The 55,704-nt window shown below is 30.5% G+C and carries 68 protein-coding genes and 5 tRNA genes (2 of these 73 cut by a window edge); 19 read left to right on the top strand and 54 right to left on the bottom strand.

Going from position 1 to position 55,704, the window contains the following annotated elements; all coding sequences use genetic code 11:
• The 3 genes in view from gatB to gatC are tightly spaced (each overlapping or abutting the next) and all read right to left on the bottom strand, a layout consistent with a single transcriptional unit that may run on beyond the window.
• Positions 1–1,340 carry the 5' portion of an Asp-tRNA(Asn)/Glu-tRNA(Gln) amidotransferase subunit GatB gene (gene gatB / locus ACTTBN_RS01960; RefSeq protein ID WP_440680724.1) on the bottom strand. Its footprint begins 124 nt before the window's first position, so the window shows 1,340 of its 1,464 coding nt (coding positions 1–1,340); it begins with the start codon at positions 1,338–1,340; its stop codon lies beyond the left edge, outside the window.
• On the bottom strand, positions 1,337–2,794 hold the full coding sequence (gene gatA, locus ACTTBN_RS01955; protein ID WP_440680722.1) for an Asp-tRNA(Asn)/Glu-tRNA(Gln) amidotransferase subunit GatA: 1,458 nt from the start codon (positions 2,792–2,794) through the stop codon (positions 1,337–1,339). The genes gatB and gatA overlap by 4 nt, the downstream gene beginning before the upstream one ends.
• Positions 2,794–3,081 carry an Asp-tRNA(Asn)/Glu-tRNA(Gln) amidotransferase subunit GatC gene (gatC, locus tag ACTTBN_RS01950; protein ID WP_440680721.1) on the bottom strand — a complete coding sequence of 96 codons (288 nt, stop codon included), beginning with the start codon at positions 3,079–3,081 and terminating at the stop codon, positions 2,794–2,796. Before gatC ends, gatA begins: the two co-directional genes overlap by 1 nt.
• A gap of 50 nt (positions 3,082–3,131) precedes the next feature.
• On the opposite strand from gatC, the gene ruvX reads away from it, so the two are divergent.
• The 7 genes from ruvX to ACTTBN_RS01915 are packed head-to-tail and all read left to right on the top strand — an operon-like array spanning position 3,132 to position 9,808.
• Positions 3,132–3,587: a Holliday junction resolvase RuvX gene (gene ruvX, locus ACTTBN_RS01945; protein ID WP_440680720.1), complete on the top strand. Its 456-nt coding sequence runs from the start codon at positions 3,132–3,134 to the stop codon at positions 3,585–3,587.
• A gap of 42 nt (positions 3,588–3,629) precedes the next feature.
• Positions 3,630–4,568: an aspartate carbamoyltransferase catalytic subunit gene (locus tag ACTTBN_RS01940; protein ID WP_440680719.1), complete on the top strand. Its 939-nt coding sequence runs from the start codon at positions 3,630–3,632 to the stop codon at positions 4,566–4,568.
• Positions 4,569–5,855 carry a dihydroorotase gene (gene pyrC / locus ACTTBN_RS01935; protein ID WP_440680718.1) on the top strand — a complete coding sequence of 429 codons (1,287 nt, stop codon included), beginning with the start codon at positions 4,569–4,571 and terminating at the stop codon, positions 5,853–5,855.
• A 2-nt stretch (positions 5,856–5,857) separates the two neighbouring features.
• On the top strand, positions 5,858–6,436 hold the full coding sequence (gene plsY, locus ACTTBN_RS01930; RefSeq protein WP_440680716.1) for a glycerol-3-phosphate 1-O-acyltransferase PlsY: 579 nt from the start codon (positions 5,858–5,860) through the stop codon (positions 6,434–6,436).
• A 37-nt stretch (positions 6,437–6,473) separates the two neighbouring features.
• Positions 6,474–9,059, top strand: coding sequence for a type I DNA topoisomerase (gene topA, locus ACTTBN_RS01925; protein ID WP_440680714.1), 2,586 nt, complete (start codon positions 6,474–6,476; stop codon positions 9,057–9,059).
• Positions 9,056–9,343 (top strand): hypothetical protein, encoded by a 288-nt coding sequence (locus tag ACTTBN_RS01920; protein ID WP_440680713.1) that lies wholly within the window; start codon positions 9,056–9,058, stop codon positions 9,341–9,343. The genes topA and ACTTBN_RS01920 overlap by 4 nt, the downstream gene beginning before the upstream one ends.
• Positions 9,344–9,346: 3 nt before the next feature.
• Complete coding sequence (locus tag ACTTBN_RS01915) at positions 9,347–9,808, top strand: RidA family protein (protein WP_440680712.1); 462 nt, start codon at positions 9,347–9,349, stop codon at positions 9,806–9,808.
• A gap of 1 nt (position 9,809) precedes the next feature.
• Here ACTTBN_RS01915 and ACTTBN_RS01910 read toward each other — a convergent pair whose 3' ends face one another.
• Positions 9,810–11,105, bottom strand: a complete 1,296-nt coding sequence (locus ACTTBN_RS01910) for a UDP-glucose dehydrogenase family protein (protein ID WP_440680711.1) — start codon at positions 11,103–11,105, stop codon at positions 9,810–9,812.
• Entirely contained in the window at positions 11,102–11,917 is an 816-nt protein-coding gene (locus tag ACTTBN_RS01905) for a sugar phosphate nucleotidyltransferase (protein WP_440680710.1), read from the bottom strand. Before ACTTBN_RS01905 ends, ACTTBN_RS01910 begins: the two co-directional genes overlap by 4 nt.
• 4 nt (positions 11,918–11,921) lie before the next feature.
• Between ACTTBN_RS01905 and panC the strand changes: the two genes are divergently transcribed.
• Positions 11,922–12,767, top strand: coding sequence for a pantoate--beta-alanine ligase (gene panC, locus ACTTBN_RS01900; protein ID WP_440680709.1), 846 nt, complete (start codon positions 11,922–11,924; stop codon positions 12,765–12,767).
• Here the strand turns inward: panC and mgtE are convergent.
• Positions 12,764–14,137, bottom strand: a complete 1,374-nt coding sequence (gene mgtE, locus ACTTBN_RS01895) for a magnesium transporter (protein WP_440680708.1) — start codon at positions 14,135–14,137, stop codon at positions 12,764–12,766. The genes panC and mgtE overlap by 4 nt on opposite strands.
• Before the next feature lie 61 nt (positions 14,138–14,198).
• Here mgtE and lipB point away from each other — a divergent pair, with 61 nt between their 5' ends.
• Positions 14,199–14,816 (top strand): lipoyl(octanoyl) transferase LipB, encoded by a 618-nt coding sequence (gene lipB, locus ACTTBN_RS01890; protein ID WP_440680707.1) that lies wholly within the window; start codon positions 14,199–14,201, stop codon positions 14,814–14,816.
• Here the strand turns inward: lipB and ACTTBN_RS01885 are convergent.
• The 42 genes from ACTTBN_RS01885 to ACTTBN_RS01680 form a co-directional block, all read right to left on the bottom strand.
• Positions 14,794–15,711 (bottom strand): RluA family pseudouridine synthase, encoded by a 918-nt coding sequence (locus ACTTBN_RS01885; RefSeq protein WP_440680706.1) that lies wholly within the window; start codon positions 15,709–15,711, stop codon positions 14,794–14,796. The two genes, lipB and ACTTBN_RS01885, sit on opposite strands and share 23 nt — an antisense overlap.
• A gap of 10 nt (positions 15,712–15,721) precedes the next feature.
• Positions 15,722–16,165: a 50S ribosomal protein L17 gene (gene rplQ / locus ACTTBN_RS01880; protein ID WP_262589113.1), complete on the bottom strand. Its 444-nt coding sequence runs from the start codon at positions 16,163–16,165 to the stop codon at positions 15,722–15,724.
• On the bottom strand, positions 16,165–17,193 hold the full coding sequence (locus tag ACTTBN_RS01875; protein ID WP_075506787.1) for a DNA-directed RNA polymerase subunit alpha: 1,029 nt from the start codon (positions 17,191–17,193) through the stop codon (positions 16,165–16,167). The genes rplQ and ACTTBN_RS01875 overlap by 1 nt, the downstream gene beginning before the upstream one ends.
• The gene (gene rpsK, locus ACTTBN_RS01870; RefSeq protein WP_440680705.1) at positions 17,193–17,642 is read right to left on the bottom strand and encodes a 30S ribosomal protein S11; all 450 of its coding nucleotides are present in this window, start codon (positions 17,640–17,642) and stop codon (positions 17,193–17,195) included. Before rpsK ends, ACTTBN_RS01875 begins: the two co-directional genes overlap by 1 nt.
• A 2-nt stretch (positions 17,643–17,644) precedes the next feature.
• Complete coding sequence (gene rpsM, locus ACTTBN_RS01865; protein ID WP_075506789.1) at positions 17,645–18,028, bottom strand: 30S ribosomal protein S13; 384 nt, start codon at positions 18,026–18,028, stop codon at positions 17,645–17,647.
• A 55-nt stretch (positions 18,029–18,083) separates the two neighbouring features.
• Positions 18,084–18,647: an adenylate kinase gene (locus tag ACTTBN_RS01860; protein WP_440656745.1), complete on the bottom strand. Its 564-nt coding sequence runs from the start codon at positions 18,645–18,647 to the stop codon at positions 18,084–18,086.
• Positions 18,648–19,928 (bottom strand): preprotein translocase subunit SecY, encoded by a 1,281-nt coding sequence (secY, locus tag ACTTBN_RS01855; protein ID WP_075506791.1) that lies wholly within the window; start codon positions 19,926–19,928, stop codon positions 18,648–18,650.
• Between the two features lie 9 nt (positions 19,929–19,937).
• A complete protein-coding gene (gene rplO, locus ACTTBN_RS01850; RefSeq protein WP_075506792.1) occupies positions 19,938–20,390 on the bottom strand; it encodes a 50S ribosomal protein L15 in 453 nt (150 codons plus the stop codon).
• A complete protein-coding gene (gene rpsE, locus ACTTBN_RS01845; RefSeq protein WP_075506793.1) occupies positions 20,390–20,905 on the bottom strand; it encodes a 30S ribosomal protein S5 in 516 nt (171 codons plus the stop codon). Before rpsE ends, rplO begins: the two co-directional genes overlap by 1 nt.
• A gap of 2 nt (positions 20,906–20,907) precedes the next feature.
• A complete protein-coding gene (gene rplR, locus ACTTBN_RS01840) occupies positions 20,908–21,264 on the bottom strand; it encodes a 50S ribosomal protein L18 (protein WP_262589109.1) in 357 nt (118 codons plus the stop codon).
• Complete coding sequence (rplF, locus tag ACTTBN_RS01835) at positions 21,264–21,803, bottom strand: 50S ribosomal protein L6 (RefSeq protein WP_262589108.1); 540 nt, start codon at positions 21,801–21,803, stop codon at positions 21,264–21,266. The genes rplR and rplF overlap by 1 nt, the downstream gene beginning before the upstream one ends.
• Entirely contained in the window at positions 21,803–22,198 is a 396-nt protein-coding gene (rpsH, locus tag ACTTBN_RS01830) for a 30S ribosomal protein S8 (protein ID WP_428080012.1), read from the bottom strand. The genes rplF and rpsH overlap by 1 nt, the downstream gene beginning before the upstream one ends.
• Before the next feature lie 11 nt (positions 22,199–22,209).
• Positions 22,210–22,515, bottom strand: coding sequence for a 30S ribosomal protein S14 (rpsN, locus tag ACTTBN_RS01825; protein WP_075506797.1), 306 nt, complete (start codon positions 22,513–22,515; stop codon positions 22,210–22,212).
• 2 nt (positions 22,516–22,517) lie between these two features.
• The gene (gene rplE / locus ACTTBN_RS01820) at positions 22,518–23,072 is read right to left on the bottom strand and encodes a 50S ribosomal protein L5 (RefSeq protein WP_262589106.1); all 555 of its coding nucleotides are present in this window, start codon (positions 23,070–23,072) and stop codon (positions 22,518–22,520) included.
• A complete protein-coding gene (gene rplX, locus ACTTBN_RS01815) occupies positions 23,072–23,317 on the bottom strand; it encodes a 50S ribosomal protein L24 (RefSeq protein WP_262589105.1) in 246 nt (81 codons plus the stop codon). The genes rplE and rplX overlap by 1 nt, the downstream gene beginning before the upstream one ends.
• Before the next feature lies 1 nt (position 23,318).
• Complete coding sequence (gene rplN / locus ACTTBN_RS01810; RefSeq protein ID WP_008544079.1) at positions 23,319–23,687, bottom strand: 50S ribosomal protein L14; 369 nt, start codon at positions 23,685–23,687, stop codon at positions 23,319–23,321.
• A complete protein-coding gene (gene rpsQ / locus ACTTBN_RS01805; protein WP_428080011.1) occupies positions 23,687–23,923 on the bottom strand; it encodes a 30S ribosomal protein S17 in 237 nt (78 codons plus the stop codon). The genes rplN and rpsQ overlap by 1 nt, the downstream gene beginning before the upstream one ends.
• Positions 23,916–24,107, bottom strand: coding sequence for a 50S ribosomal protein L29 (rpmC, locus tag ACTTBN_RS01800; protein WP_075506802.1), 192 nt, complete (start codon positions 24,105–24,107; stop codon positions 23,916–23,918). The genes rpsQ and rpmC overlap by 8 nt, the downstream gene beginning before the upstream one ends.
• Positions 24,108–24,518 carry a 50S ribosomal protein L16 gene (gene rplP, locus ACTTBN_RS01795; protein WP_023853707.1) on the bottom strand — a complete coding sequence of 137 codons (411 nt, stop codon included), beginning with the start codon at positions 24,516–24,518 and terminating at the stop codon, positions 24,108–24,110.
• Entirely contained in the window at positions 24,518–25,198 is a 681-nt protein-coding gene (gene rpsC / locus ACTTBN_RS01790) for a 30S ribosomal protein S3 (RefSeq protein ID WP_075506804.1), read from the bottom strand. The genes rplP and rpsC overlap by 1 nt, the downstream gene beginning before the upstream one ends.
• Complete coding sequence (gene rplV, locus ACTTBN_RS01785) at positions 25,182–25,580, bottom strand: 50S ribosomal protein L22 (protein WP_075506805.1); 399 nt, start codon at positions 25,578–25,580, stop codon at positions 25,182–25,184. Before rplV ends, rpsC begins: the two co-directional genes overlap by 17 nt.
• Before the next feature lie 2 nt (positions 25,581–25,582).
• Entirely contained in the window at positions 25,583–25,873 is a 291-nt protein-coding gene (rpsS, locus tag ACTTBN_RS01780; protein ID WP_075506806.1) for a 30S ribosomal protein S19, read from the bottom strand.
• Positions 25,873–26,712: a 50S ribosomal protein L2 gene (gene rplB, locus ACTTBN_RS01775; RefSeq protein ID WP_075506807.1), complete on the bottom strand. Its 840-nt coding sequence runs from the start codon at positions 26,710–26,712 to the stop codon at positions 25,873–25,875. Before rplB ends, rpsS begins: the two co-directional genes overlap by 1 nt.
• Positions 26,713–26,715: 3 nt before the next feature.
• Entirely contained in the window at positions 26,716–27,009 is a 294-nt protein-coding gene (gene rplW, locus ACTTBN_RS01770; protein ID WP_262589101.1) for a 50S ribosomal protein L23, read from the bottom strand.
• A 1-nt stretch (position 27,010) separates the two neighbouring features.
• Complete coding sequence (gene rplD, locus ACTTBN_RS01765) at positions 27,011–27,634, bottom strand: 50S ribosomal protein L4 (RefSeq protein WP_262589100.1); 624 nt, start codon at positions 27,632–27,634, stop codon at positions 27,011–27,013.
• Complete coding sequence (gene rplC, locus ACTTBN_RS01760) at positions 27,634–28,344, bottom strand: 50S ribosomal protein L3 (protein ID WP_428080010.1); 711 nt, start codon at positions 28,342–28,344, stop codon at positions 27,634–27,636. The genes rplD and rplC overlap by 1 nt, the downstream gene beginning before the upstream one ends.
• A gap of 2 nt (positions 28,345–28,346) precedes the next feature.
• Positions 28,347–28,655 carry a 30S ribosomal protein S10 gene (rpsJ, locus tag ACTTBN_RS01755; RefSeq protein ID WP_023853699.1) on the bottom strand — a complete coding sequence of 103 codons (309 nt, stop codon included), beginning with the start codon at positions 28,653–28,655 and terminating at the stop codon, positions 28,347–28,349.
• On the bottom strand, positions 28,655–30,733 hold the full coding sequence (fusA, locus tag ACTTBN_RS01750; protein ID WP_440676382.1) for an elongation factor G: 2,079 nt from the start codon (positions 30,731–30,733) through the stop codon (positions 28,655–28,657). The genes rpsJ and fusA overlap by 1 nt, the downstream gene beginning before the upstream one ends.
• A gap of 6 nt (positions 30,734–30,739) precedes the next feature.
• The gene (gene rpsG / locus ACTTBN_RS01745) at positions 30,740–31,210 is read right to left on the bottom strand and encodes a 30S ribosomal protein S7 (protein WP_075506812.1); all 471 of its coding nucleotides are present in this window, start codon (positions 31,208–31,210) and stop codon (positions 30,740–30,742) included.
• A complete protein-coding gene (gene rpsL, locus ACTTBN_RS01740) occupies positions 31,210–31,581 on the bottom strand; it encodes a 30S ribosomal protein S12 (protein WP_075506813.1) in 372 nt (123 codons plus the stop codon). Before rpsL ends, rpsG begins: the two co-directional genes overlap by 1 nt.
• A gap of 169 nt (positions 31,582–31,750) precedes the next feature.
• Positions 31,751–35,923 carry a DNA-directed RNA polymerase subunit beta' gene (gene rpoC / locus ACTTBN_RS01735; protein WP_440680704.1) on the bottom strand — a complete coding sequence of 1,391 codons (4,173 nt, stop codon included), beginning with the start codon at positions 35,921–35,923 and terminating at the stop codon, positions 31,751–31,753.
• Complete coding sequence (gene rpoB / locus ACTTBN_RS01730; protein WP_440680703.1) at positions 35,923–40,008, bottom strand: DNA-directed RNA polymerase subunit beta; 4,086 nt, start codon at positions 40,006–40,008, stop codon at positions 35,923–35,925. The genes rpoC and rpoB overlap by 1 nt, the downstream gene beginning before the upstream one ends.
• A gap of 57 nt (positions 40,009–40,065) precedes the next feature.
• The gene (rplL, locus tag ACTTBN_RS01725; RefSeq protein ID WP_262589092.1) at positions 40,066–40,431 is read right to left on the bottom strand and encodes a 50S ribosomal protein L7/L12; all 366 of its coding nucleotides are present in this window, start codon (positions 40,429–40,431) and stop codon (positions 40,066–40,068) included.
• A gap of 5 nt (positions 40,432–40,436) precedes the next feature.
• Positions 40,437–40,955 carry a 50S ribosomal protein L10 gene (gene rplJ / locus ACTTBN_RS01720; RefSeq protein WP_440680768.1) on the bottom strand — a complete coding sequence of 173 codons (519 nt, stop codon included), beginning with the start codon at positions 40,953–40,955 and terminating at the stop codon, positions 40,437–40,439.
• 5 nt (positions 40,956–40,960) lie between these two features.
• The gene (rplA, locus tag ACTTBN_RS01715) at positions 40,961–41,650 is read right to left on the bottom strand and encodes a 50S ribosomal protein L1 (RefSeq protein WP_440680701.1); all 690 of its coding nucleotides are present in this window, start codon (positions 41,648–41,650) and stop codon (positions 40,961–40,963) included.
• Complete coding sequence (rplK, locus tag ACTTBN_RS01710; RefSeq protein WP_440680700.1) at positions 41,650–42,075, bottom strand: 50S ribosomal protein L11; 426 nt, start codon at positions 42,073–42,075, stop codon at positions 41,650–41,652. Before rplK ends, rplA begins: the two co-directional genes overlap by 1 nt.
• The gene (nusG, locus tag ACTTBN_RS01705) at positions 42,075–42,605 is read right to left on the bottom strand and encodes a transcription termination/antitermination protein NusG (RefSeq protein ID WP_440680699.1); all 531 of its coding nucleotides are present in this window, start codon (positions 42,603–42,605) and stop codon (positions 42,075–42,077) included. Before nusG ends, rplK begins: the two co-directional genes overlap by 1 nt.
• Positions 42,605–42,796: a preprotein translocase subunit SecE gene (gene secE, locus ACTTBN_RS01700; protein ID WP_440680698.1), complete on the bottom strand. Its 192-nt coding sequence runs from the start codon at positions 42,794–42,796 to the stop codon at positions 42,605–42,607. The genes nusG and secE overlap by 1 nt, the downstream gene beginning before the upstream one ends.
• Before the next feature lie 16 nt (positions 42,797–42,812).
• Positions 42,813–42,888: transfer RNA gene (locus ACTTBN_RS01695), tRNA-Trp, on the bottom strand.
• A 10-nt stretch (positions 42,889–42,898) separates the two neighbouring features.
• Positions 42,899–44,089 carry an elongation factor Tu gene (gene tuf, locus ACTTBN_RS01690; RefSeq protein WP_262589086.1) on the bottom strand — a complete coding sequence of 397 codons (1,191 nt, stop codon included), beginning with the start codon at positions 44,087–44,089 and terminating at the stop codon, positions 42,899–42,901.
• A gap of 44 nt (positions 44,090–44,133) precedes the next feature.
• A tRNA-Gly gene (locus ACTTBN_RS01685) sits at positions 44,134–44,207 on the bottom strand.
• Positions 44,208–44,253: 46 nt separating this feature from the next.
• Positions 44,254–44,339: transfer RNA gene (locus ACTTBN_RS01680), tRNA-Tyr, on the bottom strand.
• Positions 44,340–44,469: 130 nt separating this feature from the next.
• Here ACTTBN_RS01680 and rlmB point away from each other — a divergent pair.
• Together rlmB and ACTTBN_RS01670 are read left to right on the top strand one after the other, a co-directional pair.
• Positions 44,470–45,213, top strand: coding sequence for a 23S rRNA (guanosine(2251)-2'-O)-methyltransferase RlmB (gene rlmB / locus ACTTBN_RS01675; RefSeq protein WP_440680697.1), 744 nt, complete (start codon positions 44,470–44,472; stop codon positions 45,211–45,213).
• A 33-nt stretch (positions 45,214–45,246) separates the two neighbouring features.
• A tRNA-Thr gene (locus tag ACTTBN_RS01670) sits at positions 45,247–45,322 on the top strand.
• Positions 45,323–45,331: 9 nt separating this feature from the next.
• Here ACTTBN_RS01670 and ACTTBN_RS01665 read toward each other — a convergent pair.
• The 6 genes from ACTTBN_RS01665 to ACTTBN_RS01640 all read right to left on the bottom strand — a co-directional run bounded on the left by ACTTBN_RS01665 (position 45,332) and on the right by ACTTBN_RS01640 (position 48,833).
• Positions 45,332–45,469 carry a hypothetical protein gene (locus tag ACTTBN_RS01665; RefSeq protein ID WP_440680696.1) on the bottom strand — a complete coding sequence of 46 codons (138 nt, stop codon included), beginning with the start codon at positions 45,467–45,469 and terminating at the stop codon, positions 45,332–45,334.
• 5 nt (positions 45,470–45,474) lie between these two features.
• Positions 45,475–46,245: an NAD kinase gene (locus ACTTBN_RS01660; RefSeq protein WP_440680695.1), complete on the bottom strand. Its 771-nt coding sequence runs from the start codon at positions 46,243–46,245 to the stop codon at positions 45,475–45,477.
• 9 nt (positions 46,246–46,254) lie between these two features.
• Positions 46,255–46,340: transfer RNA gene (locus ACTTBN_RS01655), tRNA-Leu, on the bottom strand.
• Positions 46,341–46,384: 44 nt separating this feature from the next.
• Positions 46,385–47,677, bottom strand: coding sequence for an NAD(P)H-dependent oxidoreductase (locus ACTTBN_RS01650; RefSeq protein ID WP_440680694.1), 1,293 nt, complete (start codon positions 47,675–47,677; stop codon positions 46,385–46,387).
• A 5-nt stretch (positions 47,678–47,682) separates the two neighbouring features.
• Positions 47,683–48,084 (bottom strand): gamma-glutamylcyclotransferase family protein, encoded by a 402-nt coding sequence (locus ACTTBN_RS01645; protein ID WP_440680693.1) that lies wholly within the window; start codon positions 48,082–48,084, stop codon positions 47,683–47,685.
• On the bottom strand, positions 48,084–48,833 hold the full coding sequence (locus ACTTBN_RS01640) for a competence/damage-inducible protein A (RefSeq protein WP_440680692.1): 750 nt from the start codon (positions 48,831–48,833) through the stop codon (positions 48,084–48,086). Before ACTTBN_RS01640 ends, ACTTBN_RS01645 begins: the two co-directional genes overlap by 1 nt.
• 20 nt (positions 48,834–48,853) lie before the next feature.
• On the opposite strand from ACTTBN_RS01640, the gene sfsA reads away from it, so the two are divergent.
• The 8 genes in view from sfsA to ACTTBN_RS01600 are tightly spaced (at most 3 nt apart) and all read left to right on the top strand, a layout consistent with a single transcriptional unit that may run on beyond the window.
• Complete coding sequence (gene sfsA / locus ACTTBN_RS01635) at positions 48,854–49,552, top strand: DNA/RNA nuclease SfsA (RefSeq protein ID WP_440680691.1); 699 nt, start codon at positions 48,854–48,856, stop codon at positions 49,550–49,552.
• Positions 49,545–50,315, top strand: a complete 771-nt coding sequence (gene map, locus ACTTBN_RS01630; protein ID WP_440680690.1) for a type I methionyl aminopeptidase — start codon at positions 49,545–49,547, stop codon at positions 50,313–50,315. Before sfsA ends, map begins: the two co-directional genes overlap by 8 nt.
• A gap of 3 nt (positions 50,316–50,318) precedes the next feature.
• The gene (gene purB / locus ACTTBN_RS01625) at positions 50,319–51,611 is read left to right on the top strand and encodes an adenylosuccinate lyase (protein ID WP_440680689.1); all 1,293 of its coding nucleotides are present in this window, start codon (positions 50,319–50,321) and stop codon (positions 51,609–51,611) included.
• Positions 51,611–52,396 carry a phosphoribosylaminoimidazolesuccinocarboxamide synthase gene (gene purC / locus ACTTBN_RS01620; RefSeq protein WP_440680688.1) on the top strand — a complete coding sequence of 262 codons (786 nt, stop codon included), beginning with the start codon at positions 51,611–51,613 and terminating at the stop codon, positions 52,394–52,396. The genes purB and purC overlap by 1 nt, the downstream gene beginning before the upstream one ends.
• The gene (purS, locus tag ACTTBN_RS01615) at positions 52,393–52,635 is read left to right on the top strand and encodes a phosphoribosylformylglycinamidine synthase subunit PurS (RefSeq protein ID WP_435117575.1); all 243 of its coding nucleotides are present in this window, start codon (positions 52,393–52,395) and stop codon (positions 52,633–52,635) included. The genes purC and purS overlap by 4 nt, the downstream gene beginning before the upstream one ends.
• A gap of 3 nt (positions 52,636–52,638) precedes the next feature.
• A complete protein-coding gene (purQ, locus tag ACTTBN_RS01610; protein ID WP_440680687.1) occupies positions 52,639–53,322 on the top strand; it encodes a phosphoribosylformylglycinamidine synthase I in 684 nt (227 codons plus the stop codon).
• Entirely contained in the window at positions 53,319–55,511 is a 2,193-nt protein-coding gene (gene purL, locus ACTTBN_RS01605; RefSeq protein WP_440680686.1) for a phosphoribosylformylglycinamidine synthase subunit PurL, read from the top strand. The genes purQ and purL overlap by 4 nt, the downstream gene beginning before the upstream one ends.
• On the top strand, positions 55,511–55,704 hold the 5' portion of the coding sequence (locus ACTTBN_RS01600; RefSeq protein ID WP_440680685.1) for a BolA/IbaG family iron-sulfur metabolism protein. It continues 37 nt past the right edge of the window; the window shows 194 of its 231 coding nt (coding positions 1–194); the start codon lies at positions 55,511–55,513; its stop codon lies off the right edge, out of view. Before purL ends, ACTTBN_RS01600 begins: the two co-directional genes overlap by 1 nt.

Below are 55,704 nucleotides of genomic sequence, written 5' to 3'. Positions count from 1 at the left end.
TTATCTCTATTGCTATCAATTACTTTATCAATTAAAGCTTCTAAAGCTTTTGGATCGCTTTCTTGTTTTAAACCTTTTTCTTCAACAATTTTTTTAGGATCCTTGTCCCCTTCCATCATTTGTTCAAAAACAGTTTTTGCAATTTTCCCAGAAATTGTCCCATCCTTAATTAAATTAATTAATTTTGATAAATTACCAGCACTAATTGGACTATCGGTTATTTCTAAATTTTTTTCATTAAGTGCAGCAAATAATTCACCTATGATCCAGTTTGTTGCTAATTTAACGTCAGATTTTTTAACAACATCTTCAAAATAATTTGAGGTTTCAATGTCTGAAACCATAATATTTGCTTCATATGGGGTTAATTTAAATTGATCTATAAATCTTTTTTTCTTTTCATCGGGTAACTCTGGTATTTCTGATTTTAATTGATCGATAAATTGATCAGAAACTTCTAATGGCAATAAATCTGGATCTGGGAAATATCTATAATCATGAGCATCTTCTTTTGATCTCATAGATCTTGTTTCATTTTTTTTAGTATCAAAAAGTCTTGTTTCTTGATCTACAGATTTTCCTTCTTCAATTAAATCAACTTGTCTATTCGCTTCATATTCAATAGCCATTTGCATGAATTTAATAGAATTAACGTTTTTAATTTCACATCTAGTACCAAAATCTTTTGTTCCTTTTTTTCTCACAGAAACATTAACATCTGCTCTCAAAGATCCTTCCTGCATATTACCATCACAAGTTCCTAAATATCTCATTATTGATCTTAATTTCTTTATATAAGCATTAACTTCCTCTGGTGATCTTAAATCAGGTTTGCTAACAATTTCCATTAAAGCTACACCTGACCTATTTAAATCAACAAAGGTGTTTTTTGGATCTAAATCATGGATACTTTTACCTGCATCTTGTTCTAAATGTAATCTTTCAATACCAACCTCTTTTTGACCATCCGGCATATCTAAAATAACTTTACCTTCACCAACTATTGGGTCCTTAAATTGAGAGATTTGGTATCCTTGTGGTAAATCAGCATAAAAATAATTTTTTCTATCGAATACTGATCTTTTGTTAATTTTAGCTTTTAATCCTATTCCAGTTTTAATTGCTTGCTTAACACAAAATTCATTTATCACTGGTAGCATACCAGGAAAAGCAGCGTCTACTAAACTTACCTGTGTGTTTGGTTCAGCGCCAAATTTAGTAGCTGACGTAGAAAATAACTTTGATTGGGAAAGTACTTGAGCATGAACCTCTAAACCAATGACAACTTCGTATTGATTATCATTTCTATTGATTAAATATTCTGACTTTTCTTTACTCACTTAATCCACCAATCAGTAATTTTATTTTTAAAATTAATTTTTTCTTCCATTGCATAAGCAATGTTTAAGATATTTTGTTCATCAAATGCTTTTCCAATAATTTGTAAACCTAAAGGGTAACCTTTGCTATCATGACCAGCTGGAATAGAAATTCCTGGTAAACCTGCTAAATTTACAGGAACAGTAAAAATATCATTTAAGTACATTGAAACTGGGTCATTTGTTTTTTCACCAATTTTAAAAGCAGAACTTGGCGTTGATGGAGTTAATATTGCATCTACTTTTTTGTACGCTTCATCAAAATCATTTTTAATTAGTTTTCTAACTTTTTGTGCTTTCAAATAATATGCATCGTAATAACCTGAAGATAAAACATATGTGCCTATCATTATTCTTCTTTGAACCTCGGCTCCAAATCCCTCTGATCTAGTTTTTTCATACATATCAATAAGGTTTTCTCCATCAGCTCTAAAGCCATATTTAACACCATCATATCTTGCAAGATTAGAAGATGCTTCGGCTGGTGCCACTATATAGTAAGTTGGTAAAGCATAATTTGTGTATGGAAGAGAAATATCAATTATTTCTGCACCACAATCTTTAGCATACTCGATACCTTTCTGCCAAAGATCATCAATTTCTTTTGGCATTCCATCAACTCTATATTCTTTTGGTATACCTATTTTTTTTCCTTTAATGTCTTTTGTTAATTCTTTGCTGTACTGGTTTCTTTTAAAATCAATAGAAGTTGAGTCTTTTTGATCGTATGAGCTAATTACCTCTTGCAACAAAGCACAATCTTGAACATTTTGAGCCATTGGACCAGCTTGATCAAGAGAAGATGCAAAAGCAACTATTCCGTATCTTGAACAACTACCATAAGTTGGTTTTAAACCCACTGTACCTGTAAATGACGCTGGTTGTCTAATAGATCCACCTGTATCAGTTCCAATTGTAATTGGAGTTAATTGTGCTGCTACTGCAGAAGATGAACCACCAGATGAACCACCTGGAACTAAATTTTTATCAATCGGATTTTGAACATTGCCAAAAAAACTTGTTTCATTTGAAGATCCCATTGCAAATTCATCGCAATTTAATTTACCAATAAGAATTGCACCCTCATTCCAGATATTCTGAGTAACAGTAGACTCATAAGTAGGTACAAAATTGTTTAACATTTTGCTACCCGCTGTTGTTCTTATGTTAGCTGTGCAAAATAAATCTTTTACAGCCATTGGAATTCCTGGTAATTTTAAATCCAATTTTGGGTTGTCATCAAATTTTTTCGCTTTTTCTAAAGCATTACTATAATCTTCAGTAATATAAGTGTTTAATTCTTTTGATTTTTCTGATCTATCAACAAAAGCTTGGGTAACTTCTGAAGAAGAAAGTTTTTTTTCTTTAATATTATTAACTAATTCAGAAAGTGTTTGCTTGGTTATATCAGACATTATTCTATAACTTTTGGTACAACAAAATAATCTTCATTATCTTTTGGAGAATTTTTTATTATTTGTTCCCTTAAATTTTTACTTTTAACTTCATCAGGTCTTAATTTTAAAGTCATTTCAGCCACTGATGTAAGTGGTTCAACATTTTCAGTTTTAAGTTCATTGAGTTTTTCAATGAATTCAAAAATTGAATTCAAATCACTAGCAAGTTTTTCAGCTTTTTTCTCATCTACTGAAATTCTTGATAATTTAGATATATGCTTTATGGTTTTAAGATCAATGCTCATATGATATTTAAATATGAGGCAAACTATCACTATAGTTTAAAATATACAACATGATCACAATAGAAGAATTTAAAAAAAAACAGTCAGAAAAATGTCGTTTGATAGGTTTAGATTTGGGCTCAAAAAGAATTGGTGTATCAATTTGTGACGAAAAGCAATTAATTGCTACCCCTTATAAAACTATACATAAATCAAAAAATAATGAATTAATTGAAGAGTTAAAAAACATTATTCAAGAGAATAACATCAAGGCAATTATCATTGGTTATCCTTTAAATATGGATGGATCTTCAGGCTCTTCAGCACAGTCGGTCAATGATGTATCTAAAAATATAGATAAAGAGATAGATGTTGATGTGTGTCTCTGGGATGAGAGATTGTCAACTGTTGGGGCTTTTAATTTATCAAGCCAATTAGATGTTAATGTATCTAAAAGAGAAAAGAATATAGATCAGAACGCAGCAGCTTTTATTCTTCAGGGAGCAATAGATTATCTAAATAATTAATCCTTGCCATTCATTCGCTTTATAGTTATAGAGTTAATTTTAATGGCAAAAAACATCAAGGCTATTAAAATTTCTCAAAAACATTTGTTAGGTATCCAAGATCTATCAGTTATTGATATTAACTACATTTTAGATGAATCTGAAACTTTCATTAAATTAAATCAGAGTAAGAACAAGAAAATTGATGTTCTTAGAGGCAAAACTCAAATTAATCTATTTTTTGAACCATCAACAAGAACACAAAGTTCATTTGAGTTAGCTGGAAAAAGACTTGGTGCTGATGTGATGTCAATGAATATGAATAATTCAGCAATTAAAAAAGGTGAAACTTTAATTGATACAGCAATGACTCTAAATGCGATGCATCCTGACATTATTGTAATAAGGCATCAAGACTCTGGAGCATGCAATTTATTATCTCAGAAAGTAAATTGTGTAGTATTAAATGCTGGTGATGGCAGACGTGAGCACCCTACTCAAGCATTACTAGATGCTTTAACAATAAGAAATAGAAAGAAAAAAATTGAAGGATTAAAAATTGCTATATGTGGAGATATTCTTCACTCAAGAGTCGCAAGATCGAATATTTATTTACTAACAATGCTTGGTGCTGAAGTAAATATTGTTGCCCCAACAAATTTGATGCCAAAAGAAATTGAAAAGTTTGGTGTTAATACTTTTACCGATATGAAAAAAGGATTGAAAGATTGTGATATTGTAATGATGCTAAGATTACAAAATGAGAGAATGACAAGTTCTTATTTATCATCAAATAGAGAGTATTATGAATATTACGGTTTAACGCCTGATAAATTAGATCATGCTAAACCTGATGCACTAATAATGCATCCTGGCCCAATGAATAGAGGTATCGAAATAGATACTAGATTGGCAGACGATATAAATAAAAGTGTAATCAAAGAGCAAGTTGAACTTGGAGTTGCTGTAAGGATGGCCTGTTTAAAAATATTTTGTGAATAAATGAAAAAACAATACTTTATTAACGCAAATATAATTGATCCTCGAAATTCAATTAATGAAAATGGAGGACTTATTGTTGGAGAAGAAGGTAAAATTGAAGCAATAGGGAAAAAAGTAAATACAAATAATTTACCGTCCAGAGAAAAACCAATTGATTTAAAAGGAAAATATATATTCCCTGGTTTAGTCGATATGAGAGTTTTTGTTGGAGAACCTGGGTATGAGTATAAAGAAAATTTTAGAACTTTAAGTAATGCAGCTCTATCTGGAGGAGTAACATCTGTAGTAACAATGCCTAATACAGATCCTGTAATTGATAATGTTTCAATAGTAGATTTTTTAAAACGAAGAGGACGAGATAAATCTAAGATTAATATATTTCCATGCGCATCTCTTACACAAAATGTAGAGGGAACAAACATGACAGAATTTGGATTGTTAGCTAGTAAAGGGATTGTAGCTTTTACAGATGGTATAAAGACAATTCAAAATACTAGATTAATGTCAAGAATAATGAATTCAGCAAAGGATTTAGGATGCCTAATAATGCAACATGCTGAAGATTATGAGTTAGCAAAAAACGGTATGATAAATTCGGGTATAATCGCTACAAAACTTGGATTATCAAGTATACCAGACGTGGCTGAGAGAATAATTATTGAAAGAGATTTAACATTGTTAGAAAAAGTAAAGTGTCGATATCACATATCTCAACTATCATCAGGCAAATCAGTAGAAATCATCAAAGAAAGGAAAAATGATATTAAATTTTCTTGTGGAGTTTCAATAAATAACCTTTCCTTAAATGAAAATGATATTGGAGATTTTAAAACATTTTTAAAATTATCTCCGCCATTGAGAAAAGAAGAGGATAGATTGGCTTTAGTCCAAGGATTAAAAGATAAAACAATTGATGTCATTGTTTCAGATCATAAGCCTGAAGATGAAGAATCAAAACGATTGACATTTTCGCAAGCAGCAACAGGTGCTTCTGGTATTGAAACTTTATTGTCTTTAAGTTTAGAACTATTTCATAATGGATCTGTAAAACTTGAAACAATAATCCAGGCACTAACATCTAATCCAGCTAAAATTTTAAATATCAATAAAGGAAATCTTTCAATTGGTAATGATGCTGACTTTTGTATAGTTGATATAAATAAACCTTGGATTGTAAAAAAAGAAAATTTAATTTCTAAATCCAAAAATACGTCTATTGAAGACAAAAAACTTCAAGGAAAAGTAACCAATACATTTGTAAAAGGTAAAGAATTATTTAAGATATAAAAATGGAATTATTAACAATAGGTATTATCTCATACCTAATGGGTTCTATCCCTTTTGGGTTAATATTAACTAAAATTTTTTTAAAAAAAGATATTAGAGAAATTGGATCAGGTAACATTGGTGCAACAAATGCTCTAAGAACAGGAAATAAATTTATTGGTTATTCAACTTTAATACTTGATATAGTTAAAGCAGTTATTCCAGTTTTATATATAAAGGTAAATTTTCCTGATCTGATTTATGTATCAGCTTTATGTGCTTTTCTGGGACATGTTTTTCCAGTTTGGTTAAAGTTTAAAGGTGGTAAGGGAGTAGCAACTTATGTTGGTATATTATGCAGTATAAATATAATGTTTGGAATAGTTTTTGGTATTTGTTGGCTTGTAACTTTTTTTATATCTAAATTTTCATCATTAGCATCATTAATTGGATCCTTTTCAGTTCCTGTTTATTTATTTCTGTTTGAATCAACAGAAAATGAATTATTTTTTGGAATAATGTTTATTTTAATATTTTATACTCATAGAGAAAATATTAAACGACTGATAAATAAAGAAGAAAACAAGACTAAAATTTATTAATTTGACTATCAAACACTTTTAAGTAGTTTGTTAAATTATGAATCTAGTCATAGTTGAAAGTCCTGCAAAAGCTAAAACCATCAACAAATACCTTGGTGATAATTATACTGTTTTAGCAAGTTATGGGCATATAAGAGATTTACCATCCAAAAATGGATCAGTTGATCCTGATCATAATTTTAAAATGGAATGGGAAGTTGATAGTTTTTCAAAAAAATATTTAAAAGAAATAACTGATGTTGCTAAAGAATCCTCTAAAATAATACTTGCGACTGACCCTGACCGTGAAGGTGAAGCTATAGCATGGCATGTTAAAGAATATCTTGATGAAAAAAAACTATTAAAAGATAAAGAAATTGAAAGAGTTGTTTTTAATGAGATAACAAAAAAAGCCGTAATTCATGGCATTGAAAATCCACGACAAATCGAACCTTTATTAGTGGATGCCTACATGGCAAGAAGAGCTCTTGATTACTTGGTTGGTTTTAACATTTCTCCAATACTTTGGACTAAACTACCTGGGTCAAAATCAGCTGGAAGAGTTCAGTCTGTAGCTTTAAAATTAATCACTGAAAGAGAGCATGAAATAGAATTATTTAATCCTGAGGAATTTTGGACACTTACTCTTAAATTTGGAGATGATAATAAAAACACTATTACTGCAAGCATCTCACAATTAAATGGTAACAAAATAGAAAAATTTACTTTTAGAGACAAGAATAGCATTGAAAAAGCAATCAAAGAAATAAAAGAGAAAAAATTTCAAATAACAGATATTTCATCAAAAGTTGTAAAAAGAAACCCCTCTGGTCCATTTACAACTTCAACATTACAACAAGTTGCATCTAGTAGATTAGGTTTTGGAGCTTCAAGAACAATGCAAATTGCACAAAAATTATATCAAGGTGTTGAGATTGATGGAGATACTGTTGGATTGATTACTTATATGAGAACTGATGGAACTAACTTATCAGCTGATGCAGTAAATGATTTTAGAAATTTTATTAAAAGTGAGTATGGTAGTGAATATTTGCCTGTATCTGCAAATAATTATTCTGGTAAAAAAGCTAAGAACGCACAAGAAGCTCATGAAGCTATTAGGCCTACAGATATAAATAGAGCACCAGACACTTTAAAAAAATATTTAAGCAATGATCAACAAAAACTATACAATTTAATTTGGTCCAGAGCTTTGTCCTCACAAATGGAAGTTGCCCAATTTGATAGAAATACCATAACAATAGAATCTGAAGATAAACAAACAATATGTAAGGCAAGTGGCTCTGTACTTAAATTTGATGGTTTTTTAAAAGTTTACTCAAATACAAGTAAAGATGATGATGAAGAAATTTTACCAGAAATGTCTAAAGGGCCAGTTAATATTGAAGCATTAATGGATGAACAACATTTTACACAGCCACCTCCAAGGTATTCTGAAGCAAGTTTAGTAAAAAAATTAGAAGAATTGGGAATCGGTAGACCTTCTACTTATGCAAGTATAATTTCAACTATAGCTAATCGTGGTTATGCAGAAATAGTAAATAAAAGGTTTTTTCCAACTGATCGTGGAAAACTTATCTCTGCCTTTTTAGAAAAATTATTTTCTAAATATGTAGATTATAACTTTACTGCAGGTTTGGAAGATCAATTAGATGAAATTACAACTGGTAAAGAAAGCTGGATAAAAGTTTTAGAAATTTTTTGGAAAGATTTTAATAATAACGTTTCTGAGGTTAAAGAGAAAAGAACTAGAGAAGTTTTAGATCTTTTAAATGAAAGTTTAGGTGCTTTAATTTTTGATACTGATAAAGATGGAAACGTTGTTCGAAAGTGCCAACTATGTGATACGGGTTCACTAAGTCTTAAAAATAGTTTTAGAGGTGGAGCTTTTATAGGATGCTCAAATTATCCAGAGTGTAAATTTACTAGACCCTTGTCTAAAGCAAAAGCAGCAGCTCAATCGCAGTTAGCAGAACCTAAATTTTTAGGAAAACATGAGAATGGTAATGATATATATTTGAAAAATGGAAGATTTGGTCCCTATCTTCAATATGAAAAACTTAAGGAAGAAGAAATAGAAGAGCCAAAAACAAAAAAAAAGAAAAAAACCAAAAAATCTAAAACAGATGTTAATGAATTAATTAAAAATGTTTCTATACCAAAAGGTTTAGAGTTAGAAAATATAGACTTAGAAAAAGCTCAGTTTTTATGCTCTCTACCAAAATTAATTGGTGTTAACCCTGATAATCAAAAAGAAATTATTTTAAATACTGGAAGATTTGGTCCTTATTTAAAATGTGAAAATAAATCTGCTAGAATAGAGAATATTGATGAAATTTTCTCTATAGGATTAAATCGAGCAATTACTCTTATTGCTGAAGCAAAACCGGGAAGAATGTCATCTTCAATAATTAAGGATTTAGGAGAACACCCAGAAGATAAAAAACCAGTTAGAGTTATGAAGGGACAATATGGTCCTTATATTAAATATAAATCTTTAAATGCAACAATTCCTGAAGAAAAAGATCCAACAGAGCTTACAATGGAAGAGGCTTTAATCTTAATTGAAAAAAGAAGAGAATACGACAAAAACAAAAAAGGCAAAAATAAAAAGAAAAAATGAGAAAACTATTTATAATATTCATAGTTTTTTTTTTCAAAAGTACCTTTTCATTTGCAGAAGAAAATAAATGTAATGAATTTAAAAAATTATCGAAAGAGTACTTGGAATGTAATGCAAAAAAATTAAAAGAAGCAAGTTCAAAAAAAGCTAAAGAATTAAAGGATGGAACATCAAAAAAAACTCAAGAATTAAAAGAAGGGACATCTAAAAAAGCCAAAGAACTGAAAGAAAATCTTGTAGAAATTGGAGATAAAGTTAAAAATAAGATAAAAAAAAAAGATTAGTTAATGAATTTTGATAAAAAAATAGAAGAATTAAAAATAGTACTTCCAGAGGCGAAGCCTCCTGTTGGATCTTATGTAGCAACAAAAAAGTCTGGAAATTTACTTTTTATTTCTGGTCAAATTTCGATTAATGAAAATGGAGAATTAATTAAGGGAAAAGTTGGAAAAGATTTAACCACAGAACAAGGTTATGAAGCTGCAAAAAGGTGTGGATTAAGTTTAGTTGCTCAAGTAAAAGCTGCTTGTGATGGAGATTTGTCTAAAATAAAATCATGTATCAAATTAACTGGATTTGTTAATTCAACAAATGACTTTACTGAACAACCAAAAGTAATAAATGGAGCTTCAGATTTAATTGCATCAATATTTGGAGATGCTGGCATGCACACAAGAGCTGCGGTAAGCACCAATAGTCTACCACTTGGTGTTTCTGTAGAAGTTGATGCTATATTTGAATTAAATTAAATTATCTTCCAATACCAAAATATTTTATACCTAGTTTCTCTATTTTAGTTGGTGAAAATATATTTCTCATATCGTATATAATAAGTTTTTTATTCTTAGAAAGTTTTCTAAAATTAATTGATTTAAAATCATTCCATTCAGTATGAATAATTATAATGTCTGAACCAGAAATACAGTTTTGTATTGAATTAGCATATTCAACGTTTTTTAGATTATTAAATTCTTTTTTGGAACCAGTGGGATCATAATATTTAATCTTTGCTCCCTTTTTGGATAGATAAGGAATTATTTTTAAACTTGAGGATTCTCTCATATCATCAGTGTTTGCTTTAAATGTAACTCCCAAAAATGAAACGTTTTTATTATTAAATTTTTTAATTATTGAGTGAAGCCTTTTAAGTAATAAATCTGATCTATTCTGATTAGATTTAATAACACTTTTAATTACAGATAAATTAGATTTAAATTTATCAGCTGTAGATACAATAGCTTTAGTATCTTTTGGAAAACAAGAGCCTCCATATGCAGGACCAGCTCTTAAAAATCTACTTCCTATTCTGTTATCAAGTCCAATTCCTATGGATATATCTTCAACATCGATACCAGTTTTTTCGCATAAATTAGCAATTTCATTTATAAATGTAATTTTAGTTGCTAAAAAAGCATTAGAAGCATATTTAATTAACTCTGCAGCTCGTCTATTTGTAGAAACATATTTTGCACCCTTGGAAATTAATGGAGAATATAAATTTCTAAGTATTTTTTTTGATTTTTCTTCATTTGAACCAACAACTACTCTATCGGGATAAATAAAATCTCGGATGGCCTCACCTTCTCTTAAAAATTCAGGATTAGATACTACTGAAAACAACTTTTTATTTACTTTTTTTGAAATAATCTTTTCTAGTTCATCACCTGTAGTAACAGGAACAGTAGATTTTGTTATAATTATTTTAAATTTGTTAATTGATTTAGATATTTCTTTTCCAACTGAATAAACTTGAGAAAGGTCAGCACTGTTACTGTTTTTTTTAGTTGGTGTTCCTACACATATAAAAATTATGTCAGATTTTCTTACAGATTCTTTTAAATTTGATGAAAAATTTAATCTATTATTTTTGATATTTTTTTTGACTAATTCTTCTAAACCTGGCTCGTAGATAGGTATTTTACCATTTTTTAAATTATTAATTTTATTATTATCTTTATCTACACAAATAACATCATTGCCTAAGTCTGAAAAACAAACTCCACTCACCAAACCAACATAACCAGTACCTATCATACAAAGTTTCATAGTTTTCCTATTTCTTTATTAGAATTAATAAATCCTTGCATTGTCCCACAGTCTAGATATTTACCTGAAAAATTATGAGCAATAAATTTTTCACCTTCTTTTATTAAAGTTTGAATAGCATCTGTTATATGTATTTCACCACCGTTACCAGGTTTTTGCGTGGCTAATTTATTAAATATAGTTTTGGGAAGGATATATCTTCCTATTACTGCTTTATTAGAAGGAGCATTTTTAATTGAAGGTTTTTCAACTACACCATCAATAAAATAATCATTTTTGGAAATTTTTTTGTTTAAACTATAGATGCCCCATCTTGAAACTGTTTTAGAATTAACTTTCATACTAGCCATTACAGAAGATTTGTGTTTTTGATGCACTTTAATCATATCTTTAGAACAGTTTTTTTTTATTATCAAATCATCTGGTAGCAACATTAAAAAATAATTATCTTTTATATATTTTCTTGTTTTAAATACAGCGTCACCTGTTCCTTTTGGTATATTTTGATACACAAATTTTATTAGTTTTTTATATTTTAATATTTTTTTATATTCAGCAATTATTCTGGGATCTTTTTTCTTTTTAATAATTTTTTTATAAAAAGTGTCACTATAAAAATAATTTTTAATCATTTTTTTTTTATTTGATATGATGAAAACGACTTCTTTTATACCAGCCTCAATACATTCATCTAAAATATACTCAATACCTGGCTTTCCATTTATTGGGAGCAGTTCTTTTGCAAAAACACTTGTTAAAGGCAAAAGTCGAGTTCCTTGACCTGCAAGAGGAATTATTGCTTGTTTAATCATATAAATGTTTTACTTATCTAGATTTCTAATACAAATGAAAATTATATTAAATAATAATTCATTATTTAAAGCTTTAAGGCCATTTAATGATATTGGCTTTGTTCCAACAATGGGAAGTATACATGAGGGCCATTTATCACTTATAGAAAGATCAAATCAAACTTGCAAAAAGACAATAGTAAGTATTTTTGTTAATCCCAAACAATTTAACAATAAAAAAGATTTCAAAAACTATCCTACAAATATTAAAGAAGATATTAAAATTTTAAAAAAAACTAAAAAAGTAGATTTCTTATACATTCCAAAATTCAAAGATGTTTACAATAATAATAAAAAATCAAACATAAAAATAACAAAAAAAGATAAAATTTTATGCGCCAAATTTAGAAAAGGCCATTTTGAAGGAGTGCTAGATGTAATGGGAAGATTAACTAATTTAGTAAATCCGAAAAAAATATTTATGGGCAAAAAAGATTATCAACAATATTTCTTAATAAAAAATTATCTAAAAAATAAGTATAAAGCTTCTATTGTTCCATGCAAAACGATTAGAAATAAAAACAAAATAGCGTTGTCTTCAAGAAATAATCATTTGGATTTAAATGGAATTAAAAAAGCAAGTGTTTTAAGTAAAAGTCTAATTAAATTAAAAAAAAATTTAGAAAATAGTAAAAAAATAAAACAAAATTTAAAAATTCAAATGAAATATTTTGAGAAATTTTTAAAAATTAATATTGAATACTTAGAATTAAGATCAATTAAAAATCTTAAAATATCTAATACTGTTAAAGGCTCACGTTTATTTGTTGCGTATTATATTGATAACGTAAGATTGATTGATAATTTTTAAAGAAAGTAAGCCCCAACACCTAAAAATGAGACAAAACCTATAACATCAGTAATGGTGGTAACAAAAACACTCGATGCAATTGCGGGATCAATATTCATTTTTTTTAAAGTAAAAGGAACAAGTATACCAAACAGTCCAGCTATAATCATCGTAAGTACCATTGATATTGAAATGATTATTGAAAGAACACTATCTTGAAACCAAATTTGAACTATTAAAGCACTTATGGCAGCAAATATAATTCCATTTAATATACCAATTGAAAATTCTTTAAAAACATTTGATGAAAAATTATTTTGAGTTAAATCATTTGTAGCAATTGTTCTGACTGTAACAGCTAATGTTTGCATTCCTGCATTACCGCCCATTGAAGCAACAATTGGCATTAGGAAAGCAAGAACAACCATTTGCTCGATAGTTGCTCCAAACAGACTAATACACCAAGTAGCTAAAAAAGCGGTAAATAAATTCAGTAAAAGCCAGTTAAATCTTCTTTTGGTTTTTGTAACAACTCCATCAGTAATTTCCTCATCACCTACACCTGCAAGTCTTAATGCATCTTCCTCAGCCTCTTCTTTTAGGACTGTAAGAACATCATCGTTCATAATCATTCCTACCAATTTATTATTTTTATCAATTACAGCTGCTGAATTTAGATTATAATTTTCAAATAGATTAGCCACCTCTTCTTTGTCCATATCAACAGGAACTAATAGTTGAGACTCTGACATGATGCTTGCCATTTTTGTGTCTCTTGGTGAAGTAAGCACTCTTGATGATGGAACTGTTCCAATAGGTTTAAATTCTTCATTAACAATAAAAATTTCCAAAAATTCTTCAGGCAAATCTTTATTTTCTCTCAAATAGTCAATTGTTTGACCTACAGACCAGTTGCTTGGTATAGCTGTAAACTCACGCTGCATAAGTCTAGCAGCAGTATCTTCTGGATAGCTTAAGCTTTCTAACAGAGCAAATCTGTCTTTAGGCGGTAATGAGCTTAATATAGTATTCTTGTCTTCTTCAGGTACATTTTCTAAAATCGAAATAGCATCATCTGACTCTAAGTTAGTAAGAATAGTTACAATTGAATCTGAAGATAAATATTTAATTATTTCAGTTTGTATAGACTCATTTAATTCTACAAAAACCTCTGCATCAATATTAAAATTATTTAGTTTAATTAAACTTTCTCTATCGCTAATACTTAAGTGTTCAATTATGTCTGCTGCATCAGCAGGGTGCATTTCATTGAATGAATCGTTAATAAATTTTGCATCATTGTCAGCTATTTTAGAGGTAACAACTCTCAAATATTCTTTATTGAATTCAAAATTTACTTTTTTATCTTTAGTTTTTTTAATTAAAGACATAAATGTACCTATAATTTAGTTGTGCACTATTAATACATAATTAAAATATTACAAATTTTAAATGGATATAGAGATCAAAAAGTCAATAAAACCGGTAAATTATTTTGAGGCAGTTGATTTATTAGAGTCTAGATTAAAAAATATTACAGCTAATAAAGAAAAAGAATTAATTTGGATTCTAGAGCATCCTGAAATTTTTACCGCAGGTACATCGTATAAAGAAAATGAAATAATTGATAAGTCAATTGATCTATTAAAAACAAACAGAGGTGGAAAAATTACATATCATGGTCCAGGTCAATTAATTTGTTATTTTGTTATTGATCTGAGAGAAAAAAAAGACATTAGAAAATTTATTACAACTATTGAAAATACAATTATTCAAAGTTTAAAAAAATATAATATTGAAACCTTTCCTGATAAAGAAAATATTGGAATATGGTATAAAGACAAAAATGAAATTCAAAAAATTGCTGCGATAGGTATTAGAGTGAGTAAGTGGATTGCATATCATGGATTTGCAATAAATGTTGATAACAACCTAGAAAATTATAAAAAAATAGTACCTTGTGGAATTTTAGATAAAGGTGTGACAAATTTAAAAAAAATTTCAAATCAAGATTATTCTAACTTAAATAATGAAATTATTGAAAATTTTATTTCAAATTTGAAAAACTAAGTCTTTTTGATTTTAACAACTTTTTAAAATATTCTGGCAATAAAGCTGAATAAGTATGCTTCATATCATTTATTTTAAATTTAATTTGATACGAGTGCAGCATAAGATTTTTATTTATACCTTTATCTGACTTAGATAGTTTATATTTCGTATCTCCAAATATAGGATTTCCAATTGCAAAAAGTTGTTTACGTAACTGATGTTTTCTTCCAGTTATTGGTTTTAACTCTAATAAAGATGCTTCAGAATTTTTATCTATTACTTTGTATATAGTTTTTGCTTTTTCTACTAACTTTTTATCTCCATCATATCTTATTAAGTCATCATCCCAAACACCTGTGTTTTTATTTATTTCTCCTTGGCATATGGCAAGATAAGTTTTATGTACTTTTCTTAATCTAAATAATGATGTAAGTAACTGTGCGCTCTCTCTATTTTTCGCCATTATAAATACGCCAGATGTATCTTTGTCTAATCTATGAACAGAATAAGGTTTTGTTCCTCTAAAAATTTCACTCTTTGCAAAAATATCAACTAAGTTTTTTTTAGATTTTGTACCACCTTGTACTGATATTCCTGATGCTTTATTTAATACAACAAAATTGTCATTATCATCAATTATTTGATCTTCGTTTGATTTTATTATTTCTTTAGTTGGTAAAAATTTTATTTTTTTTTGTTCTACTCTTTCTTTAAATTCAATATTAAATATATTTATCTGATCTCCTTTTTTTATTTTGTGAGAACTTTTAACTTTTTTTTTGTTAATTTTAATTTTTCCTGTCCTTAGATATTTTTCAATTAAACCTTGAGGTATTTTTCCAATATTTAATCTCATCCATCTATCAATACGCATATCATTACACGTTGAATCAACGATGTATGACTTGTTCATGACTTAGGATTTAAGCTGTAGCTTGTTTATTTTCTTCTGTTTTTGGAGCTTCTTTTGACGTATCTTTTTTCTTCTTATCTACTCTTTTGGCCTCAACATCTCTATCTACAAATTCTATGATTGCCATTGGAGCATTATCACCATATCTAAAACCCGCTTTAATAATTCTAGTATAGCCACCTTTTCTATTTGAATATCTTTTAGAAAGAGTTTTTTTTACTTTATTAGCTGATTTAATATCCTGCAATTGAGACACAAGCATCTTAGTTGTTTGCAATGTATCTTTTTTACCTAAAGTAATAATTTTGTCAGCTTGAGGTCTTAAAAATTTTGCTTTGGGTAATGTAGTTTTGATCTGTTCATATTTTATCAAAGAATTTAACATATTCTTTAACAGAGCTTTTCTATGCTCAGAAGTTCTATTTAATTTTTTATTGGCTAAGCCGTGTCTCATTAAATTGCTTCCTCTAATTTTTTAGACATTTCTGCAATATTATCTGGTGGCCAGTTAGGTATTTCCATGCCTAAATACAGAGACATTCCAGTTAGAACTTCTTTAATCTCATTTAAAGATTTTCTACCAAAATTTGGTGTTCTTAACATTTCACCCTCAGATTTTTGAACTAAATCACCAATATAAATTATGTTGTCATTTTTTAAGCAATTCATTGATCTTACAGATAGCTCTAGTTCATCAACTTTTCTTAATAAATTCTTATTAAATTCAGGCTCAGATGAAACTTCTTTTACTGGAGCTTCGACAGGTTCATCAAAATTAACAAACATTTTCAACTGGTCTTGAAAAATTCTAGCAGAGTACGCAACAGCATCTTCTGCTGAAATTGAACCATTAGTTTCTACTTCCATTGTTAATTTGTCATAATCAAGAGCTTTTCCTTCTCTTGCTGTGCTAACAGAATAAGAAACTTTTTTTACAGGACTATACAAAGAGTCAATGGCAATTAAACCTAATGGTGGCTCCTCTGGTTTATTTAGCTCAGCTGGAACATAACCTTTTCCAGTGTTTACATTCATTTCCATGTGAAAAGTAGTATTTTCATCTAAGTTACAGATTACTAACTCAGGATTTAAAATTTCCACATCAGTCACAGGAGCAATGTCTGAAGCTTTTATTTCACCCGGACCTTTAGCGTCTAAAACTAATTTTTTTGTACCTTCAGAATTACATTTTAATGCTAGAGATTTAACATTTAACACTATGTCTGTTACATCTTCTCTTACACCTTTAATTGATGTAAATTCATGTAGAACACCATCTATTTGTATAGAAGTAACCGCAGCTCCTCTGATTGAAGAAAGCAAAATTCTTCTTAAAGAGTTTCCTAAAGTTAATCCGTAACCCTTTTCTAAAGGCTCAGCTATAATCTTAGCATGTGTTAAGTCATCACTAATTTGAACATCTAATTTAGATGGTTTAATCAAAGATTTCCAATTTTTAACATTAACGTTTTCTACTTCCATTAAACTCTCCTTTTTTTTGGTGGTCTAGTTCCGTTATGAGGCATCGGTGTTGTGTCTTTAATTGACAAAATTTTAAAACCTCTTGCTTGTAAAGCTCTTAATGCTGTTTCTCTTCCTGAACCAGGGCCTTTTACCTCAACAGATAAAGTTTTCATTCCATACTCTAATGCTTTTGATGCTGCGGAGTCCGCTGCTATTTGAGCTGCATAAGGTGTAGATTTTCTTGATCCTTTAAATCCTTTCTGTCCAGCAGATGCCCAGGATATTACATTTCCATTTGTATCAGCAATTGAAATTATGGTGTTGTTAAATGTCGACTGCACATAAGCAATTCCATTTAAAATATTCTTTTTTATCTTTTTCTTTTTTGAATAAGAGCTCTTTGCACTTTTTTTAGAAGATTTTTCTACCTTCTGATCTTTATTGTCAGTTTTTTCTATTTTTGCCATTATTATTTTTTAGTTGGTGTTAATTTCTTCCCTGCAATAGCGATTGCTTTTCCTTTTCTTGTTCTTGCATTGCATCTTGTTCTTTGACCTCTTACAGGTAATTTTTTTCTATGTCTTGTTCCTCTATAACATGCAAGATCTATTAATCTTTTAATACTTAAAGAATAATCTCTTCTAAGATCTCCTTCCACTTTAAAATTTTGATCAATGTATTCTCTTATTTTTAAAATTTCATCATCAGTTAACTCATTCACTCTTTTGGCTCTTGGAATTTCTAGAGAAGAACAAATTTGTTGTGAGAATTTATCTCCAATTCCATAAATATATGTTAGTCCAATGTGGACAAGTTTATTTTGTGGAATGTTTATACCTGCGATACGAGCCATAATTTTTGTGATAAATTGTGCCTTTTATATAAGAAGATTAATCAAAGTCAACGTCTTAAACATTTATAAAAGTGTCTATTTTCCTTGTTATTTCGTCTATTTCTAAGCTCCCATCAATTTCCTTAAATTTAGGATTCTCTGAGTAGTAATTAAGAACTGGCTCTGTGGTGTTCATGTATGTGTCAAAACGTTTTAGAATAGTATTTGTTTCATCGTCTGATCTATTTTCAATAATTTTTCTTTTCTCTAGTCTTTTTACCACTGTATCTTTATCAACTTTAAGATACAAAATTAAATCTATCTTTTGATTTGATGCCTCGAGTAAGATATCTAAATTTTTTGCTTGGCTCAAAGATCTAGGGTATCCATCAAATATTAGTCTATTTTTTTTTTGAGGGTCAGAAACTAAATTTTCAATAAGCTTATTTACAATTTCATCACTTACAAATTTACCATTTTTCATGTCATTGGTAATCATCTTACCAATATCCGAATTTTTATAAATTTCTTCTCTTAAAAGTTCGCCAGTTGAGATCTGAAAGGAATTTAATTTCTTTACTAAATATTTAGCTTGAGTACCTTTACCAGCACCAGGCGGTCCAAACAAAACTATATTCACTTACTTTCCAAATTTAGTTTTTTTAATTAATTGTTCGTATTGAGAACTCATTAGTCTTGTTTGAATTTGAGTTACAGTATCAATAGCCACAACAACAACAATTAAAATAGAAGCACCACCCAAATAAAAGGGAATTGGATAATTAGCTATTAAAAATTCTGGCATTAAACATACAAGAGTCAAATATAGAGCACCTATTGTAGTAAGTTTAGTTAAAATATTTTCAATATATAATGCTGTACTTTCACCAGGTCTAATTCCTGGAACAAAGCCACCATATTTTCTTAAGTTTTCTGCTGTTTCAGTTGGGTTAAATGTAATTGAAGTATAGAAAAATGTAAAAAATATTATACCAGATGCATATAGCAACATGTACAAAGGTTGACCTTGAGTAAAATAAGAACTCAAGTTTAAAAAAGTTTCATTATTTGAAAAAGAAAAATTAGAAAAAGTAACAGGTAACAATAATAAAGCAGATGCAAAAATTGCTGGTATTACTCCTGCTTGGTTAATTTTTAATGGCAAATGAGAAGACTCTCCACCATACATTTTATTTCCCATTTGTCTTTTAGGGTAATTGATAAGAATTTTTCTTAACGCTCTCTCCATAAAAACTACAAATAAAATAGTTAATATTAATAGAACAAAAATTGCTAGGATCATGAAAGTTGACACAGCACCTGTTCTACCTAATTCAAAAGTTGTAACTAAAGCTCTAGGTATTTCGGCAACAATACCAGCAAAAATAATTAAAGAAATTCCATTACCAATTCCTCTTTGAGTGATTTGTTCTCCTAGCCACATAAGAAAAATTGTACCAGCAACAATAGTTGTCACTGTTGTAATTTTAAAAAATGCTCCTGGATTAATTACCAAATCTGCAGAAGATTCTAAACCTACCGATAAACCATAACCTTGAACTGTAGCAAGTAAAACTGTTCCATATCTTGTTATTTGAGTAATCTTTGCTCTACCTGTTTCTCCCTGTGCTTTTAAATTCTTAAAATAATCTGAAACCCCTGTTAACAACTGAACTATAATAGCAGATGATATGTATGGCATTATACCAAGAGCGAAAATTGCCATTCTACTAACTGCTCCTCCAGCAAAAACATTAAACATACCAAGTAACCCTTTTTGATTGCCATCCATCATGATTTTTAATTGTTCTGGATCAATTCCTGGTAAAGGAACAAATGTACCAAATCTATATACTGCAAGAATTGCTATGGTAAAAATTATTCTATTTCTTAGATCATTTGTTGAAGATGATGCACTCATTTAAACAAATTATTTTTTTAATTGAATAGATCCACCAATTTTTTCTAGTTTTTCTATTGCTGATTTTGATGCTAAGTCAGCCTCAATATTAATTTTATCTTTTAACTCTCCAGTACCTAATATTTTTAATTTTGTAGAGTTTTTGTTTATTAATTTTAATTTTTTTAGAGATGAAGAATTAAGCACTTCATTTGGATTAATATTTTTTTTATCAATATAAGACTGAATTTTTTCTAAATTTAAAATTGCTATGTTTTCTCTGGAAATTGGATTAAAGCCTCTTTTAGGTAATCTTCTATACAAAGGCATTTGACCACCTTCAAAACTTTTAATTGCTACACCAGATCTAGATTTTTGACCTTTAACACCTCTCCCAGATGTCTTGCCTTTTCCAGAACCAATACCTCTTCCTACTCTAATTTTAGGTTTATTAATTTTCTGTCTTGTATTTAATGTAATCATTATCCTCTTTTTTCAATAATTTCTGATATTTTTTTATTTCTTATTGCTGAAATTTGTTTTGGTGAATTTTGTTTCATTAAAGCTTTCATGGTAGCTCTAATCACATTGTGTGCATTTGATGTGCCCATTGATTTAGCAACAATATCTTTTACACCTAATACCTCACATACTGCTCTAACTGGACCACCTGCAATAATACCTGTACCTTTTGATGCTGCTCTTAAAACTATTCTACCAGAGCCATCTTTAGCTTTCACGTCATGATGAATTGTTCTTCCTTCTCTCAAAGGTATATGTGTTAATTTTCTTCTAGCCATTTCATTAGCTTTTTTAATTGCATCTGGAACTTGTTTTGCTTTAGCGTGTGCTATTCCAATTTTTCCAGCCTGATTCCCTACCACTACAAGAGCTGAAAAACCAAATCTTCTTCCACCTTTTACAACTTTTGTAATTCTATTGATATGAACTAACTTTTCTAAAATATCGTCTGTTTTTTTGTCTTTGTTATTTTCCATAATTAAAATTCCATCCCATTTTCTCTTAACGTGTCTGCAAATGCTTTAATTCTACCATGATATTTATAAGATCCTCTATCAAAATAAATTTTTGTAATATTTTTTTCCTGAGCTTTTTTTGCAAGTTTTTGGGCAACTAATTTTGAAAGCTCTGTTTTGTTAATTTTATCAGATGATTTTAAATCTTTCTCAATGGATGAAGCTGATAATAAAGTTACTTTTTTTGTATCATCAATGATTTGAGCTGAAATATTTTTGGCAGATCTTGAAATACTTAATCTAAATCTATCTTTTGGAGCAACTTTTTTTACTTTGTTGCTAACTCTAAATCTTTTTCTAATGCTAGTGTTTAGTTTCATTATTTTTTCTTACCTTCTTTTTTAAGAACATATTGGCCCTTTTCTCTAACACCTTTACCCTTATATGGCTCAATTTTTCTAAATGTTTTAATTTTTGATGCAACTTCACCAACTAATTGTTTGTCAGATCCAGTGATCTTAAGTGTAGTTTGTTTTTCTACAGCAATTTTAATTCCTTCTGGAATGTCAAAATCAATATCATGACTGTAGCCTAATTGTAAATTTAGCTGATTTCCTTTTAATGCCGCTCTATATCCAACACCTACAAGCTCTAACACTTTTTCATAGCCAGTGCTTGAACCAATCACAGCATTATTAATCAAACTTCTGTTCATGCCCCAAAGTCGTTTAGAATTTTGGTCAATTTTTTTTGGTTTTATTGAAATTTCTTTTCCTTCTTTGATATCCAAATTAAACATATCCAAATCAATATTTATTGATTTCTTTCCTAATGGCCCTTCTATATTTATAATATTGCCAGCTAAAGCCACTTTAACTTTTTCAGGGATTGATATATTTATTTTTCCAATTTTAGACATTAAAATACCTTACAAATAATTTCGCCACCAACACGTTGTTTTCTGGCGTCAATATCAGTCATTACACCTTTTGGTGTAGAAACTATTGCAATACCAAGACCGTTATTAATTTTAGGTAAACCTTCGGCACTAGAAAAAATTCTTCTTCCTGGTTTAGAAACTCTTTCAAATGCACTGATAACTGGGTTACCAGAGTGATATTTAAGTTCTAAAGACAATGTTGGTTTATTATCCTCTGAACTGATTTTAAAATCTTTTATAAAACCTTCATTTTTAAGTATATCGGCAATTTTTGATTTAAAGTTTGATGATGGCAGATCTACTTTTTTATGATTTCTCGCTTGAGCATTCTTAACTCTAGCTATCATATCTCCTATTGGGTCACTTAAACTCATAATTTTCCTTCCTACCAGCTCGACTTAACTAAGCCAGGTATTTTTCCTTGTAATCCTAATTGTCTAAGAGCAATTCTTGATATTTTTAATTTTCTATAAACACCATGTGGTCTACCTGTTATTTCACATCTATTCATCACTCTTGTTTTAGCTGAATTTCTTGGCAATTTTGATAATTTCTGCTGTGCCTTAAATCTTTCCTCTAATGGAAGTTTTTTATCCATTATTATTTTTTTCAAATTTTGTCTTTTCTTGAACATTTTGTCTGAAAGTTTAATTCTTTTTTTGTTTTTATTTACAGCACTAAGTTTAGCCATTTTTAATTGTCTCCTTTTTTAATAAATGGAAAATTCATTTTTTCTAATAATGCAAAGCTGTGCTCTTTGTTAATTGCTTTTATAACAATAACGATATCTAAGCCTCTAACTTTATCAGCTCTATCAAAACTAACTTCGGGAAATATGATATGTTCCTTTATGCCAAAAGTATAATTTCCGAATTTATCAAAACCTTTCGGTGATAATCCTCTAAAATCTTTAATTCTTGGAAGAGCAATATTCACCAATCTGTCTAAAAATTCATACATTTTGTTCTTTCTTAAAGTAACTTTTAAACCTGCATTAGACCCTTTTCTTGTCTTAAAGTTTGCTACAGATTTTTTAAATTTTGTAGTTACAGGTTTTTGGCCTGTTATCTTAGCCATATCCTCTTCACATGATTTAAGAATTTTAGAGTCTGAACCATCTAAACCAAGACCCATGTTCAAAACAATTTTCTCAATTCTTGGAGCCATGTAAATATTTTTGAAGCCAAATTGATCTTTTAAAGCTGGTTGTATTTCTTTATTAAAAATTTCTTTTAATCTTGGAGTCATTATTTCTTAGCCTCTTTTTTCTTTTCTGCTTTTTCATCTATTAATTTTAAATTTGATAAATGAATAAAACCTTCTTTTGAAAAAATACCACCTTTTTTCTCTTTTGTTGTTTTAACGTGTTTTTTAACCATATTAATTTCTTTTACTTTGGCTCTATTGTTTGCTCTGTCGATTTCGATAACTTCACCTTCTTTTTTTTTGTCTTTTCCAGTTAGCACTCTTACTTTTAGACCTTTTTTAATCATCTTATAAAACCTCCGGCGCTAGTGAAATTATTTTCATTTGCCCTCTACTTCTTAATTCTCTAGTTACAGGGCCAAATATTCTAGTACCAACTGGTTCACCTTTATCGTCAACTAATACTGCTGCATTATTATCAAATTTTACTTTTGATCCATCGTTTCTATGAATTCCTTTTTTTACTCTTACTACTACAGCTTTATGAACGGTTCCTTTCTTTACTTTGCCCTTAGGGATAGCCTCTTTCACAGCAATTACAATTGTATCTCCAATACTGGCATATCTTCTTTTAGATCCACCCAATACTTTGATGCACTCTATTCTTTTTGCACCTGTGTTGTCAGCAACTTGTAATTCTGTCTGTACACCAATCATTATTTATTATTCTCCATAACTTGAAACTTTTTATTTTTTGAAAATGGTTTGCTTTCAATAATTGAAACTTTATCACCTGTTTTAAATGTATTATTTTCATCATGAGCATTGTAATTTTTTCTGACTCTAATGACTTTTTTCAATACAGGGTGTGAATATTTTCTCTCTACCATAACTGTAATTGTTTTATTAGGTTTGTCGCTTATCACCACTCCTGTTAATATTTTTTTAGGCATTTGATTTTCCTTTTAAAATTGTTTTCAATCTTGCAATTGTTTTTCTTGTTTCTCCAATTTTTGCAGGATTAGTTATTTGAGAATTCATTTTTTGAAATCGAAAATTAAATAAGTCTTTTTTAAGCTTATCAATATTTTTGATAACCTCATCTTTGCTTAATTTTTTAATCTCTTGTTTTTTCATTTATGCAAATCTCTTTATTGTCTTTGTTTTTATTGGTAACTTTGCTGAAGCTTTATAAAGTGCCTCTTTAGCAATTTGTTCAGAAACACCATCAACTTCAAATAAAATTCTTCCAGGTTTTACTCTACAAGCAAAATATTCTGGTGATCCTTTTCCTTTACCCATTCTAACTTCTATTGGTTTTTTAGAAACTGGAATATTTGGAAAAATTCTTGTCCATACTCTTCCTTGTCTTTTCATGTGTCTAGTTAAAGCAACCCTAGCAGCTTCAATTTGTTTTCCAGTAACTCTTTCAGGCTGTAATGCCTTCAAGGCATATGCACCGTAATTAATAGTACTTGCTCTAGTAGCATTACCATGAATTCTTCCTTTATGAGCTTTTCTCCATTTAGTTCTTACTGGCTGAAGCATTATTGTTTACCTTCCTTTGGAGTGACTTTGTTTGTTTCCTGGCTAAATTCTCTTGCAAAAACTTCCCCTTTATAGATCCAAACCTTAATTCCAATAATTCCATATGTTGTAAGAGCTTCCGCTTCTGCATAATCTATATCTGCTCTTAAAGTGTGTGATGGTATACTACCATCTCTTAACCATTCGGTTCTAGCGATCTCATTACCACCTAATCTTCCACTTACTGAAACTTTAATCCCTTTTGCACCTAGTCTGATACATGATTGCATGGCTCTTTTCATGGCTCTTCTGTATGAAATTCTTTTTACTAACTGTTGTGCAATGTTTTCAGCAACTAAATATGCATTTGTTTCAGGTTTTTTAACCTCTTTGATATTTAAGTTAACTTCATTTGTCGTAAATTTTGATAAGTTATTTTTAATTTTATCAATATCACTACCTTTTTTACCAATTACAAATCCAGGTCTTGATGTGTAAATTGTGACGTAACATTTGTTTGATGTTCTCTCTATCATCACTTTAGATACACCTGAATTAATTACATTTTTCTTGATGTATTCTCTTATTTTAAAATCTTCAATTAGATAGTTGCCAAAATCTTTTTTCTTAGCATACCAAACAGAGTCCCAACCTCTGTTTACACCTAATCTAAAACCTACAGGATTAACCTTTTGTCCCATGTTTCTCCATTTGTTTTGCCTCTGATAAAATTATAGTTACTGTTGACCAAGGTTTTAAAATTGGTGCCGCTCTACCTTTTGCTCTTGGTCTAAATCTTTTCATAACAATTTTTTTTCCACAATACGCCTCTTTGACAATTAAATTGTCAATATCATATTGAAAGTTATTTTCAGCGTTTGCAACAGCTGAGCTAATTGTCTTTCTAATATCTCTTGTAACTCTTTTTTCAGAAAACTGCAGGTCTCTAATAGCTACATCAACCTTTTTACCAACAATACTTTTTAAAATTGGATTAATCTTTCTTACGCTTGATCTAATTCCATTGTTTATAGACTTTACAGTCTTATCGTTGTTTTTATCAATTTTCTTTTTCTTGCCCATAATTATTTTTTCTCTGCTGGTTTAGCTTTCTTATCAGCTGGTGTGTGTCCAAAAAAAGTTCTTGTTGGAGCAAACTCTCCTAATTTATGACCCACCATATCCTCTGAAACTGTTATTGGTATAAATTTCTTACCGTTATATATTTGAAAAGCTACCCCTACAAAATCTGGAAGAATAGTAGACTTTCTAGACCATGTTTTAATTGGAATTTTCTTCGGATCATCTTTGTACTTGTCTACTTTTTTCATCAAGCTTTCTTCAACAAATGGTCCTTTCCATACAGCTCTAGCCATTACTTAGTATCCTTCCTTTTATTTCTTCTCTTAACTATAAATTTATCTGTTCTCTTGTTATCTCTAGTTTTTAAACCTTTTGCTGATTGTCCTGTTGGAGACACTGGATGCCTTCCTCCTGCTGACTTACCTTCACCACCTCCATGTGGGTGATCAACTGGATTCTTAACAACACCTCTAGTATGAGGTCTTCTTCCTAACCATCTTGATCTACCAGCTTTTCCAATTTTAATATTTTTTTGATCAGGATTACTTAAAATTCCAATAGTAGCTAAAGCTCTAGAATCTATTTTACGTACTTCACCTGAAGCTAATTTAATTAAACTATAATTTCCATCTAATCCACTAATCGTAACTGAAGAACCAGCTGCTCTAGCTATTTTACCGCCACCACCTGGTTGAATTTCAACGTTATGAATATTGATACCAACAGGTATATCTTGTAACGGCATGCAATTTCCAATTTTAATTTCTTTTTTTGATCCACTCTCAATCTTATCTCCAACTTTAATTTTTTGAGGAGCTAAAAAATACGAATGTGTTCCATCTTCAAATTTAACCAACATGATGTAGCAAGATCTATTCGGATCGTATTCTATTCTTTCAACAGTAGCCTCCATGTCAAATTTTTTTCTATAAAAATCAACATGTCTATACATTTTCTTATGACCACCCGCTCTGTTAATTGAAGTGATGTGTCCATTATTATTTCTACCCTTCATAGCATTTTTTGGGGAAACAAGAGTTTTAAAAGGTTTGCCTTTCCATAGCCCTGTTCTATCTACTAAAATAGTACCTCTAGTAGATTTTGTGTATGGTTTAAAAGTTTTTAATGCCATTTTTTAAATTCCTGTTGTTAGATCAATGCTTTGACCTTTTTTTAAAGTTATGATTGCTTTTTTGTATCCTGAAACTTTCACTTTTTTACCTCTAGTAAGTTTAGTTCTATTTTGTTTATTGATGATGTTAATTTTAGTGACATTAACCTTAAAAATTTTTTCAATATTTTTTTTCAGGTTTTTTTTGTTAGCACCATCAGGAACCTTGAAAGTAATTTTATTCAATTCAGATAAGTTTGTTGATTTCTCAGTAACAACTGGAAAAAGAATTTTGTCGTATAAATGAATTTTATCCATATTAAGAATACCTTTTCTCCAATTCTTTTACTGAACTTTCGGTAAAAACTACTTTCTTAAATTTTATAATATCGTACGCGCTAAAATGATTTACGTCAGTAACTTTTACGTTTGGAATATTTCTCACAGATTTTTCTATCTTATCTTTTGAATTTTTATCAAGAATAATTAATGAATTAGAAATCTCTAGTTTATTAATTATTGAATTCATTTCTTTTGTTTTTTTAATTTCAGAATTAAAATCATTTAAAATTAATAAGTTCTTATTATTATTTTTTTCAGTAATTAAAGAAGCAACACTTTGTTTCTTTTCATTTTTATTTAACTTTCTTTTTTTGTAAGCTAATTCACCTTTTGGACCATGAGCTATACCACCACCAACAAAAATAGGAGCTTTTCTACTAGCGTGTCTTGCTCCTCCAGTTCCTTTTTGTGCATAAATTTTTGATGTTGGACCTTTTACTTCATTTTGTTGTTTAGTTTTAGCGTGTCTACCTTTGTAGTTGGCATTTGTTTTATATAAAACGCTAGCAACTAACTTTTGATTAATTTTTGCAGAAAATATTTTATCTAACACTTCAATAGTATCTTTTTTTCCGTCTATGCTAATTTTATCTAATTTCATTATTTTTTCTTCTTATCTGGTGTTTTTTTTGCTTCCTCAGCTGCAGCTAATTTTTCACTGATTGTCATTTTATTTATATTTTTGACTGATCTTTTAACCATTACTTCAGCATTTTTTGATCCTGGAATAGATCCTTTTAAATAAAGTAACTCATTTTCTAAATCTGTTTTAATTATTTCGATATTTTGCATTGTTCTTAACTTATCACCCATATGGCCAGCCATTTTTTTTCCTTTAAAAACTTTACCAGGATCTTGACTGTGTCCAGTTGAACCATGAGCTCTATGAGAAATAGAAACACCGTGGCTGGCTCTTAAGCCCCCAAAATTATGTCTCTTCATTGCACCAGCAAAACCTTTACCAATCGTTTTTGATCTTGTGTCTACAAATTTTATATCTTTGAAAATTTCTAAACCAAATTCATTTCCTTCTTTGTAAGCAGAAGTGTCGTTTACTCTAAATTCTTTTAATTTTTTCTTAGCTTCAGTGTTTTTCTTTGCAAAAACACCCTTCATTGCTTTTGTTAATTTTGAATTTTTTATTTTTCCGTATCCAAGTTGAACAGCTTTATAACCTCTTTTTTCTTCCTCAATTACTTGAATAACTCTAGCTTTTTCAACTTTAAGAACTGTAACAGGCACTAATTGACCAGATTTATAAAACTCTCTAGTCATGCCAATTTTCTTACCTAATAAAGCTATCTCACTCATAATTATATTTTTATCTCCACATCTACACCTGAAGCTAAGTCTAGTTTCATTAAAGCCTCTACTGTTTGTGGTGTTGGTTCAATAATATCAATTAATCTTTTGTGAGTTCTAGACTCAAATTGCTCTCTACTTTTTTTATCAATGTGTGGAGATCTTAAAACTGTGTATCTTTCAATTCTCGTAGGAAGTGGTATTGGACCCTTTATAGTGGCTCCAGTTCTTTTAACTGTATTAACTATTTCTTCGGTAGAAGCATCTAAAACTTTATTGTCGTATGCTCTTAATTTAATTCTAATATTTTGTTTTTCCATTAACCTGCTACCTTTTTAGTTACTTCATCTTGAACGTTTTGTGGAACTTTAGAATAATGATCGAAGAACATTGAATATTGCGCTCTTCCTTGTGACATTGATCTTAGATTATTAATGTAGCCAAACATATTAGCTAAAGGGACCATTGCTGTTATAACAGTTGCATTTCCTCTTTGCTCTTGAGTGCTAATTTGGCCTCTTCTACTGTTTAAATCACCAATTACATCACCCATATAATCTTCTGGAGTAACAACTTCCACTCTCATAATAGGCTCTAAAAGCTTTAGTCCACCTTGAGTACAAGCTTCTTTAAAACATGCCCTGCTGGCAAGTTCAAATGCTAGAACGCTTGAGTCTACATCATGATGCAGACCGTCAACAATTGTTACTTTATAATCAATCATAGGAAAACCTGCTAGTATTCCACTATCAGAAACTGTCTCAATACCTTTTTCAACACCAGGGATAAATTCTTTTGGAATAGCTCCACCTTTTATGGCACTTTCAACCTCTCTACCCTTACCTGGTTCTTGAGGTTCAACAAATAATTTTACTTTAGCAAATTGGCCAGCACCACCACTTTGTTTTTTGTGTATGTATTCAAATTCAGCTGACTTTTCTATTGTTTCTCTGTAAGCAACTTGTGGAGCACCAACATTTGCTTCAACTTTAAATTCTCTTTTCATACGATCAACAATAATATCTAGATGAAGCTCACCCATTCCTTTGATGATTGTCTGACCAGATTCCTCGTCAGATGAAACTCTAAATGAAGGATCTTCTTTAGCTAATCTTGCTAAAGCTTCGCCCATTTTTTCTTGGTCACCTTTTGTTTTAGGCTCAACAGCAATTTCAATTACTGGTTCAGGGAATTCCATTGGCTCTAATAAAACAGGATTTTCTTTGTCACACAAAGTGTGTCCTGTCATTGTATTTTTTAAACCTGCCAAAGAAACAATATCACCTGCATTTGCTTCTTTAATATCTTCTCTAGAGTTTGCATGCATTAAAAGCATACGACCAACTCTTTCTTCTTTATCTGATGAAGAATTGTACACAGCTGTACCAGATTTAATTGTACCAGAATAAATTCTAACAAATGTTAATGAACCAACAAATGGATCATTCGCAACTTTAAATGCTAATCCTGAAAAAGACGATCCATCTTCGAATTTCATTTCAATCTCATCATCAGAACCAAGTTTTGTTCCTTTAATAGATCCAATATCCACTGGACTTGGAAGGTAATTAATAACTGCATCTAATAAAGGTTGGACACCTTTATTTTTAAAAGCTGAACCAGTTAAAACAGGCACAAAGCTAAAATTTAAAGTTCCTTTTCTGATACATTTAACTAAATCTTCCTCTTTAATTTCATCACCATTTAAATACGCTTCCATTAGCTTTTCGTCTTGCTCAACTGCAGACTCAATTAATTCAGTTCTGTATTTTTCTGAAATTTCTTTTAAATCATCAGGTATATCTTTATATTCCCACTCTGCGCCTAAAGCTTCATTTTTCCATACTTGAGCTTTCATTTTAACAAGATCAACAACACCAGTTAAAGAAGCTTCAATTCCAATAGGAACTTGTAAAACTAATGGTTTAGCACCCAATCTATCTCTGATCATGTCAACACATCTAAAGAAATCTGCACCCGTTCTATCAAGTTTATTTACAAAACAAATTCGTGGAACTTTATATTTGTCTGCTTGTCTCCATACTGTCTCAGATTGAGGCTCTACACCAGCAACTCCATCAAATACAGCCACAGCACCGTCTAATACTTTTAAAGATCTTTCAACTTCAATTGTAAAATCTACGTGGCCTGGAGTATCGATTATGTTAACTCTGTGGTCATTCCAGAAACAAGTTGTTGCTGCAGAAGTAATTGTGATACCTCTTTCTTGTTCTTGCTCCATCCAATCCATTGTTGCAGCACCATCATGTACTTCACCAATTTTATGACTTTTTCCTGTATAATATAAAATTCTTTCTGTAGTAGTTGTTTTACCAGCGTCTATGTGGGCCATGATCCCAATGTTTCTATATTTATCTAATGTATGAGTTCTAGCCATAATATTTTACCATCTAAAATGAGCAAATGCCTTATTAGACTCTGCCATTTTATGAACATCCTCTCGTTTTTTTACTGCAGCACCTTTTTTTTCATAAGCATCATACAGTTCGTTAAAAATTTTATCTGCCATGTGTTTGTCTTTTCTTTTTCTTGCTGAATCAACTAACCATCTTATTGCAAGTGCTTGAGCTCTTTTGCTTTTTACCTCAACTGGCACTTGGTATGTTGCACCACCTACTCTTCGTGATCTAACCTCTACAGTTGGTTTGATATTGTTAATTGCTTCATTAAAAATATTTATAGGTTCATCTTTAGTTTTTGTTTTAATTTTTTCTATTGCTTCATAAACTATTTTTGCAGCAATACCTCTTTTGCCATCATACATAATGTTGTTTATTAATTTTGGAATTATAGTTGAATTAAATTTTGGATCAGGAACTACATTTTTTTTGGGTTGAGTTTTTTTTCTAGACATTATTTACCTTTTTTTGTTCCGTATAAAGATCTTCTCTGTTTTCTATTTGCAACACCTTGTGTATCTAAATTTCCTCTTAAGATATGATATCTAACACCAGGTAAATCTTTAACCCTTCCACCTCTAATTAGTACTACAGAGTGTTCTTGTAAATTATGACCTTCGCCTGGAATATAAGCAGTTACTTCAAAACCGTTTGACAATCTAACTCTAGCAACTTTTCTTAATGCAGAGTTTGGTTTTTTTGGAGTGGTTGTATAAACTTTAACACAAACACCTCTTTTTAAAGGTTGCTTTTGTAAAGCAGGAACTTTGTTTCTAGAAACTTGTTTAACTCTTTTTTTTCTTAACAACTGATTAATAGTTGGCATAATTCTTTTTTAAAATTAATTAATTTATTTTTGAGATGAAAATAACTGACAGGTTATTTTGTGGCAGCGTTTAGTACCTTAAGAGCACTACATTCCAACCAAAAACATCGCCAAAATACTTATTAATCAGCTATTGTCAAACTAAAACTGCAATTTTTAGGTGATTTTTTTATTGATTTACTTGTGTTTCTTCAGGCTCAGAAGCTTCAAGTTTATCCTGTTCTGCTAAGAAGCTATTATCATCTTCCAAGGCCTTGTTGTTCCATCTGTTCTTGATATTACCCGTTCCAGCAGGAACTAATCTTCCAACAATTACGTTCTCTTTTAAACCGTTTAATGGATCAACTTTCCCTTTAATTGCAGCATCTGTTAATACTCTTGTTGTCTCTTGGAAAGATGCAGCAGAAATGAATGATTCTGTTTGAAGTGAAGCTTTAGTAATACCCATTAAAACTCTTTCTCCAACTGCAGGAGTTTTGCCTTCAGCAACTAATTTTTCATTAGTATTATCAAACTTGATTCTATCAACCACTTCACCTGGTAAATAACTTGAATCTCCAGATACCTTAACTTCAACTTTCTTAAGCATTTGTCTTAGAATTGTTTCAATATGTTTATCGTTAATAATTACACCTTGTAATCGATATACTTCTTGAACTTGATTAACAAAATATTCTGTTAATTCTTTAATGCCTAAAATTCTTAAAATATCATGCGGTAATGGCTGTCCATCTAAAAGATATTCACCTTTTTGAATTTTTTCACCAGGATTAAAGTTAATGTGTTTTCCTTTTGGAATTAAATAATTTGATGCTTCTGATCCGTCTTCAGGAACAATCGAAATTCTTTGTTTACCTCTAACTTCTTTTCCAAAAACAACACTTCCATCGTTTTCGGCTATAATAGCACTGTCCTTAGCTTTTCTAGCTTCAAAAAGTTCAGCTACTCTTGGAAGACCTCCAGTAATATCTTTAGTTTTCGTTGTTTCTTTAGGTAATCTTGCAATAACATCACCAGCATAAACTTTTTGACCATCTTTAATTGATAAAATTGAATCTGGTACTAAGTAATATCTAGCTTCATTGTCATCTGCTTTTTTAATTACATTTCCTTTTTCATCTCTTAAAGTAATTCTTGGTTTTAAATCTGTACTCTTAGATTGACCTCTCCAATCAATCACAGATTTTGATGAAATACCAGTTGCATCATCAGTAGTTTCTTGAATTGAAACACCATCTATCAAATCAACATAACTTGCAATACCACTCTTTTCAGCAATAACTGGAGTTGTATATGGATCCCACTCACAAATTTTTGTATTTGCTTTAACTTTATCTCCATTATTAAAAAATAATCTTGATCCATAAGCAACTTTATAAACTGCTATTTGAACTCCTTTATCATCCTCAATAGAAAGTTGAGTATTTCTTCCCATAACAATTAAATTCTTTTTTGAGTCTTCTAGAATATTTGAGTTAATAATTTTTAATGTCCCATCGCTTTTGCTAATAATTTGGTTATCTTGTTTGACCGAAGCTGTTCCTCCAACGTGGAATGTTCTCATTGTTAGCTGCGTACCTGGTTCTCCAATTGATTGAGCTGAAATCATACCAATTGCTTCACCCACATGCACCATTTTACCTCTAGATAAATCTCTTCCGTAACAAGTAGCACAAACACCCTCTTTAGAACTACAAGTCATTACTGAATAAACTTTTATAGATTTAACACCTGCTGCATCAATCTTATCACATCCTGCCTCATCAATCATTTCAGACTTTTTGATTATTACTTCACCACTTAAAGGATTTTTCACCTCAGCAGCTGTAACTCTACCTAGCGCTCTTTCTGCTAAACTAACGACTACATTACCACCCTCTAAAATCTCTGATAGTTCAATAAAACCTGGTTCTTCACATTTAATTTTTGTTACTGTTAAATCTTGAGCAACATCACACAATCTTCTTGTTAAATATCCAGAGCTTGCTGTTTTAAGCGCAGTATCTGCTAATCCTTTTCTTGCTCCGTGTGTAGAATTAAAATACTCTAAAGCTGTTAAACCTTCTTTAAAGTTAGAGATAATTGGACTCTCAATAATTTCACCTGAAGGTTTTGCAATTAATCCTCTCATACCAGCCAATTGTTTCATTTGCGCTGCTGAACCTCTAGCACCGCTATCAGCCATCATAAATACTGAATTTATTTTTAAACCTTCCTCTGTTTTTTCAGTTGCAGAAATTCTTTTCATCATTTCACCCGCAACTTTATCAGTACATTTAGACCATGCGTCGACAACCTTGTTGTACTTCTCACCTCTTGTAATCAAACCTTCGGCGTATTGAGTTTCATAATCTGCAATTAATTTTTTAGTATCATCAATTAATTGAGTTTTATTTTCAGGAATAATTAAATCATCTTTTCCAAATGAAATTCCTGCTTTAAATGCATGCTTAAATCCTAAATCTTTAAGTTTATCACAGAAAATAACTGTCGTTTTCTGACCACAGAATCTGAAAACCACATCAATTATTTCAGAAACAACTTTTTTTGGTAGCAATCTATCAACTAATGAAAATTTAATATTGCTATTTTTTGGTAATAGGTTGGCTAATAAAAATCTTCCTGCAGTTGATGTATATTTTTCAATTTTCTTATTTCCTTGTTCATCAACAGTTTCATATCTTGAAATAATAGTGCTATGAACGTTAATTTCACCTGAAGATAATGCAAACTCTATTTGATCAGAATTAGTAAAGTATCCAGATGGTTTATCCGTTACTGGTTCCTGTGAAAGATAATATATTCCTAAAATCATATCCTGACTTGGAACGATTATAGGTTTACCATTTGAAGGAGATAAAATGTTGTTCGTTGATAGCATTAATATTCTTGCTTCCAACTGAGCTTCTAAACTTAAAGGTACATGAACTGCCATTTGGTCACCATCAAAATCAGCATTAAAAGCTGCACAAGTTAAAGGGTGTAGCTCAATTGCATCACCTTCAATTAATTTTGGTTCAAAAGCTTGAACACCAAGTCTATGAAGTGTTGGTGCTCTATTTAATAAAACAGGGTGCTCTCTTACGATTAACTCTAATGCATCCCATACAGCATTAGTTTCTTTCTCTACTAATTTTTTAGCTTGTTTAATTGTAGATGCTAAACCTAATTTGTTTAATCTTGCGTATAAAAATGGTTTAAATAACTCCAAAGCCATTTTTTTGGGTAATCCGCACTCATGTAATTTTAAGTCTGGACCAACAACAATTACTGATCTTCCAGAGTAATCTACCCTTTTTCCTAATAAATTTTGTCTAAATCTACCCTGCTTACCTTTAAGCATTTCTGCAAGAGATTTGAGTGGTCTTTTTCCTGTTCCAGTAATAACACGACCTCTTCTTCCATTGTCGAAAAGAGCATCAACAGACTCTTGAAGCATTCTTTTTTCATTTCTAACAATGATGTCTGGAGCCTTAAGGTCCATTAATCTTTTTAATCTATTGTTTCTGTTAATAACTCTTCTGTATAGATCATTAAGATCTGAAGTAGCAAATCTACCACCGTCTAAAGGCACAAGAGGTCTTAATTCTGGTGGAATAACTGGCACTACAGTCATAATCATCCACTCTGGTTTCTGACCAGTTTCAATAAATGATTCTATTAACTTTAATCTCTTAATTGCTCTTTCTTCATTAACTTTAGATTTAGTTTCCTTAATAAAGCTAACAAGATTTTTTCTTTCTAATTCTAAGTCAAGATTTTTTAACATTTCAAGTACAGCTTCTGCTCCTATACCTGCGGTAAAGCTTTCCTCTCCAAATTCATCTTGATATTTTGCTAATTCTTCCTCATTTAAAAGTTGATTTTTTTGTAATCCAGTTAGTCCTGGTTCGATTACTATAAAGTTTTCAAAATAAAGAACTCTCTCGATTTCTTTCAACTTCATATCAACAGCAAGTGCAATTCTACTTGGTAACGATTTTAAGAACCAAATATGTGCCACAGGTGTTGCAAGATTAATGTGGCCCATTCTCTCTCTTCTTACATTAGATTTTGTTACTTCAACGCCACATTTTTCACAGATAATACCTCTAAATTTCATTCGTTTATACTTACCGCATAAACATTCGTAATCTTTGATTGGTCCAAAAATTCTTGCACAGAATAGACCATCTTTCTCGGGTCTAAACGTTCTATAATTTATAGTTTCTGGTTTTTTAATTTCACCAAATGTCCAAGATTTAATTTTCTCAGGACTAGCTAAAGAAATTTTTATGCTATTAAAATTCTGTGCTTCGGAAATTTCACTACCTTTAAATAAATCTGTTAATTCTTTTTTCATTAATTAAGCTCCACATTTAATGCTAATGATTTTATTTCTTTAACGAGTACGTTAAATGACTCTGGTATACCAGACTCGAAATTCTCTTCACCTTTAACTATAGTTTCGTAAACTTTAACTCTTCCAGCAACATCGTCTGATTTAACAGTCAATATTTCTTGAAGTGTGTATGAAGCTCCATATGCTTCAAGAGCCCATACTTCCATTTCTCCAAATCTTTGACCACCTAACTGCGCTTTACCACCAAGAGGCTGTTGTGTAACTAAACTATAAGGACCAGTTGATCTTGCATGAATTTTATCTTCAACCAAGTGATGAAGTTTCAACATGTAAATTATCCCAACAGTGACTGGTCTATCAAATTTTTCCCCAGTTCTACCATCCCATAAATAAGTTTGACCAGATCCAGGTAAGTTAGCTAACTCTAACATGTCAGTTACGTTCTTTTCTTTAGCGCCATCAAATACTGGTGTTGATATTGCAATACCATTTTGTAAGTTTTCACAAAGATCTTTAAATTCGTTCTTACTTAATTTATCTACCTTTTCATTAAAAGTATCTTCTCCATAAACAGATTTTAAGAATTTTTCTATTTTTTCAGTTCTTTCTATTTTTTTGTTATTTTCATTAACTAAGTTTTTAATCTGTTCACCAAATTCTTTACAAGCCCATCCTAAATGTGTTTCTAAAATTTGACCGACGTTCATCCTACTTGGAACACCAAGAGGGTTTAAGACAATATCTACTGGTCTTCCATCTTCTCTATATGGCATGTCTTCAACTGGCACAATTTTACTCACCACTCCTTTGTTACCATGTCTACCTGACATTTTATCACCTGGTCTTAATCTTCTTTTGATAGCAACAAAAACTTTTACCATTTTCATTACACTTGGTAATAAATCATCACCACTTCTAATTTTTAAAACTTTATCTTCAAATCTTTCTGTTATGTCTTGTTTGGCTTTGTTGTATTGATCTTTAAGTTGAGCTAAAGTAGCTTCATCATTTACATTTCCAACTGTAATTTTGAAAACATCATTTATAGATAGATTGTTTATTGCATCAAAGTCTAATTTCGTACCCTCAGACAGTTCCTTGACTTTTTTAGTTAATGATGAGCCTGATAATATTTGAGAGGCTCTCTGTTTAATACTTCTCTCTAAAATTTCTTCTTCAACAATTTTATCTTGTTGAACTTGTTCAATTTCAGCTCTTTCAATTGTGATTGATCTTTCATCTTTCTCAATTCCATGTCTATTAAAAACTCTAACATCTACTACTGTTCCACTAGAACCTCTAGACATTCTTAAAGATGTATCAGTAACATCGATTGCTTTTTCTCCAAATATAGATCTCAATAATTTTTCTTCAGGACCTGAGGCAGAATCTCCTTTAGGAGTTACTTTACCAACTAAAATATCACCAGCATTGACTTCCGCACCAATATAAACAATTCCAGACTCATCAAGGTTTTTTAAAGCTTCTTCATTTACATTTGGTATATCTCTCGTGATTTCTTCTTCACCAAGCTTCGTATCTCTAGCCATTATTTCGTATTCAACTATATGAACAGATGTAAATACATCATCTGTCACACATCTTTCAGAAATCAAAATAGAATCTTCAAAATTATAACCTTGCCATGGCATGAAGGCTACTGTTACATTTTTACCTAAAGCTAATTCACCTAGTTTTGTTGAAGGACCATCCGCAATGATATCACCTGATTTAACCTTGTCACCAACACGAACAAGAGGTTTTTGGTTAATACACGTATTTTGATTTGATCTTTTAAATTTTTGAAGATTGTAAATATCAACACCAGATTTACTAAAATCAGTTTCCTCAGTTGCTTTAATTACAATTCTTTTTCCATCAATTTTATCAACTATACCGTCTCTTTTTGCAACAATAGTTACTCCTGAGTCTAATGCAACATCACTTTCTATACCGGTTCCTACAAGTGGAGACTCTGGTTTTAATAGTGGCACTGCTTGTCTCATCATATTTGATCCCATCAAAGCTCTGTTAGCATCATCATTTTCTAAAAAAGGAATTAATGATGCTGCAACTGAAACAAGTTGCTTAGGTGAAACGTCTATGTAATCTATTGCATCAGGTTTTGATAAAAGAAAATTTAAATTCTGTCTGCAAGAAACTAGTTCTTCAATAATTTTTCCATTTTTGTCGAGTTTGGTGTTAGCTTGGGCAATAGTGAATTTTGTTTCTTCCATTGCTGATAAGTATTCCACTTTATCCTGAACAACACCGTCTTTAACTTTTTTATAAGGGCTTTCAATAAAGCCATATTTATTAATCTTGGCATATGTTGATAAACTATTAATTAAACCAATATTTGGTCCTTCAGGTGTTTCGATTGGACAAATTCTTCCATAATGAGTTGGGTGAACGTCACGAACCTCAAAACCAGCTCTTTCTCTTGTAAGACCTCCAGGTCCTAAAGCTGAAACCCTTCGTTTGTGTGTAATTTCAGAAAGTGGATTTGTTTGATCCATAAATTGAGAAAGCTGTGAGCTCGCAAAGAAATCTTTAAGTGAGACTGTTAATGGTTTAGCGTTTATTAAATCTTGTGGCATCGCAGACTCAACATCCAAGGTAGTCATTTTCTCTTTGATTGCTCTTTCCATTCTATAAACACCAATTCTTGCCTGATTTTCTACTAGCTCACCTACAGAACGTACTCTTCTGTTACCTAAGTGATCGATATCATCAACATCATCTTTACCATCACGTAAATCTAACATTTTATGTATGATCGCAATAATGTCATCATTTCTTAAAATTGTAATTTTATCTGAACACTCCTGATTTAGTCTCGAGTTCATTTTTACTCTACCAACGTCAGACAGATCGTATCTATCAGAACTAAAGAAAAGATTATTAAATATTTGAGTAGCTATCTCAATTGTAGGTGGCTCACCTGGTCTTAACATTTTATAAATTTCTGTAATAGCTTCGTCTTTTGAATTATTTTTATCTGCTAAAACGGTTGTTAATAAATAAGGCCCTTTATTAATTGAATTAGTGACAGATATTTGAAGAGAATAAATATTGGCATCTAAAATTTGTTGGATTATGGTGTCGTTTAACTCTGTACCAATTTTAAAAACACCATCTTCTTCTTCATTTACTTTAACATCTCTATGAAGAAATTTTCCAAAAAGAGACTCTCTCGATACCAAAATATCTTTAAGTCCATCATTAGCTAATTTCTTAGCGGTTAGAAAATTAATTTTGTCACCTAATTTTACTACAACTTCACCAGTTTTAGCATCAATTACTTCCTCAGAAAAGTTTTTGGCTTTATAATTTTCAGGATTAAATTTTGTTTTCCATTTTTCTGTCTTGGTGTCAAAAGTGTATTGTTCACTTTCATAAAACTCATCAACAATTTCCGATTTAGTAAATCCTAAAGCTAATAATAATGTAGATGCGTAAATTTTCTTTTTTCTATCTATTTTAAAATATAAAAAATCTTTTACATCATATTCGAAATCTAACCATGAGCCTCTATTTGGTATTACTCTGCAATTAAATAACAATTTACCACTTGCATGTGTCTTTCCTTTGTCATGATCAAAAAATACTCCAGGACTTCTGTGCATTTGATTAACAACAACACGCTGAACTCCATTAGTTATAAAAGTACCACTGTTTGTCATCATTGGTACTTCACCCATATAAACCTCTTGCTCTTTAGCTGATAAAATATCTTTAGTGTTGTTCTCTTGGTCTATTTCATAAACAACTAATCTTAGAGTGCATTTAAGTGCTGAAGAATAAGTCAAACCTCTAGCAATACATTCTTCTACATCAAATTTTGGCTTTTCTAATCTATAAGAAACATACTCTAAAGTTGCTTTGTCATTTAAATCTTCAATTGGAAATATACTTTTGAATACTCTATCAAAACCTTTTGTAAGTTCTGTTTCAGCATAAAATTCAGTTAATTCTTTATAAGAATTTTTTTGAACTTCTATTAAATTTGGTATTGATAAACTTTCCTTTAATTTACCAAAACTTTTTCTAATGTTTTTCTTTTCAGTAAAAGATAATTGCATCTATATTTATTAATACTGATTAAAAATTAATCAGTATTTGAATTCTTTCTAATTGTTTTATTTAAGTTCTACTTTAGCGCCAGCAGCTTCTAACTTAGCTTTGATCTCTTCAGCATCTTTTTTATTTACACCAGACTTAACTTCTTTTGGTGCACCTTCAACAAGATCTTTAGCTTCTTTTAAACCTAATGAAGTAGCTGCTCTTACTTCTTTAATAACATTAATTTTTTTATCACCCGCAGAAACAAGCATGATTGTGAAATCATCTTTTTCCTCTGCTGGAGCTGCACCACCTGCTGCTGCTGGAGCTGCTGCAGCCATTGGAGTTACACCCCACTTTTCTTCTAGTTGTTTTGAAAGTTCGGCTGCTTCAGCTACAGTCAAACTTGATAGGTCTTCAATAATTTTGTTTAGGTCAGGCATATTTATCACTCTTTAGGTTGTGTTTCAGAATTTTCTGCCGACAAACTACTCATTTTTTCTGAATGTGCAAGCAAAATACTGATTAATTTAGATGCAGAAGCGTTCAAAATACCTACAATATTGGCTCTTGCTTCATCTAATGTAGGTAGACTAGCTACATTTTGGACACCTGCTTGGTCTAAAACCTCATCGTCCATTATTCCGCCAATTAATTTTAAGTTTTTATTATCTTTTGCAAATTTTGATAGAATCCTTGCAGACATTATTGCATCCTCACCAAACGCAACTGCCGTTGGACCTGTAAATAAATTTGATAGATCTTTGCACTTAGTTTTTTCCAAAGCAAGCTTAGTAATTCTGTTTTTTGTTATTTTAAAAATAATTCCATGCTCTCTCATTTTGGCTCTTAAATCATCTAATTGAGTCATTGTTAAACCCTGGTAATGAGTAACCATTACAGCTTTACTGTTTTCAAACTTAGCTGTCATTTCTTCAATATAATTTTTCTTTTGTTCTTTATTCATCATAACTATATCGATTTCCCTAATTTAACTTTATAAGACACACCCATTGTAGATGTTGCAAATACACCTTTAATTAAATCACCTTTTAAAGTGTTGTTTGTTTTTTCTTTTTCAAGTGCATCTATAATTGCATTATAGTTTTTTATTAATTGATCGTCAGAAAAAGATTTTTTTCCAATACTTACACCAATATTTCCGTCTTTATCATTTCTTATTTCAACTTGACCTGATTTAGCGTTAGTTACCGCTTCCTTAATATTTTCTGATACAGAACCTAGTTTAGGATTTGGCATCAAACCTTTAGGTCCTAAAACTTTCCCTAATTTAGAAAGTTTAATCATCATTCCTGGTGTACAAATTAATTTTTCAAAGTTTAATTCACCAGCTTTAATTTTATCTACAAATTCATCGCCACCAACAATATCAGCTCCAGCATCTTTAGCTTCTTCTGCTTTATTATCTTCACAAACTACAGCAACCTTAACTGTTTTACCTGTTCCTCCTGGTAAATTAACTACTGTTCTAATATTTACTTCACTCTTTTTTTGTTTGTTATTGATTTGAAAACTTAAGTCTAAAGACTCATCAAACTTAGTAGTACAATTTTTTTTTAATTCAGGTAACAAATTCTCAATAGTATCTGAATTTAAGTCTTTGGTATTTTCAGGTAATTTTTTATATCTTTTTGATGGCATTATTCTTTTACCTCGATTCCCATTGATCTTGCAGATCCTGCTATAATTTTAATTGCTTCTTCAATGTCATGTGCATTTAAATCGTTCATTTTTTCTTTTGCAATATTTTCTAATTGTTGTTTTGAAATCGATGCAACTATATTTCTGCCTGGCTCTTTTGAACCACCCTTTAGTTTAACTGCTTCTTTAATATAGAAAGACGCTGGGGGAGATTTGATTTTAAAATCAAATTTTTTATCTTTATAAACCGTTATCTCAACAGGTACAGGTTTACCCGCCATTGATTTCGTTTTATCATTGAAGGCTTTACAGAATTCCATGATGTTTACACCACGTTGACCTAACGCAGGTCCAACAGGTGGAGCTGGGTTTGCTTGTCCACCTTTAATTTGTAATTTTATAAATCCACTAATTTCTTTTGCCATTAACTTACCTTTTCAACTTGATTATATTCTAAATCTACTGGTGTTGGACGACCAAATATAGAAACTGACACCTTAAGTCTAGCTTTTTCTTCATCAATTTCTTCAATCATACCTGTAAATGAAGCAAATGGACCATCTACAACCTGAATTTTTTCTCCTACACTATACTCAATACCAGATTTTGGTTGAGCAACTCCGTCTTTAATTTGACCTAAAATTTTTTCTACTTCCTTGTCAGATACTGGCACTGGAATACCTTTGCTTCCTAAAAATCCACTAACTCTCTTAATGTTTTTAATCATATGGTAGATATTGTTATCCATTTCACTTTTAATTAAAACATATCCAGGGAAGTACTTTTTTTTCCTTTGAATTCTTTTACCTCTTTTAACCTCAGTAACATCATGAGTGGGTACAATTATTTCCTCAAATTTTTCACTTATTTTAGCTTTGTCAGCTTCTTCTTTAATTAAAGAAGCTACTTTATTTTCAAAGCTTGAATGAGATTGAACAATATACCAATTTTTCATTAAATACTTACCTTAAGTAATAATTCTAGGAAAAATTTTAAAACCTGATCTAAAAGAAGAAAAAATAAGGACATAACTAAAGCCATTACAAATACCATTAATGCGCCTTGCAATGTTTCTTTCCATGTAGGCCAAGTTACTTTGAATGCTTCTTGTTTTACTTCTTGTATAAATTTAATCGGGTTCTTCATAATTTTAAGCTCAAATTGGCAGGAGCGGAGGGACTCGAACCCTCAGCCTCCGGTTTTGGAGACCGGCGCTCTACCAATTGAGCTACACTCCTATTTATAGAGTTACTCTATAATTTTAGTTACTACTCCTGCTCCAACAGTTCTTCCACCTTCTCTTATAGCGAAATTTAATTTTTCAGCCATAGCGATTGGTGTAATTAACTTAACAGTAAACTTAGCATCGTCACCTGGCATAACCATTTCTGTTCCTGCTGGCAACTCTACTTCTCCTGTCACGTCTGTTGTTCTAAAATAAAACTGAGGTCTATATTTTGTGAAGAAAGGAGTGTGTCTTCCACCCTCGTCTTTTTTAAGAATATAGGCTTGAGCTTCAAATTTAGTATGAGGAGTTATTGATCCAGGCTTACAAAGAACTTGACCTCTTTCAATGTCAGTTCTTTCAATACCTCTCAATAAAATTCCTACGTTATCACCAGCTTCACCTGAGTCTAAAAGTTTTCTAAACATTTCTACTCCAGTACAAACTGATTTTTTTGTTTCTTTAATTCCAACGATTTCAACTTCCTCACCAGTTTTAATTACACCAGATTCTACTCTACCTGTTGCAACTGTTCCTCTTCCTGAAATTGAAAATACGTCCTCAACTGGCATCAAGAATGGTTTGTCAACTTCTCTAGCTGGTTGTGGGATATGTTCGTCAACAGCTTTCATTAATTCTAAAATTGAATTTTTTCCAATTTCATCATCTCTTTTTTCAACTGCTGCTAAAGCTGAACCTTTAACGATTGGAGTTGTATCTCCAGGATATTTGTATGAAGTTAAAAGTTCTCTAATTTCTTCTTCTACAAGTTCAATCATATCTTTATCATCAACTTGGTCTACTTTATTTAAGTAAACAACAATTGCTGGAATACCAACTTGTCTTCCTAAAAGAATGTGTTCTCTTGTTTGTGGCATTGGTCCATCTGCAGCATTAACAACTAAGATGGCTCCATCCATTTGTGCGGCACCAGTGATCATGTTCTTCACATAATCAGCGTGACCTGGACAGTCTACGTGTGCATAGTGTCTTTTTTCAGTTTCATATTCAACGTGAGCCGTTGAAATTGTAATTCCTCTTTCTTTTTCCTCTGGAGCTTTATCGATTTGATCGTATGCTACAGCAGTTCCACCTCCAGCTTCAGCTAAAACATTTGTGATAGCTGCAGTAAGAGTAGTTTTACCATGATCGACATGACCAATAGTCCCAATGTTACAGTGGGGTTTACTTCGTACAAATTTTTCTTTTGACATTTCTTTTTAACCTCAGTTTTTTTTGTTTCTAATTTTATTTTTCTTGGAGCGGGTAAAGGGAATCGAACCCTTACATCCAGCTTGGAAGGCTAGCGTTCTACCATTGAACTACACCCGCACAACCCCAAGAGTAACACTCCATTGTTAATCAAAAATTCATTGAATGGTGGAGGGGGAAAGATTCGAACTTTCGAAGACCGAAGTCAACGGGTTTACAGCCCGCCCCATTTGACCGCTCTGGAACCCCTCCTCTGGGGAAGTGTCCCCTTGTTCAATAAAACTTCAAATAACAGGCGTTTTATATATTTTATTTATCCAAATGCAACACGTGATTTATTAAGAAAATCTCTTTAAAAACGTGTAAAACACTTGATAATTTTATGAATAAATCATCTTTTTTTATAGTGGGCCAACATGCTGTAATTGAAGCTTTAAGGAATCCGAATAGGAAGGTTTTAAGAGTGTTTTTGACAGAGGACGCTAAAAAAAATATTCACAAAAAAAACCCAAATAAAAATCTTCTACAAGACGTAAAAGTTTATTTTAAATCCAAAAAAGAATTGGATAAATATTCATCAAAAGATCAATTGATGCATAATGGTTACGTTGCAGAAATCGAACATCTTGACTCACTAGATTTAAAAGAATTTATTAAAGAAAAAAAAAATTTAACATTTGTTTGTTTAGATGAAGTTACTGATCCAAGAAATATAGGCTCTTTGATTAGAAGTGCAGCTTCTTTTAATATTGATGGTTTGATAATTAAAGAACGACATTTTCCTAGAGATAGTAAATTAATGTATAAATCAGCGAGTGGATGTATGGAGCATGTTAAAATATTTCAGGTATCCAATATTAATTCAACTTTGAAAAATCTTAGAGAAAAAAATTTTTGGGTTTATGGTTTTGATTCAAAAGGTCAAAAAGATTTTACGGATGTAAAATGGGAAGGAAATAATATTTTGCTCTTTGGTTCAGAAGGATTTGGAATGAGACAGCATACAGGTAAATATGCAGATTTTTTTGTTAAAATTGATATCAATAAAGATATTGAAAGTTTAAATATCTCAAATAGTGCAGCAATTGTGTTTCATCATTTAAGTTATTTAAAAAAAAAGAGTTGATTATTTTATAAATAGTTAATAATTATTGCGCATGCCCTTGTAGCTCAGTTGGTAGAGCAATTGATTTGTAATCAATAGGTCCGCGGTTCGAATCCGTGCGGGGGCACCATAATTTTCTCTACCAAGCAATTAATTTCCAACACTCACCAACATTCTCGATACGAACATAGCAACCGAAAAATGACATTATTTTAAATGCAAAAAATCCTGTAATTAAAATTAGCACAACTAATACAATTGAATTAATTTTATTCATCTAATCTAACTTGTTTCTCTTCTTATTTGTTCAATTTTAATTTTTTTTTGCAAACTTCTGCTTTTGTCATAAAGTAAATTAAACTTAATTTTGTTGTTAGTTTTTACAGTAATTGATTTAGCATTTCTTACTTCTAAATTATCTGCTACAGCACTTATTGGTCTCTTTGAAGGATTTAGATTTGTAATAATGATTTTTGTTTTATCATTTACAATTTTACCCTTCCATCTTCTTGGTCTAAATGCGCTTATTGGAGATATAGACAATTTTTTTGAATGAAGACTTAAAATAGGTCCATGAACAGATAGATTATAAGCTGTACTACCAGCTGGTGTTGATACTAAAACACCATCAGAGACTAATTTTTTAATTATTTGTCTTGATCCTTGCTTAATGGATAGCGAAGCTGCTTGCCTACTTTGTCTTAATACTGAAACTTCATTTATTGCTATAGATTTTTTAATTTGATTATTTTTGTTTCTTACTGTCATTTCTAAAGGTGAAATAGAAACCATATTTGCTCTAGATAAATTTTTTATAATATTATTAGAGGAAAATTTATTCATCAGAAAACCATAGTTTCCTGAATTAATACCATAAAATTGTTTGTTAAAATTTTTGTTTTTTTTTAATGTTTGAAGCATGAATCCGTCACCTCCAATAACAATAATTAAATTATCTTTTTGAAAATTATTAGATTTTATTTTTTTTAATAAAATATTTTTTATACTTAAGGATTTTTTATTTTTATCTGAAATAATTTGAAGCTTATTCATTTCATTTAGTGGTGCCCTCGGCCAGACTCGAACTGGCACTCCGCAAGCGGCAAGGATTTTAAGTCCTTTGTGTCTACCAATTTCACCACGAGGGCATTTATGAACATCATTGTTATATCGTCAATTATTTATAACTCAACTATATTAAATTGTACTGGTAATCTCTAGCCTCTATTACCTCTTTTGGTAATTTCAGCTCAACATCTTCAATTTTAATTACTTCGTCTTTTTTAATATCCTTTTTCAATATAGCATTATCAGTTAGACCTAATGGTAATATCATTTCACTTTTAGATTTGTGTGAAGTAATCAACTTGCCTCTTGCACAAAATCCTCCCTCTCCATCAAGTTTTTCACCAACTTTCAAATTTTTTTTAGCTACACTTCCTACATCTGCATTATAATTTTTTGTATATCCTGTTGCTCGATTATCAAGTGCTATAGAGTATATAGACTGTGCAAGTTCTAAGCCAATATAGTGATAAGGTCTCCATATTGCAGAATAGTTCCCTGTGGAGTCAGTTACCATTCCATAATCTTTAAAACAATTTTTCACATATTCATTTTTAGCTTTAATGACAATGTATACGCCCCATCTTAAATCATTAGGAATATCTTTTTTATCTAAATCAATGCTAGATATAACTTCTACTTGACCGTCAAAATCAATTAACCCTCCATCATTTTTTGGTATTAATTTTTTTGCAATATCATAAACACCAACTGGAGGAAAAGTTAATCCATTTGAGGGACATTTAAGATTTGCAGCATTACTTACTGCGCACATTTCAATTGCTGATTTATCGCCACATAAAAAACTGTTAAACATTTTAGGATTCATCCCAGATTCGTTTTCAGCTCTTTCTTTAGTTAAACCATAATGACCCCAAACTGTATCTGGTGTTGAATATTCAAAGGTTGGGTGATACTTAGTTCCCTTTCCTGCACAGATTACTTCAAAACCATTAAGTCTGGCCCATTCAATTTGCTCTAAAATTAATGAAGGCTGGTCACCGTAAGCCATAGAGCAAATAACTCCATTCTCTTTAGCTAAATCTGATAAATATTTTCCACATGTAATATCGGCCTCTACATTAACTAGGATTAAATGTTTTTTACTTTTTATAATTTTTACTGCATGAACTGTTCCAGAAATTGGATTTCCAGTTGCTTCGATGAAAATTTCAATATTTCTATCTATAATTTGATCGAGAGAATTAGAGAAATTAATTTTAGATATTTCCTCTTCATTTATTCCACTTTTAATACAATTTTTTTTTGCTTGATCAATATTTAGATCAACAATGCTATCAATCTCTATTTTATTTAAATGAGAATATTGAGACAGAAACATACTTACAAATTTCCCACATCCAATAAAAGCTACTCTTATTGGGTCTTTTCGTTCCTCTAATTTTGTGTGTAAAAACATATCAATTAATATTGTAATGCCTTTATAAGAAACTTTTTATCAAGTTTGCAATCTCTATATCCTCTTTTAACTACATTAAGGTATCTTTCTGTTGGAAACTTAAATGGAGATTTTTTTACCATGGTATAGGTCATGACTTTTTTTCCATAGTAAAAAAAATAATGTTTTTTATAAAGAATTGGAAAGTCTTCATAAACATCTAATTTTTTTTCATCACTTTTTGAAATTTCAAATAATCCACCTGGTACGATTGAATTTTTTTTAGGCTCAATGTCTGCAGCTCTATACTTGCTTCTAAAAGTTAGTTTAAAATCTTTTAAATTTATTTTCTTTAAAAAAATACTATCTTTACATCTTCGTTTCATTTGAAAATGGTGAAGATTACTACCATAAGCAAAATACAACATTAGCGTTCAACCACCTCAATTTTTTTTTCATTTACAAATTTTAAAATTTGAGAATTACAATCATTAATTTTGTTTTGATCTTCAGATCTAATGACTATCGACACCCCTAATTTTCCAGCGTGAAAAAAAGGATAGCTTCCAATTTCAACATCTAAATTGTCATTTTGCACTTTTGTTAGTGAACTCGCTATTTCACTTTCAACAGTTCTTAAGCTTATAGTTAAGCTTTTAATTGGTTCACCACCAACTATATTATTTGTTAATCCACCTAACATTGATTTTAATATCGAAGGAACTCCTGGAAGAGAGTAAACATTTTCAACATTAAATCCTGGAGCACCACTTGTGGGGTTTAAAATTAAATTTGCATTTTCAGGCATCCAAGCCATTTTTTGTCTTCCTTCATTAAATTCTCCAGGTTGATAATAGGCCTCTAATATTTTGAAAGCTTCTTTGTGAACTTCGTATTTTAAACCAAATGCTTTTGAAACTGATTGAGCTGTAATATCGTCATGAGTTGGCCCAATACCTCCAGTTGTAAAAACATAATTGTATTTAGATCGTAGTAAATTTAATGTTTCAACTATGGTGCTCTCTACATCTGGTATTACTCTAACCTCTTCAACTTTCACTCCTATAGAATTAAGCCAAGTCGCTAATGTTGAAGTATTAGTATCTTGTGTTCTTCCAGATAAAATCTCGTTTCCAATTATTAATATTGATGCATTAAATTTTGCTTTTTTATCCATATGAAATATATAATTTAGTAATGGAATTTACCAAGTCTTTAGTAAAAGGCAAACTAATCAAACGTTATAAAAGGTTTTTTACCGACATTAAAATTGGTAAAGAAATTGTCACAGCTCATTGTCCTAACACTGGTTCTATGAAAGGTTTGTTAGACGAGGGTAACGATGTTTATTTGTTGCCAAATAATGATCCTAAAAGAAAACTAAAATTTGGACTTGAAATAATTAAATCAAGAAAAAATCTAGTTGGTGTGAACACTCATATGGCTAACAAGATTGTGCATCATGGTATTAAAAATAATCTAATTAAAGAATTAAAAAATAACGATACAATTAAGCCAGAAGTCTTCTTTAATAAGGAGACTAGATTTGATTTTTTATTAGAAAAGAATAATCAAAAAAGCTTTATTGAAGTCAAAAATGTTACCTTATTTAGAAATAAAGAAACCGCTGAGTTTCCAGATGCTATTACGTCAAGAGGATCTAAGCATTTATTAACTCTTATTGATGCCATAAAAAAAGGTTATACGTGTTATTTGTTGTTTTTAGTTCAAATTCAAAATATGAAATATTTTAAAATAGCTAAAGATATAGACGAAGAATATTATAAAAATTATTTAAAAGCTAAAAAAGCTGGAGTAAATTTTTTAGCATATAGATGTGATGTAAGTTCAAAAAAAATTTTTATAGATAAAAAACTTAAAATTTTAGATGAGTGAATATAAAGAAAAATTTGAAAAAATGAGAGTTGCTGGAAAATTAGCAGCAAGAACTCTTGATATGTTAACTGAAAACATTAAAGAAGGTGTCTCAACAGACTATATAGATAAATTAGGGTACGAGTTTATAAGAGATAATGGAGGTCACTCTGCTCCACTCTACTATAGAGGTTTTACAAAATCTTTATGTACTTCATTAAATCATGTTGTGTGTCACGGAATTCCTTCAGATAGAATTTTAAGAGATGGTGATGCGGTTAATGTTGATGTTACTGCGATCGTTGATGAACATTATGGAGATACAAGTAGAATGTTTTGTATTGGTAAAACACCAATTAAATTAAACAATCTTATAGATGCAACGTACGAGTCTATGATGAGAGCTATCAAAATATTAAAACCAGGTACAAAATTGGGTGATATTGGTTATGAAATTCAATCTTATGTTGAAGATAAAGGTTATTCTGTGGTTAGAGATTTTTGTGGTCATGGTATAAGCACAACATTTCATGAACCACCTAATATTTTACATTATGGAAATAAAAACTCTGGCGCGGAGTTAAAACCTGGTATGACTTTTACAATAGAACCAATGATAAATTCAGGTAAATATGATGTTAAAATGTTGAATGATGGTTGGACTGCGGTTACAAAAGATAAATCTTTATCTGCTCAATTTGAGCATACGTTAGGAATTACTGAAAATGGTTATGAAATCTTTACAGAATCTGCTAAAGGTTATTCAAAGCCTCCATACTTATAATTAATGATTAAAAGATATTCTCGAAAAGAACTAACTGATATTTGGTCAGAAGAAAATAAATACAAAATTTGGTTAGATGTAGAAATTGCAGCCGCTGAAGCTATGGAGAAACTTGGTCAAATTCCAAGAGGAGTAGCTTCAATTGTTAGAAAAAAGGCAGTTATCAATGTAAGCAGAATTCATAAGATAGAAGCAGAAGTTAAACACGACGTAATAGCTTTTCTAACCTCTGTGACTGAAAAAGTAGGTATTAAAGCTAGATATCTTCACCAAGGTATGACCTCATCAGATGTATTGGATACAAGTTTTAATATCCAAATGGTTCAATCAGGTAAAATCATCTTAAAAGACTTAGATCAAATTTTAAAAGTTCTTAAAAAACAAGCTAAGAAATACAAATTTACTCCGTGCATGGGAAGAAGTCACGGTATTCATGCTGAACCTGTTACTTTTGGATTAAAATTGGCTTCGTTTTACGAAGAATTTAAGAGAAATAGAAAAAGATTAGCAGATGCAATAGATGAGGTATCCACTTGCGCAATATCTGGGGCTGTTGGAACCTTTGCAAACATTAATCCTAATGTTGAAAAACACGTTGCCAAAAAATTAGGTTTAAAAGTTGAGCCAATTTCAACTCAAGTAATACCAAGAGACCGACATGCTTTTTATTTCTCAATATTAGGAATTATTGCTGGATCAATTGAAAGAGTTGCAGTTGAGATTAGACATTTACAAAGAACTGAAGTTTATGAATTACAAGAATTCTTTTCAAAAAATCAAAAAGGTTCTTCAGCAATGCCTCATAAAAAAAATCCAATATTAAGTGAAAACTTAACTGGTCTTGCAAGAATGGTTAGAAGTGCAGTCATTCCTGCTTTAGAAAATATTGCTCTATGGCATGAAAGAGATATTTCTCATTCTAGTGTTGAGAGAAACATCGGGCCTGATGCAAACATTACAACTGATTTTGCTCTTGTGAGACTAACAAATATTTTAGATAACATGATTGTTTACCCTAAAAAAATGTTAGAAAATTTAAATATCACCAAAGGATTGATTTTTTCACAAGAAGTAATGCTAGAGCTAACAAAATCTGGATTAAGTAGAGAGCAATCTTACCGAATGGTTCAAAATTACGCTAAAAAATGTTTTGCAGAGGATTTAGACTTATTTGATGTGATTAGTTCTGATAAGTTAATTATGAGTAAAATTACTCCTAAAAAACTAAAATCTATATTTAGTTACGCAAAACACTTTAAAAATGTAAATTTGATCTTTAGAAGAGTTTTTAAATAATGAAAAAGGGAAAAAAACTATACGAAGGAAAAGCTAAAATCATTTATGCAACTAATGATAAAAATTTAGTCATTCAGTATTTTAAAGATGATGCAACCGCATTTAACAATCAGAAAAAATCTACTATTGAAGGAAAAGGTGTTTTAAATAACAGAATTTCAGAACACATCCTCTCCAACCTTTCTCAAATTGGAATTAAAAACCATTTAGTAAAAAGACTTAATATGAGAGAACAGGTTATTAAGTTAGTTGAAATTATTCCAATTGAATTCATTGTAAGAAATGTTGCAACTGGATCTATTACCAAAAGATTAGGAATTGAAGATGGTACAGTTTTAAAAGAGCCTCTAATTGAGTATTGCTTAAAGGATGACAAATTAGGCGATCCATTAATTGCAGAAGAGCATATCTTAGCTTTTGATTGGGCTACTAAAAATGAAATAGATAAAGTTAAAAAAATGATTTTAAGAATTAATGACTTTATGATCGGTATGTTTAGAGGCGTTGGAATTAAGCTAATTGATTTTAAATTAGAATTTGGAAGAATAAAGGCTAACGGTAAAGATGAAGTGATATTGGCTGATGAAATTAGCCCTGATACTTGCAGACTTTGGGACAGTATAACAGACAAAAAACTAGATAAAGACAGATTTAGAAAAAATTTAGGTGATCTTATTCCAGCATATACAGAAGTTGCAAAAAGACTGGGGATACTTCATGAGCAATCAAACGTTTCAGCGGTTAATGTTACCAAGCTATCGTCTGTTAAAAGGAAACGTAAATGAAAATTTCAGTAATCATTACTCTTAAAAAAGATGTGCTAGATCCTCAAGGTAAGGTTATTCACCAAACTTTAGATGGAATGGGCTTTAATGACATTAATGAAGTAAGACAAGGTAAGTATTTCGAGATCGATACCAAAGAAAGTGATCCAAAAAAAGCTAAGGATAAAGTTGAAGAAATGTGCAAAAAACTTTTAGCTAATCTTGTTATTGAAAATTATAAAATTATTGATGCACAATAATTAATGAAATCATCCGTTATTACATTTCCAGGATCAAATTGTGATAGAGACATGGATGTGGCTCTTAAAAAATTTGGGTTTAAAAATAAGATGGTTTGGCATGATGATGTTGAATTACCTAAAAGTGATTTAGTCGTATTACCTGGTGGGTTTTCATATGGTGATTATTTAAGATGTGGAAGTATGGCCTCTAAATCTAAAATTATGAAATCAGTAATCAATTTTGCAAACTCTGGTGGTATGGTAATGGGAATTTGCAATGGTTTTCAAATACTAGTTGAGACAGGTTTGGTTCCTGGTGTGTTGTTAAGAAACAAATATCTAGAATTTATTTGCAAAAATGTGTTTGTAAAAATTAATAATAAATCAAATAATTATTTTAATAATATTAAAAATGATGTTTTAGAATTTCATATTGCTCACAATGAAGGAAATTATTTTTGCACGAAAAATCAATTAAAAGAAATTGAAGACAATGAGCAAGTTGCAATAAATTATTGTGACGAAAATGGAAAAGTAGAAGATGATTTTAACCCAAATGGTTCAGTTAAAAATATCGCTGGTATATTTAATAAAGAAAAAAACGTTTTAGGTATGATGCCTCATCCTGAAAGAATGATTGATAATTGTTTATCTGGAGAAGATGGTTCAATTTTTTTTAATAATTTAATTAATAATTTAAAATGATTGTAAACGAACAGGTAGCTATTGATCATGGTTTAAAGAAAGATGAATATGCTAAAATTTGTGAATTATTAAAAAGAACACCAAATATTACTGAATTAGGTATCTTTTCTGCAATGTGGAATGAGCATTGCTCTTATAAATCCTCAAGACTTCATTTAAAAAAACTTCCTACAAAAGGAAAAAAGGTAATTCAAGGACCAGGAGAAAATGCTGGTGTTATTGATATTGAAGATAATGATGCCATTGTATTTAAAATTGAAAGCCACAACCACCCATCTTTTATTGAACCCTATCAAGGTGCTGCGACTGGTGTTGGCGGGATTATGAGAGATGTGTTCACAATGGGCGCAAGACCTATTGCTAACTTAAACTCAATTCATTTTGGTTCGCCTCAGCACAAAAAGACAAAAAACCTACTAAGAGGTGTTGTTCATGGAATTGGAGGATATGGAAATTGTATGGGTGTTCCAACAGTTGCAGGGCAAACTAGTTTTGATAGCTCATATAATGGAAATATCTTAGTTAACGCTATGACGCTTGGCTTGGTCAAAAAAGACAAGATTTTTTATTCAAAAGCAGCAGGTTTAAATAAACCTGTCATCTATGTTGGTTCAAAAACAGGAAGAGATGGAATTCATGGTGCCAGTATGGCTTCAGCAAGTTTTGATGACAAAATAGAGGAAAAGAAACCCACTGTTCAAGTTGGAGATCCATTTACTGAAAAACTATTACTTGAGGCTTGTTTAGAATTAATGGCTGGAGACTCGATTATTGCTATTCAAGATATGGGAGCAGCAGGATTAACCTCATCAAGCATTGAAATGGCTTCTAAAGGAAATCTTGGAATTGAAATAAATCTTAACAAAGTTCCTTGTAGAGAGGCTAAAATGACTCCCTATGAAATTATGCTGTCTGAAAGCCAAGAGAGAATGTTGATTGTTTTAGAAAATGGAAAAGAAAAACAAGCAAAAAAAATATTTGATAAATGGAATTTAGATTTTGCTGTGATTGGTAAAACAACTAACTCAAAAAAAATACAACTTTACTTTGATGATGAAATGGTGGCTGACATCCCTGTAAATACTTTAGTTGAAAATTCACCGATGTATGATCGAAAATGGAAAAAAGCAAAGCTTCCTAAAAAAAATAAAATTAAAAAAGAAGATTTAAAAAATTTCAAAATTATTGATGTTCTTAAAAAAGTTTTAGCAAACCCAAATATTTGTAGCAAAGAATGGATTTGGCAACAGTATGATCATACGGTTATGGGTGACACCATTCAAAAACCAGGTGGTGATGCTGGGGTTGTGAGAGTACATGGAACGAATAAAGCTGTAGCAGCATCAGTAGACAGTTCTGCAGTTTATTGTTGGGCCCACCCTCTTACTGGTGGAAAACAAGTTGTTTGTGAAAGTTTTAGAAATTTAATTGCTGTTGGAGCAAAACCTATTGCTATTACCAATTGCTTAAATTTTGGAAGCCCAGAAAATGAGGAGAATATGGGTGAATTTGTTGAATGTGTTCAAGGAATTGGTGAGGCAAGTGAATATTTAAAATTCCCAGTAGTTTCAGGAAATGTATCTTTTTACAATCAAACTAAGGATGAAGGTATCAAGCCGACCCCTGCTATTGGAGGTGTCGGTTTAATAAAGGACTATAATAAAATGATCACTATGGATTTTAAAGAAATTGATAATGTGATTTTAGTTATTGGAAAAACAGAAGGTCATTTGGATCAAAGTTTATTTGCAAGAAACATTTTAAATGAAAAAAATGGTCCACCACCAGAAATAAATTTGTTTAATGAAAAAAATAATGGAGAAACTTTGTTAAAACTCATTGAGAGTAATCTCATTAAAAGTGCACACGATGTTTCTATGGGGGGTATTATTACTGCAGTTGCTAAAATGTGTATCAAAGGTAAAAAAGGAGTTAATCTAAATAAACCAAAATATTTAATTAATGAAATGGAGTATTTCTTTGGTGAAGATCAAGGACGTTACATTATTGAAGTTAATAAAAAAGATTTAAAAAAAGTCACAGATATATTGAATAAAAATGCAGTTCATTTTGATGAACTTGGTACAATCAATGAAAATGAGCTATTTATTAACGATAAGACAAAAGTTACAATTGACGAACTTACAAGTTCAAATACAAAGTGGCTTTCAGATTATATGAATAACTAATGGCAATGGATTTAAAAGAAATTGAGAATTTAATTAAAGAGGCAATGCCTGATGCAATTGTTGAAATTCAGGATTTAGCAGGTGATGGAAATCATTATTCAGCGACTGTGACCTCTTCTCAATTTTCAGGAAAAAGTAAAATTGAACAACACAAAATGGTATATAATTCTCTAAAAGGACGAATGGGAAATGA

It is taken from the genome of Candidatus Pelagibacter sp. HIMB1623, assembly GCF_052047695.1.
Lineage (GTDB): Bacteria > Pseudomonadota > Alphaproteobacteria > Pelagibacterales > Pelagibacteraceae > Pelagibacter.
The sequence above is the reverse complement of the archived record's forward strand: the minus strand, read 5'-3'. Positions and strand labels throughout refer to the sequence as shown.

Bases quoted from the DNA above. Each gene is read 5' to 3' on its own strand.
- gatA (WP_440680722.1), bottom strand. From the start codon at position 2,794: ATGTCTGATATAACCAAGCAAACACTTTCTGAATTAGTTAATAATATT.
- gatC (WP_440680721.1), bottom strand. From the start codon at position 3,081: ATGAGCATTGATCTTAAAACCATAAAGCATATATCTAAATTATCAAGA.
- ruvX (WP_440680720.1), top strand. From the start codon at position 3,132: ATGATCACAATAGAAGAATTTAAAAAAAAACAGTCAGAAAAATGTCGT.
- ACTTBN_RS01940 (WP_440680719.1), top strand. From the start codon at position 3,630: ATGGCAAAAAACATCAAGGCTATTAAAATTTCTCAAAAACATTTGTTA.
- pyrC (WP_440680718.1), top strand. From the start codon at position 4,569: ATGAAAAAACAATACTTTATTAACGCAAATATAATTGATCCTCGAAAT.
- plsY (WP_440680716.1), top strand. From the start codon at position 5,858: ATGGAATTATTAACAATAGGTATTATCTCATACCTAATGGGTTCTATC.
- topA (WP_440680714.1), top strand. From the start codon at position 6,474: ATGAATCTAGTCATAGTTGAAAGTCCTGCAAAAGCTAAAACCATCAAC.
- ACTTBN_RS01920 (WP_440680713.1), top strand. From the start codon at position 9,056: ATGAGAAAACTATTTATAATATTCATAGTTTTTTTTTTCAAAAGTACC.
- ACTTBN_RS01915 (WP_440680712.1), top strand. From the start codon at position 9,347: ATGAATTTTGATAAAAAAATAGAAGAATTAAAAATAGTACTTCCAGAG.
- ACTTBN_RS01910 (WP_440680711.1), bottom strand. From the start codon at position 11,105: ATGAAACTTTGTATGATAGGTACTGGTTATGTTGGTTTGGTGAGTGGA.
- ACTTBN_RS01905 (WP_440680710.1), bottom strand. From the start codon at position 11,917: ATGATTAAACAAGCAATAATTCCTCTTGCAGGTCAAGGAACTCGACTT.
- panC (WP_440680709.1), top strand. From the start codon at position 11,922: ATGTTTTACTTATCTAGATTTCTAATACAAATGAAAATTATATTAAAT.
- mgtE (WP_440680708.1), bottom strand. From the start codon at position 14,137: ATGTCTTTAATTAAAAAAACTAAAGATAAAAAAGTAAATTTTGAATTC.
- lipB (WP_440680707.1), top strand. From the start codon at position 14,199: ATGGATATAGAGATCAAAAAGTCAATAAAACCGGTAAATTATTTTGAG.
- ACTTBN_RS01885 (WP_440680706.1), bottom strand. From the start codon at position 15,711: ATGAACAAGTCATACATCGTTGATTCAACGTGTAATGATATGCGTATT.
- rplQ (WP_262589113.1), bottom strand. From the start codon at position 16,165: ATGAGACACGGCTTAGCCAATAAAAAATTAAATAGAACTTCTGAGCAT.
- ACTTBN_RS01875 (WP_075506787.1), bottom strand. From the start codon at position 17,193: ATGGAAGTAGAAAACGTTAATGTTAAAAATTGGAAATCTTTGATTAAA.
- rpsK (WP_440680705.1), bottom strand. From the start codon at position 17,642: ATGGCAAAAATAGAAAAAACTGACAATAAAGATCAGAAGGTAGAAAAA.
- rpsM (WP_075506789.1), bottom strand. From the start codon at position 18,028: ATGGCTCGTATCGCAGGTATAAACATTCCACAAAATAAACTTGTCCAC.
- secY (WP_075506791.1), bottom strand. From the start codon at position 19,928: ATGAGTGCATCATCTTCAACAAATGATCTAAGAAATAGAATAATTTTT.
- rplO (WP_075506792.1), bottom strand. From the start codon at position 20,390: ATGATTACATTAAATACAAGACAGAAAATTAATAAACCTAAAATTAGA.
- rpsE (WP_075506793.1), bottom strand. From the start codon at position 20,905: ATGGAAAATAACAAAGACAAAAAAACAGACGATATTTTAGAAAAGTTA.
- rplR (WP_262589109.1), bottom strand. From the start codon at position 21,264: ATGAAACTAAACACTAGCATTAGAAAAAGATTTAGAGTTAGCAACAAA.
- rplF (WP_262589108.1), bottom strand. From the start codon at position 21,803: ATGTCTAAAATTGGAAAAATAAATATATCAATCCCTGAAAAAGTTAAA.
- rpsH (WP_428080012.1), bottom strand. From the start codon at position 22,198: ATGAGTTTAAGTGACCCAATAGGAGATATGATAGCTAGAGTTAAGAAT.
- rpsN (WP_075506797.1), bottom strand. From the start codon at position 22,515: ATGGCTAAACTTAGTGCTGTAAATAAAAACAAAAAAAGAATTAAACTT.
- rplE (WP_262589106.1), bottom strand. From the start codon at position 23,072: ATGACTCCAAGATTAAAAGAAATTTTTAATAAAGAAATACAACCAGCT.
- rplX (WP_262589105.1), bottom strand. From the start codon at position 23,317: ATGATTAAAAAAGGTCTAAAAGTAAGAGTGCTAACTGGAAAAGACAAA.
- rplN (WP_008544079.1), bottom strand. From the start codon at position 23,687: ATGATTGGTGTACAGACAGAATTACAAGTTGCTGACAACACAGGTGCA.
- rpsQ (WP_428080011.1), bottom strand. From the start codon at position 23,923: ATGCCTAAAAAAATATTAACAGGAGTGGTGATAAGCGACAAACCTAAT.
- rpmC (WP_075506802.1), bottom strand. From the start codon at position 24,107: ATGAAAAAACAAGAGATTAAAAAATTAAGCAAAGATGAGGTTATCAAA.
- rplP (WP_023853707.1), bottom strand. From the start codon at position 24,518: ATGCTTCAGCCAGTAAGAACTAAATGGAGAAAAGCTCATAAAGGAAGA.
- rpsC (WP_075506804.1), bottom strand. From the start codon at position 25,198: ATGGGACAAAAGGTTAATCCTGTAGGTTTTAGATTAGGTGTAAACAGA.
- rplV (WP_075506805.1), bottom strand. From the start codon at position 25,580: ATGGGCAAGAAAAAGAAAATTGATAAAAACAACGATAAGACTGTAAAG.
- rpsS (WP_075506806.1), bottom strand. From the start codon at position 25,873: ATGGCTAGAGCTGTATGGAAAGGACCATTTGTTGAAGAAAGCTTGATG.
- rplB (WP_075506807.1), bottom strand. From the start codon at position 26,712: ATGGCATTAAAAACTTTTAAACCATACACAAAATCTACTAGAGGTACT.
- rplW (WP_262589101.1), bottom strand. From the start codon at position 27,009: ATGGATAAAATTCATTTATACGACAAAATTCTTTTTCCAGTTGTTACT.
- rplD (WP_262589100.1), bottom strand. From the start codon at position 27,634: ATGAAATTAGATAAAATTAGCATAGACGGAAAAAAAGATACTATTGAA.
- rplC (WP_428080010.1), bottom strand. From the start codon at position 28,344: ATGAGTGAGATAGCTTTATTAGGTAAGAAAATTGGCATGACTAGAGAG.
- rpsJ (WP_023853699.1), bottom strand. From the start codon at position 28,655: ATGGAAAAACAAAATATTAGAATTAAATTAAGAGCATACGACAATAAA.
- fusA (WP_440676382.1), bottom strand. From the start codon at position 30,733: ATGGCTAGAACTCATACATTAGATAAATATAGAAACATTGGGATCATG.
- rpsG (WP_075506812.1), bottom strand. From the start codon at position 31,210: ATGTCTAGAAAAAAAACTCAACCCAAAAAAAATGTAGTTCCTGATCCA.
- rpsL (WP_075506813.1), bottom strand. From the start codon at position 31,581: ATGCCAACTATTAATCAGTTGTTAAGAAAAAAAAGAGTTAAACAAGTT.
- rpoC (WP_440680704.1), bottom strand. From the start codon at position 35,923: ATGAAAAAAGAATTAACAGATTTATTTAAAGGTAGTGAAATTTCCGAA.
- rpoB (WP_440680703.1), bottom strand. From the start codon at position 40,008: ATGCAATTATCTTTTACTGAAAAGAAAAACATTAGAAAAAGTTTTGGT.
- rplL (WP_262589092.1), bottom strand. From the start codon at position 40,431: ATGCCTGACCTAAACAAAATTATTGAAGACCTATCAAGTTTGACTGTA.
- rplJ (WP_440680768.1), bottom strand. From the start codon at position 40,955: ATGAATAAAGAACAAAAGAAAAATTATATTGAAGAAATGACAGCTAAG.
- rplA (WP_440680701.1), bottom strand. From the start codon at position 41,650: ATGCCATCAAAAAGATATAAAAAATTACCTGAAAATACCAAAGACTTA.
- rplK (WP_440680700.1), bottom strand. From the start codon at position 42,075: ATGGCAAAAGAAATTAGTGGATTTATAAAATTACAAATTAAAGGTGGA.
- nusG (WP_440680699.1), bottom strand. From the start codon at position 42,605: ATGAAAAATTGGTATATTGTTCAATCTCATTCAAGCTTTGAAAATAAA.
- secE (WP_440680698.1), bottom strand. From the start codon at position 42,796: ATGAAGAACCCGATTAAATTTATACAAGAAGTAAAACAAGAAGCATTC.
- tuf (WP_262589086.1), bottom strand. From the start codon at position 44,089: ATGTCAAAAGAAAAATTTGTACGAAGTAAACCCCACTGTAACATTGGG.
- rlmB (WP_440680697.1), top strand. From the start codon at position 44,470: ATGAATAAATCATCTTTTTTTATAGTGGGCCAACATGCTGTAATTGAA.
- ACTTBN_RS01665 (WP_440680696.1), bottom strand. From the start codon at position 45,469: ATGAATAAAATTAATTCAATTGTATTAGTTGTGCTAATTTTAATTACA.
- ACTTBN_RS01660 (WP_440680695.1), bottom strand. From the start codon at position 46,245: ATGAATAAGCTTCAAATTATTTCAGATAAAAATAAAAAATCCTTAAGT.
- ACTTBN_RS01650 (WP_440680694.1), bottom strand. From the start codon at position 47,677: ATGTTTTTACACACAAAATTAGAGGAACGAAAAGACCCAATAAGAGTA.
- ACTTBN_RS01645 (WP_440680693.1), bottom strand. From the start codon at position 48,084: ATGTTGTATTTTGCTTATGGTAGTAATCTTCACCATTTTCAAATGAAA.
- ACTTBN_RS01640 (WP_440680692.1), bottom strand. From the start codon at position 48,833: ATGGATAAAAAAGCAAAATTTAATGCATCAATATTAATAATTGGAAAC.
- sfsA (WP_440680691.1), top strand. From the start codon at position 48,854: ATGGAATTTACCAAGTCTTTAGTAAAAGGCAAACTAATCAAACGTTAT.
- map (WP_440680690.1), top strand. From the start codon at position 49,545: ATGAGTGAATATAAAGAAAAATTTGAAAAAATGAGAGTTGCTGGAAAA.
- purB (WP_440680689.1), top strand. From the start codon at position 50,319: ATGATTAAAAGATATTCTCGAAAAGAACTAACTGATATTTGGTCAGAA.
- purC (WP_440680688.1), top strand. From the start codon at position 51,611: ATGAAAAAGGGAAAAAAACTATACGAAGGAAAAGCTAAAATCATTTAT.
- purS (WP_435117575.1), top strand. From the start codon at position 52,393: ATGAAAATTTCAGTAATCATTACTCTTAAAAAAGATGTGCTAGATCCT.
- purQ (WP_440680687.1), top strand. From the start codon at position 52,639: ATGAAATCATCCGTTATTACATTTCCAGGATCAAATTGTGATAGAGAC.
- purL (WP_440680686.1), top strand. From the start codon at position 53,319: ATGATTGTAAACGAACAGGTAGCTATTGATCATGGTTTAAAGAAAGAT.